This window comes from Rhodococcus sp. BL-253-APC-6A1W (assembly GCF_012843405.1).
GTDB lineage: Bacteria > Actinomycetota > Actinomycetes > Mycobacteriales > Mycobacteriaceae > Rhodococcus.
Window position 1 is genome coordinate 1 of the sequence record NZ_JABAFB010000004.1, and the last position, 57,671, is coordinate 57,671.

Below are 57,671 nucleotides of genomic sequence, written 5' to 3' on the forward strand. Positions count from 1 at the left end.
GGAAGCTAAGCCCCATTGCGCCGATGGTACTGCACTCGACAGGGTGTGGGAGAGTAGGACACCGCCGAACACCCGTTTGCTGGAGGCCCCCAACTTTTGTTGGGGGCCTTCAGTGTTTTGTGTGGAGGAGGGGACCCGCGGGTGTGGAACCCTTTTTTCGTTCGCGCGGAACCGTCAGGTTACGAGATGGTAACGACGTGGTTCTGGGTCCCGCTTTGCCACGTGATGTGGGTAACGTCCGCTGGTGCAAGATCCGCTTGGATCGTGCTGCACGGCGGTGCGCATCCTCCCGGGTCGTTCTGGGGCGACGAGAGGGATCAGACCATGAAGAACAGGTTCGGCTCGGCCGGAATTGTGAAGGCCGCTGCCACTCTTGCGGGATTCGGACTTGTCGGCGCGTCCATGACGGGATGCACAAGCGTCGACAACTCGGGCGAGGGGTCGACTCTCCAGCGACTCCAGGACTCCGGCACCGTCACGGTCGGCTTCGCCGGCGAGGCGCCCTACAGCTTCATGCAGGACGGCGAACTGACCGGCGCAACGGTCGCGCTGCACAGGGAGATCTTCTCGAACCTCGGCATCGACAACGTGGAGGGCGTGGCTACCGACTTCGGTGCCCTCATTCCGGGTCTGCAGGCTGGACGCTTCGACGTCGTCAGCGCCGGCATGTCGATCCTTCCCCAGCGGTGCGAACAGGCTTTGTTCAGTGAGCCGGAGTTCAACTACACGACCGCTCTGATGGTTCCTCAGGGCAACCCTCAGCAGCTCAGTGACATGCAGACCATCGCGGACAAGGATGTCCGGATGGCTGTGCTGACCGGTGCGATCGAGTCGGACTACGCGTCGTCGCTCGGTATCGACGCGATGCAGGTGTCCTCACCGCAGGACGGCATGGACGCGGTCATCAACGGACGTGCCGATGTCTTCGCATTGACCGGTATCTCCCTGAACTGGATGAAGCAGAACAACGAGAATGCTCCCGTCGAGGTCACCGAGTCGTTCGTCGCCGAAATCGACGGCGTTCCCCAGGTGGGAGCGGGTGGCACCGTGTTCCGCACGGAAGACACCGAACTCCGCGATGCCTACAACGCCGAACTGGCCAAGATCACGTCGGACGAGGCCACCTACCTCTCGATCGTCGGGGATTACGGCTTCACCGCGGAGGAGATGCCGGATCCGAACCTGACCACGGAGACACTGTGCGAGGGCACCGCCTGAGCGCGGGCTGCGGACAATGGCTTCGGAGTCCAACTTCGAGCAGTTTCGAGATGCAATCCCGCGCCTGTTCGACGGGATCATCGTCACGCTCGAACTGACCATCGGTAGCGCGTTCTTCGCGTTCCTTCTGGCGCTTGCGCTGGGCCTTGCCGGCGGCGCGAAGAATCTCGCGCTGCGCGGCAGTGCGCGTGTGTTCATCGAATTCTTCAGAGGCACCTCACTGCTGGTCCAGTTGTTCTGGTTCTTCTATGTGCTGCCTCTGTTCGGGTACCGCCTCGAACCGATCGTGTGCGGCATCCTGGCTTTGTCGCTGAACTACGGCGCCTACGGTGCGGAGGTCGTCCGCGGCGCCATCGCGTCGGTTCCACGACCCCAATGGGAGGCGGCGACCGCCTTGAACTTCGGGTACTGGCAACGGCTGCGCCGAGTGATCTTTCCTCAGGCCTGGGCGGAGATGATTCCTCCTCTGACCAATCTCCTCATCCAGTTGCTCAAGGGCACTGCGCTTGCGAGTTACATTCTGCTGCAGGATCTCACGTTCGAGATCGAACAGTTGCGGCAGAACACCGGCGACACGTTGTTCGCGTTCGGAATCGGCCTCGTCCTCTACTTCGTGGTCGGGTACATCCTCACGCTGGTGATGAACGCGCTCGAGGTACGCGCGAAGAGTCGCCTCGGCACCGGTCCGAGTATGCGTGAGATCTTCGGGGTCGCGCCGGCTCTGGACGAACCCGCGGGGGTGGTGAAGTCGTGACCGTCGAATGGAGTTGGCAACGCGCCGGAGAGGCGCTGCCCGTGTTGCTCGAGGGCTTCCGCATCACGCTGCTGGCGACGGTGCTGGGTTTCGCTCTCGCTGCTGTGCTGGGTCTGGCCGTGGCGATCATGCGGCGCTCGCTCCCCAAGGTGCTCGCAAAACTGCTCTCGGCGATAGTCGAGTTCATCCGGCTGACACCGCTCGTCGTGCAGTTGCTGTTCGTCTACTACCTGCTCCCGCAATTCTCGGCACTGCAAATCGGTATCGCGGTACTCGGTATCCACTACGCGACGTATATGGCCGAGGTCTACCGGGCGGGGATCGAAGCTGTCCCGGTGGGGCAGTGGGAAGCGGCACGCGCGTTGTCTTTGCCACCCGCCCGAACGTGGCGGGCGGTGATCCTGCCACAGGCGATTCGCCGGGTCGTTCCGGCTCTCGGCAACTATGCGGTCTCGATGTTCAAGGACACCCCGTACCTCTTCACCATTTCCGTGGTGGAGATGGTCACGGCCGCGCAGCAATTCGGGGCAAGAAACTTTCAATATCTCGAGCCACTGACGATGGCGGGGCTGATCTTCCTCGCCGCGAGCTATCCCACGTCGGTGCTCATCCGCAGATTGGAGCGTCGACTTGCCTACTGATCCGGCCCTCGAGGAACACTCCCTCACGGGCGACAGGTCCACTGTGCCGATGATCGAATTCGACTCGGTCGTCAAGAAATTCGGCGACAACGTCGTTCTCGATCATCTCGACTTCACGGTGGCAGCAGGGGACAGGGTGACGCTGATCGGCCCCAGCGGCTCCGGCAAAACCACCATCCTGCGTCTGCTCATGACGTTGGAGAAGGTGGACGGCGGGGTCATCCGGGTCAAAGGTGAACCGCTCAGCCACGAACGAAAAGGGGACCGTCTGGTTCCCGCGTCGGAGCGGCACCTCCGAACGATGCGCCGCAGCATCGGCATGGTGTTCCAGCAGTTCAACCTGTTCCCGAACATGAACGTGATGGAGAACCTCACGGAGGCGCCCATCCACGTGCTCGGGCGCAAGAAGTCCGAAGCGCAGGAGCGCGCGCGTGAATTGCTCGCGACGGTCGGACTGTCGGACAAGGAGAGTGCGCATCCGACGCAGCTGTCCGGTGGGCAGCAGCAGCGTGTGGCGATCGCCCGGGCGCTCGCAATGGACCCCGACATCCTGCTTCTCGACGAGGTGACCTCGGCGCTCGACCCCGAACTCGTTGCGGATGTGCTCGACGTGCTGCGCACCATCGCCGACACGACCGACATCACGATGCTCATCGTCACGCACGAGATGCACTTCGCGCGAGACGTATCCAATCGCGTGCTGATGTTCGATCAGGGTCGCATCGTCGAGGAAGGCTCGCCCGAGCGCATCTTCACCGATCCCGCACACGAGCGAACACGGAGATTTCTCGACGCGATCATCGCGGGAGAATGAGCGCCCGGGATCGTCAGTAGGACGGAACGGCCAGGTGGGTAGCTTCGGCCCGTCCTCGGAGCACCACTTCTTCGCCCAGCGTCCACCGGGAGCGTTCCGCGCCGGACGTGGCGTCGAGCGCACGGCGTGACGCGACGACGTGTCCGGGCACGGTTTTCGCGAGTTCGGAGAGGCGTGCCGCCTCGTTGACCGGGTCTCCGATCACCGTGTACTCGAACCGCTCCTCGGCACCGATGTTGCCGGCCACCGCAATCCCGGCGGTGATGCCGATGCCCGCACGGCATTCGGGTACCTCGGCCTCGAGACGCTGCGCCATCTTCCGGGCGGCAGCCAGTGCCCGCCCGGGAGCGTCGTCGACCGCAACCGGGGCACCGAAGATCGCGAGCGCGGCGTCACCCTCGAACTTGTTGACGAAGCCTCCGGCGGAATGGACCTCGTCGACGACGACGGCGAAGAATCGGTTCAGCAGTTCCACGACCTCGGAGGGGGGTCGGCTCGCCGCGATCCCGGTGGACCCGATGATGTCGATGAACAGCACCGCGACGTCCCGTTCCTCACCACCGAGGGTCTCTGCCCGGTTCAGCGCTGCCGCTGCGACGTCACGTCCGACATGTTTACCGAACACCTCCCGCATACGTTCCCGTTCGCGCAGGCCCTCGGCCATCCGATTGAAGCCGGCCTGCAACTGGCCGAGTTCGGTGCCGTCGTAGACGACGACCGCTTCGTCGAATCGTCCCTCTTCGATTCGGCGCATCCCGAAACGCACGGACTCGATGGGAGCGATCGTGGATCGTACGGTCAGGTACATCAGGAGTGAGCCCGTGAACAGCGCAACCGTTCCCAGGACGAGGATCGTGATCGCGAGGCGGGTCGTGGTGACCGGGCGGACGAAGGTGAACACCGCCACGAAGATCAGCCCGACGACGGGTACGGCGCTGCCGAGTGCCCACGCGAGCATCACCCGCCCGGTGGTGCCGGCGAACTTCCGGCGTGGTGGTGTGCCCGCTTCGAGGGCCCTCGCGGAAATAGGGCGGAGTGCGAACTCCGTGAACATGTATGCGAAACCGCACACGGTAACCCCGGCGAGCGTGATGGTCAGGGCCACCTTGGGAATCGTCTCGGCGTCGACGATGCCGAAGCACGTGGTGAAGAAGACGAACCCGACGAACCACAGTGCACCCTGCTGAAGGGTGATCCGCCACGGCATCGTGAGAGCGATGCGCTGCTCGTCGGCGGTGGGTGGCCGGTTCTCCAGCGCCCACCGCAACCGGCGGAGGGCCCCGCGGGTGAACAGGACCGACCCCAGGACGATCGCGACCCCCACGTACACAGGCGCAAGGATCGCGGTGATCACGAGGAATTCGGAGGTGAGGACCGATGGGCCGGGGATCACCACGTTGATGAGCGCGGCCACGATCGCCGCCCCCACAAGGTGCGTCCCGATCAGCGACAGGGTGAGCAACAACTGGATGCGGATGCGCTGCCGCCGGACGGGTTCGGCGGGTTCACCGAGGATCGCGGACCCGAGCGGTGCGGTGCGGTTGCTGCGTGCTGGCATGGTCGTTCGAGAGTAGTCGAGCAGATCCACTAGGGTAGGTCCGTGCGTCTAGTGATTGCCCGTTGCCGTGTGGACTACATCGGACGCCTGACGGCGCACCTGCCCACGGCGCGCCGACTCCTGCTCGTCAAGGCCGACGGGTCGGTGAGTATCCACGCCGACGACCGCGCCTACAAACCTCTCAACTGGATGAGCCCGCCGTGCCGGCTCGTCGAGGAACCGGCCGACGAGGCGCAGGCGCTCTGGGTGGTGACCAACAAAGCCGGCGAGGAACTGCGGATCACGCTCGAGGAGATCGAGCACGACTCGAGTCACGAACTCGGGGTGGACCCCGGTCTCATCAAGGACGGCGTGGAAGCGCACCTGCAGGAACTTCTCGCGGAACACGTGGAGACGCTCGGCCAGGGATTCACGCTCGTCCGGCGCGAGTATCCGACAGCGATCGGTCCCGTCGATCTGCTGTGCCGGGACGCGGACGGCGCCACGGTGGCCGTGGAGATCAAGCGCCGCGGCGAGATCGACGGCGTCGAACAGCTCACGCGCTATCTCGAACTTCTCAACCGCGACCCGCTCCTCGCCCCGGTCACCGGAGTGTTCGCTGCCCAGCAGATCAAGCCGCAGGCGAAGACCCTGGCGACGGATCGCGGGATCCGCTGCCTTGTCCTCGATTACGAGGCTTTGCGTGGCACCGAGAGCACCGAGTTCAGATTGTTCTGACGGTGCCCCGCCGCAATCGTCCCCCTACGTCGTCGCGCAGACGCGGACACGCCGAATCGGAGAGCGCCTCCTTCGGTTACGCCACCAGCCGCACCGAGAACGGTCCGGCAGGAGCTGACGACGAGAGGTACACGGTGCGGACAGTGCCGGGAAGCCGCGCCACCAAGCCGTACCGCTGCCCGGGATGTGACCACGAGATCGCGCCCGGCACACCACACGTGGTGGCCTGGCCCGTGGACACTCCGGGCGGCGCCGACGACAGACGGCACTGGCACAACGGGTGCTGGAAGGGACGCGGAACGCGGCGGCCCACGCGTCGGTGGTCCTAGCCGGCAGTGCTCAATTGGTCCTGGTCGGCAGTGCTCCAGGGGTCCCCGCCTGCAAGAGCGGGTGGTGTCCGTCTGCACGTCGTAGTCTGGCGGCGTGCGCTGGCCGATGGCGGAACGTGATCACTGGAGGCACGGATGGCCGAGACGACTGTGGCAGATGTGATGGCCGAACTGGCCGCACTCGAGGACCCGAAGGCACGGGCGGTCAACGAGAAACACGGCGACGACCACGGCGTGAATCTCAGCAGGCTACGGGCGGTTGCGAAGCGGCTGAAGACCCAGCACGAACTCGCGCGGGGGCTCTGGGACACCCGGGACACAGCGGCGAGGCTGCTCGCGCTCCTGATCTGCCGGCCCAGGTCGTTCGAGCGTGACGAACTGGACGCGATGATGCGTGACGCGCGTGCTCCCAAGGTGCGGGTCTGGCTGGTGAGCTACGTCGTGAAGAAGAGCCCGCACGCAGAGGAACTGCGCGCGCGCTGGTTCCGTGACCCGGACCCGGCGGTCGCGAGTGCCGGCTGGGATCTGACCGCCGGACTGGTGGCCACGGATCCGGCCCGGCTGGACCTGGACGGACTCCTCGACATCGTCGAGACAGAGATGAAAGATGCTCCCGACACACTGCAATGGTCGATGAACACCTGCTGCGCCCAGATCGGGATCGAGCACGCTCACCACAGGCAACGCGCGCTCGAGATCGGGGAGCGGTTGAGAGTTCTCGAGGACTACCCGACGTCACCGGGCTGCACGTCGCCGTACGCCCCGGTCTGGATCAGCGAGATGGCAGGCCGCCGCCAGGGAGCAGGGTAGTCGCGCGACGCGTCAGTTTCTGACCTTGCTGGCGACCGCGGGGGAACGTCCCTGGATATTCGGTCCGGAGCCCGTGGTGTTCCGAGGCTGCGTTCCGGAACCGCGGACGCCGTCGGCGGGTTTCGGGGTCTCGGTCTTCTCGGTGTCGGTCTTCTCGGCGGCGTCGGATTTCCCGGTGCCGGCGTTCTTGCCGCTGTCCGTGGTGCGTCCGGTCTCACCGGCTGCCGCGTCGTCCCGGTCCGCTCGCGCAGGCGGGGCGACCCGCCCCTCGGTATCCGCGGTCGCGTTCGGCTTCGCCGCGGGAGTGCCGCCCTCCGTGTTGCGATCGCGGGGAGCGCCGCCACCGGCCGTGTTCCCACCGGCCGAAGTGCTGCCACCGCCCGGACGGGGGGTATCGAGCGAGATCTCCCGGTCGAGCAACTCGCCTTCGCGGTTGATCGCGGCGAGCATGGTCGGCACGTCGTCGAGCTGTTCGCGCACCGCATCGAGCTGGCCGAGGATGCGTCCGCGCAGCATCCGCATTTCCTCCGTGAGGTCGCGGGCGTTGGCGACCTTGCGCTCGGATTGTTCGGTGGCAGTCGCGAGTCGACGGGCGGCTTCCTGCGTCGCCACATCGATACGTCGTTCGGCTTCGGCCTTGCTCGTGCGCTCGAGGTTGTCGAGTTCGCCGAGAAGCTTGCTGCGACGTTCGGCCATCGTGATCTCGAAGTCCTGCTGAACCTGCTCGCGCTTGCTTTCGGCCTCGGCGGCGTGGCGGTCGGCCTCGGCGCGCGCAGCCGCGACGATGCGGTCGGCTTCCTTGCGCGCGGCAGCCATCGTCCGCTTGTGCTCGTCCTCGAATGCGCGGCGCCGTTCTTCGAGCTCTGCGAGCTTCTGTTCGTAATCGCCGCGGAGTCTGATGCCCTCCTGCTCGGCGAGCGAAATCATTTCCGCGGAGTCGGCCTCGGCACGCGCCCGCAACTCGGATGCTTCGTCCGAGGCGAGGCGCAGCATCCGGGAGATGCGGTCACTCATACCCTCGGCGGTGGTGGGGGGCACCGACAGCCGGTCCACATCGCGGCGGAGCTCGTCGATCTCGTTGCGCGCATTCTCGAGCTGGCGCGCGAGATCGCGGGCCTGCGCGGACGCGGCGTCGCGGTCGGTCGCGGTCACGCGTAACTCGGCCTCGAACCGCGCGAAGTAGTTGGTTACCTCGTCGCGGTCGAAGCCTTTTCGCACGATCGAGAACGGCAGGTGGCTGGGGGTGCGATCACGATCGAAGACCATGGCGACAATCTACCTGCTGAGGCCGGAGGACACGCTGCGCTCCCGCCGAAAACGCGGGCGGGAACGCAGACTCGTGATCCGTCCGCGTGGCTCAGTGCGCGGCGTGAGCGGCCGGCTCGACCAATTCGACGAGAACGCCGCCCGCATCCTTCGGGTGGAGGAAGTTGATGCGGGAGTCGGCGGTGCCGCGACGCGGGGCGTCGTACAGCAGCCGGACGCCGTTGGCCCGGAGTGCGGCGGAGACCGCGTCGAGATCGGACACGCGGTATGCGAGCTGCTGCAATCCCGGACCGCTGCGGTCCAGGAACTTGGCGATCGTCGAATTCTCGTTCAGCGGAGCGAGCAGCTGGATCTGGGTCGCGCCCTCCGGACTGCCCGGCACGGACAGCATCGCTTCCCGGACACCCTGTTCCTCGTTGACCTCTTCGTGTGTGGACACGAGGCCGAGGTTCTCGGCGTACCACGTGAGAGCGGCATCGAGGTCGGGCACCGCGATACCGACGTGATCGATCGCGGTGACGAGCCCGGTCGCGAGAAGCGCAGCGGCCGGCGTGGAGGTGGGAGAGATCTCGGTCATGTTCTAGACGGTAGCGTTAACGTTGAATGCGTTCATATCGGGAGTGATGTTTCAGGCCCGGTTGGGCGCCCCACATTTCCCCGATCGTCGGAGGTCGTTTCCGTGAGCAGTTCTGTCATCGTCGCCGGAGCCCGTACGCCCATGGGGCGCCTGCAGGGTTCACTCAAGGACCTCTCCGGCTCCGACCTCGGCGGCGTCGCGATCAACGGCGCCCTCGAGAAGGCCGGCGTTGCGCCCGAACAGGTCGAGTACGTGATCATGGGGCAGGTTCTCACCGCGGGTGCCGGTCAGATCCCCGCGCGGCAGGCCGCAGTGGCCGCCGGCATTCCCATGGACGTGCCCGCGCTGACCATCAACAAGGTGTGCCTGTCGGGCATCAACGCGATCGCCATGGCCGATCAGATGATCCGTGCCGGCGAGTTCGACGTCGTCGTCGCCGGTGGGCAGGAGTCGATGAGCCAGGCGCCGCACATGCTCGAGAAGAGCCGTGCCGGATTCAAGTACGGCGATGTGACGCTGCGCGACCACATGGCGTACGACGGGCTGCACGACATCTTCACCGACCAGGCGATGGGCAACCTCACCGAGTCCGCCAACAGCGGAGAACGTTTCGTCTCGCGCGAGGAGCAGGATGCCTTCGCCGCGGCGTCGCACCAGAACGCGGCGCGCGCCTGGAAGGACGGCCTGTTCGACGAGGAGGTCGTGCCCGTCGCCATTCCGCAGCGCAAGGGCGACCCCATCATGTTCGCCGCCGATGAGGGAATTCGCGCCGACACCACCACCGAGTCCCTCGGCAGGTTGCGTCCGGCGTTCTCCAAGGACGGCACCGTGACGGCCGGTTCGGCCTCGCAGATCTCCGACGGTGCCGCTGCGGTCGTGGTGATGAGCAAGGACAAGGCCGAGGCACTCGGCCTGAGCTGGATCGCGGAGATCGGCGCCCACGGTGTGGTCGCCGGACCGGACTCGACGTTGCAGTCGCAGCCGGCCCGTGCGATCGCCAAGGCGTGCGAGCGCGAGGGTGTCGATCCTCAGGACCTCGATCTGATCGAGATCAACGAGGCTTTCGCGGCGGTGGGCATCGTCTCGGCCCGTGAACTCGGCATCGACGCCGACAAGGTCAACGTCAACGGTGGCGCCATCGCGCTCGGGCACCCCCTCGGCATGTCCGGTGCCCGCATCGCCCTGCACCTCGCGCTGGAGTTGAAGCGTCGCGGCGGTGGCATCGGCGCGGCTGCGCTGTGCGGCGGCGGCGGCCAGGGCGATGCGCTCATCGTTCGCGTGCCGAAGGCCTGACGCGCACTGAGCACGATCACGGCCCCGGCGCACTCCGCCGGGGCCGTGATGTCTCTCACCCCCACTACGGGTCGTCGTAGTCCTCCGGCACAATGGGCGCCATGACGAACATCTTCGACCTGTCCACCCCCGCGAAGCGGTTCCGCCTCGTGGCGATCTGGGAAGCTGTGACGTGGCTCGCGCTCTTGATCGCCATGTTCTTCAAGTGGGTGCTCGGGTACGAAGAAGCGATCGCCATCCCGGGCATGGTGCACGGCGTGGCCGGTTTCATTCCGTTCGTTCTCATCGCGCTTCTCACCGCGTGGGCGCTGAAGTGGGACCTGAAGACCACCTTCCTGGCGCTCGTCTCGAGTGTCCCGCCGTTCGGCACCATCGTCTTCGAGCGCTGGGCTGTGCGCACCGGCCGGCTCGCCGAACTCTCCGCGCCCGAAAGCGCCGAAAAAGTCGACACGGCTGCCTGACCGCCCGGCACACCACCGCCCGGGCATGACAAACTGGAGAGCGTGACTCGACCCGGTTCCCGTCCAGCACGTTCCGCTGCCGCAGCCGCAGCAATGTCCGGCGCGGTGGATCTCGCGCCGCTCAAGGCGAGGGCCACCGCCCCACCGCCACCTCCGCCGAGTGCCGGTGCCTCCGGCGCAATCCCGTCGATCATCGACGTCACCGAAGCGACGTTCGAGGCCGAGGTTCTCGAGCGCTCGATGCAGGTGCCCGTGATCGTCGACCTCTGGGCGACGTGGTGCGAGCCCTGCAAGCAGCTGACCCCCTCCCTCGAGAAGCTTGCCGCAGAAGCCGGCGGCGAATGGGTGCTCGCGAAGGTCGATGTGGACGCCAACCCGCGGATCGCCCAGGCGTTCGGTGTGCAGTCGGTGCCCACCGTCGTCGCGATAGCAGCCGGGCAGCCTCTTGCCGACTTCCAGGGCGTCCAGCCCGAAGCCGCGCTCCGGCAGTGGCTCGACGCGATCCGCGAGGCCGTCGCCGGCAAATTGTCGGGGCCGCCGAGCGCCGACGGTGAACCGGCCGAACAGCCCGTCGACCCGCGTTTCGAGGCTGCGGAGCAGGCTCTCGAGCAGGGCGATTTCGAGGGCGCCGAGGCCGCCTACCGGCTGATCCTCAACTCGGAGCCGAACAACACGGACGCGCAGGCCGCACTGCGGCAGGTCCGGTTCCTCGGCCGTGCGCAGCAACTCCCCGCCGACGCCGTCGAGCGCGCAGACGCGGCCCCGGCCGATCTCGACGCTCAACTGGCGGCGGCAGACGCCGAATTGTTCGCTCAGGACCCCGAAGCGGCGTTTGCGCGCCTGATCGAATTCGTCCGTCGCAGCGCGGGTGACGAACGCACCGCGGCGCGTACCCGGCTGCTCGAACTGTTCGAGTTGTTCGACCCGGCAGAGGACTTCGTGGTCTCGGCTCGGCGCAAGCTCGCCATGGCGCTCTACTAGAACTCCACGACCGACCACACGTGTGTAACGGCCGCTGCCTACCGGTAGCGGCCGTTACACGCTGCTTCACCGCCGAGCACGCCGGTGCGGAACGCGTCGACCCGTGAGAAACCACTGGGGACCGTGTTGCCGTTGACGTCGCTCGCGGCCAGGCCGTCGGTGAGCAGACCGGACACCGCCTCGTCGAGGTCACCGGGGGAGAGCCACACCATGTTCGCGTCGGGCCCCACCTCGGCCGCGATCGGGCTCAGCGCGGCGCTGATCACGCCCGACAGACATGCCGCGCGGAGCGCCGTGCGAGGCTCGGTCAGCGATTGACCGTTCGCGTGCTGGACAGCCAGCGCATACCGCGACGCGATCAGCACGTACGCGTTGTAGTCGCCGCGGACATCGGCGCTGAATTCGTTGCCGGAGGAGTCCTCCGGTGTGCTGCGCTCGGTGAGCGCGGCGAGGTCCACTCCGATCGTGTTCGTGGCAGGGCAGTACGACACCGGGGAGGTGAACGCGGCGTCCGCACACGCGAGTTCGGCTCCCGAAAGATCCAGTGCCGGCGGGTCTGCCAGCTCGAATACGCGCTCGAACGACCGGAAGATGAGGTCGACGGAGTCCGCGGTGACCGGAAGCTCGCCGTCGTCGCTGCCGTCGAAGTATTGCGGCAGGTCCGCGCGGCGGGTCTCCACCTCCGCGGCGTCGATCTCCGCGCACGCCGCGGCGCCGTCGGTGAAGCCGATCTGGACGGCGGTGACCCGCTCGAACGCCGAACCGTGGATGGAATCCGGATCGTTGGGATCGGTGTCGCGGAACAGCACCATCGACGCGAGCACCTTGTTGAGGCCGTCCGAGGTGTCGAGTTCGAAATGCGCCGCACGCCCCTCGGCGACGTGTCGCATGAACGCACCGGCGAAACAATCGGCCTGCTGTTCGAACACGATGCCGGGGTCGTCGTCGGCGATCAGGCCCGCCGTGTACTGGATCGCGTGACCGTACTCGTGCGCGAGGACCATGACGGCCGCCATCGGGCCGAAGTCCTCGATCAACTGGGGCATCAGATAGGAGCGGTCCCATCCGATGACGTCGCCGAGACTGCAATACGCCGCATTGACGAAGTCGAACGTCGGTTCCCCGCAGAACCGGGGGCCGCGCCGTTGGGAGGGATCCCACGACATGATGGTGGACACCGGCTCGAACGAACCCTTCGCGATCGTTCCGAACTCTCCACGCCAGTAGTCCTCGATATCGCCGATCGCGTTGCCCGCGAGAGTGTCGATGGGACCACCGTCGGTGTTCTCGATGACGACCCCGGCGTCGGGAACCCCGTCACGGGGCCCGCTGTACCCGCTCGTGACGGGCAGGCCGGCGACCGTGAAGGGGTTGTCGTAGACCGACACGGGCGTGCCGTCGATCTGTTGCGCACACCCTGCCAGCAGAACCATCGCGATCACCGGCACCGCCACCCGCTCGAACCGGCGTGTCCGTCTCACGTTGTGGTGCTCCTGTCGTCGAATGCGGGTTTACCCCCGCAGCGACAACCAGATGGCACCGTGCGCGGGCAACGTGACCCGAGCCGACGCGGGACGTCCGTGCCACGAATGCTCCGTGGCCTCCACCGCACCGAGGTTTCCGGTGCCGTGACCCTGATAAGCGGTCGCGTCCGTGTTGAGAATTTCTTCCCACGTGCCGGGTTCGGGTAAACCGACACGATAGTCCGCGTGAGTGCTGCCGGAGAAGTTGTGCAGGCACGCGACGACCGAGCCGTCACTGCCGAACCGCAGAAAGCTCAGCACGTTGTTGTGCGCGTCGTTCGCGTCGATCCACGAGTAACCCTCGGGTGAACTGTCGAGCGTGTACAGCGCGGGGTGCGCACGATAGGTCCGGTTGAGGTCGCCGACGAGCCGCTGGATGCCGCTGTGGAGTGGCTGGTCGAGCTGCCACCAGTCCAGTCCGCGTTCCTCCGACCACTCGGCGACCTGACCGAACTCCTGACCCATGAACAGCAATTGCTTGCCCGGGTGTGCCCACATGTAGGCGAGCAGTGACCGGAGACCCGCGGCGCGGGTGTCGTCGTCGCCCGGCATCCGGGTCCACAGTGTGCCCTTGCCGTGCACGACCTCGTCGTGGCTGATGGGCAGCACGAAGTTCTCGCTCCACGCGTACATCAGCGAGAACGTGATTTCGTGGTGGTGGAAGGTGCGGTGCACGGGGTCGCGCGACAGGTAACCGAGCGTGTCGTGCATCCAGCCCATGTTCCATTTCATGGTGAACCCGAGTCCGCCGACGTTCGTCGGGCGGGTGACACCGGGCCACGACGTGGACTCCTCGGCCACCGTCACGACCCCGGCATGCTGCTTGTGGATCGTCGCGTTCAGTTCCTGGAGGAATCCGACCGCCTCGAGGTTCTCGCGACCGCCGTAGATGTTGGGGGTCCAGCCGCCCGCGGGCCGCGAGTAGTCGAGATAGAGCATGGAGGCGACCGCATCGACACGCAGCCCGTCGATGTGGAACTCCTCGATCCAGTACAGCGCGTTCGCGACCAGGAAGTTCCGGACTTCGGCTCGTCCGTAGTCGAAGACGTAGGTACCCCAGTCCAGTTGCTCACCGCGCTGCGGATCGGCGTGCTCGTACAGCGCCGTTCCGTCGAATCGCGCGAGTGCCCATTGATCCTTGGGGAAGTGGGCCGGAACCCAGTCCATGATGACGCCGATACCTGCGGCGTGAAGCCGGTCGACGAACTCGCGGAAATCGTCGGGTGTGCCGAAACGCGAGGTCGGGGCGTAGTAGGACGTGACCTGATAGCCCCAGGACCCGCCGAACGGGTGCTCGGCGACGGGAAGCAGTTCCACGTGCGTGAAACCCGTCTCGAGGACGTACTCGGCAAGCTGGTCCGCCATTTCGAGGTAGGTCAGGCCGGGGCGCCAGGACCCGAGATGTACCTCGTACACGGCCATCGCCTCGCGCACGGGTTCGGAGGTCGCGCGGGCGGCGATCCAGTCGTCGTCGCGCCAGGTGTGGCTGCTCTCGGTGACACGGGAGGCGGTCGCCGGCGGCACCTCGGCAGCGAACGCCATCGGATCGGCCTTGTCGAGCACCGAACCGTCGTGACCGTGGACCCGGTACTTGTACAGGTCGCCCGGTCCGACTCCGGGGATGAAGACCTCCCACACTCCGCTGGAACCGAGCACCCGCATCGGTGCGGTTCGTCCGCCCCAGCCGTCGAAGTCGCCGACGACGGTCACGCCGCGTGCGTTCGGAGCCCACACGGCGAAGGACGTCCCTGCGACGGGGCCGTCCGGGGTGTCGTAGTGCTGCGGGTGCGCGCCGAGGATCTCCCACAGCCGCTCGTGCCGTCCCTCGTTGAACAGGTGACGGTCGAGTTCGCCGAGCGTCGGCAGGAACCGGTATCCGTCGGCGACGACGACGGTGTGGTCGAACGGGTACGTCACGACGAGGCGGTAGTCGGCCAAGTCGAATTGCGGGACCAGTGCGCTGAAGACGTCGTGGCCCACCGGCTCGAGCGGGTAATCGATACCGCCGATCCGCGCGGCAACCTTCTCCGCGCCCGGACGCAACGTGCGCACGACCGTGCCCTCCGGATGCGGGTGTGCGCCGAGGACGGAGTGGGGGTCGTGGTGCTCACCGGCGGCCAGTCGCGCGAGGTCTTCCGGGCGCGGACTGTGCCGCCGCCGCGGTGGTTCCTCGGAGGAAGTCGGTGGGGGCACTGTCACGTGAGTCTCCTGTAGGCGAGAGTCGATCGGGCCGGAATCCCGATCGGGGGCAGCACCATGATGTGCGCGACCGATTTCCACGGTTCGAGCCGCACATAGTTGGCTTGTCCCCAGATGTACTGTTCCCCGCTCACCTCGTCGTAAACGGGGAGCTGGTCCTGCCACTCGTGGCCGATGGACGGCATGTCCAGCCAGACGGTGCCTTCCTCGGCGCCGTACGGGTTGAGATTGACCACGACGAGCACCGCATCGCCGGTCACCGGATCGTGCTTCGAGTAGGCGATCAGAGCGTCGTTGTCGATGTGGTGGAAGGTGATGTTGCGCAACTGCTGTAAGGCGGGGTGTGCGCGCCGGATGCGGTTCAGGGTGGTCAGCCACGGCTCGAGCGATTCGCCGCGGCGTCGTGCCTCGTCGAAACGGCGTGGACGCAACTGGTACTTCTCCGAGTCGAGGTACTCCTCGCTGCCGGGACGAACGGCGAGGTGTTCGTAGAGCTCGTATCCGGAGTAGACGCCCCAGGTGGGGGACAGGGTCGCGGCGAGCGCGGCTCGCAACGCGAACATTCCGGGCCCGCCGTGCTGCAGCGTCTCGTGCAGGATGTCGGGCGTGTTGACGAACAGGTTGGGCCGGGCCTCGTCGGCCTTGGCAGCGATCTCACGTCCGAATTCGGTGAGTTCCCACTTGGCCACGCGCCAGGTGAAATACGTGTACGACTGCGTGAATCCGCGTCGTGCCAGGCCGTACATCCGCGCGGGCCGAGTGAACGCTTCCGCCAGGAACAGCACGTCCTGATCGGTTTTCTTGACCTCGGCGATGAGCCATTCCCAGAAGTCCGGCGGCTTGGTGTGCGGGTTGTCGACCCGGAAGATCTTGACCCCCAGAGAGATCCAGTGCCGGACCACCCGGAGCACTTCGGCGTAGATCCCCTCGCGATCGTTGTCGAAGTTCACCGGATAGATGTCCTGGTACTTCTTGGGCGGGTTCTCGGCGTACGCGATGGTCCCGTCCGGCAGCACGGTGAACCACTCCGGATGGTCACGGGCCCAGGGATGATCGGGGGCGCACTGCAAAGCGAGATCGAGCGCGACCTCGAGTCCGAGTTCCTCGGCCCGCAGCACGAACTTCCGGAAACTGTCCTCGTCGCCGAGTTCCGGATGGATCGCGTCGTGGCCACCTTCCTCCGCTCCGATCGCCCACGGTGAACCCACGTCGTCGGGCCCCGCGACGAGGGTGTTGTTGGGGCCCTTCCGATTGACCCTGCCGATCGGGTGGATCGGTGGCAGGTAGACGACATCGAACTCCATCGCCGCGATGCGCGGCAGATCCTCGGCCGCGGTCTCGAAGGTGCCGTGCCGGGGCGTGCCGTCCTCGTTCCAGCCTCCCGTCGACCGGGGGAAGAACTCGTACCATGATCCGAACAGGGCCCGCTTCCGGTCGACCACGATGGTGAAAGCTTTTCCCCGCGTGATGAGTTCGCGGAGGGGCTGAGCGCGGACGATCTCGGTGACGTCGGCGGAGAAGGCCGGTGCGACCCGCTCCGCCAGCGGCCGCTCGGAGCGCAGAGCCGCGGCGACGGCGAGCAGGGCGGGCCGGTTTCCGCGCAGTACGCCGCGCGCAGCCTTCTCGAAAATCCGTGCGCCGCTCTCGAGATCGTTGGCGAGGTCCTCCGGGCCCTGTCCCGCGGTTATCTTCGCGTCGACAGCGTGACGCCATGTGGACACCGGGTCGCTCCAGGCCTCGATGCGGTAGGTCCAGATGCCGGGGGTTGTGGGCGCGAACACCGCGTGGAAGGTGTCGGGTTCGGAGCCGGGCACCATCGGAATGCGGGTGAGCTTGGCCGGTGTCCCGGGTGCCGTGGCGGGCCCGCGCACGGCGAGCGTCGCGGCGATGGCGTCGTGGCCTTCGCGCCAGACGACCGCAGCGACCGGTACCACCTCGCCGACGACTGCCTTGGTGGGATACCGACCACCGTCGATCGATGGCTGGACGTCGTCGATGCCGAGGCGACCTGTCACGCTTGCTCCGTTCCGTACGGGACCGGGACGTACCCGGGCCGGGGCGTACTGCGGCCGTAGTTCGTGTCAACCGTAATGGAGGCGGCGGCACGGGGCCGATCATGTGGTGGTGACCTCGGGGATACCCGGTAACCGATGTGACGAACCGTATCGGTTACCACGGTTCACCGCGCGTGACTCCTGGGCAACACGCTCTTCCCTAACGTCTCCTGGGTGAAGTTCGGCCGGTCTGCGGAGCCACACCGAAAGGGCGTACACGATGGGCACAGGCGGCGGGAACGGCCGGAATTGTCGGGCCTGTTCGGTTGTGGACGGGAATGTGCTCTGCGGCTTGTCGGTTCCGGCACCGGAGGCACCGCACACCGGCGGACATGAGTAGGCTTCCCAGAGTGAAAGCCTTGCGTCGGTTCACCGTACGAGCCCACCTTCCCGAGCGCCTCGCCGCGCTGGGGACTCTGACCTCCAACCTGCGGTGGTCGTGGCACCCGGAGACCCAGGATCTCTTCGCCGCCGTCGATCCCGAGCTGTGGGAGCGATGCGGAAGCGACCCCGTCCGACTGCTCGGCGAGGTCCCGCCGGAGCGCCTCGACGCGCTCGCCGAGAACCAGGAGTTCCTCTCCCGGCTCGACGCCGCCGCGGCAGACCTCGACCACTATCTGGCCCGGCCCCGGTGGTATCAGCAACAGCAGGAGCGCGGGACCGCCGTGCCCGAGGGCATCGCCTACTTCTCGATGGAGTTCGGTGTCTCCGAAGTTCTGCCGAACTACTCCGGCGGACTCGGCATCCTCGCCGGTGACCACCTCAAAGCGGCCTCCGACCTCGGTTTGCCGCTGATCGGCGTCGGATTGCTCTACCGCTCCGGCTATTTCCGGCAGTCGCTCAGCGCCGACGGCTGGCAGGTCGAGCATTACCCTGCCTACGACCCGCAGGGACTGCCGATCAAGCTGCTCACCGAAGCCGACGGCACCACGGCGCTCGTCCAGGTGGAGATCCCGGGCGGCCGCACGCTCGACGCGCGGGTGTGGATCGCCCAGATCGGCCGGGTGCCGCTGCTGCTGCTCGACTCGGACATCGCGAGCAACGACGAACAACTCCGCGGCGTCACCGACCGGCTCTACGGAGGCGACCAGGACCACCGCATCAAACAGGAAATCCTGGCCGGGATCGGTGGGGTCCGCGCCGTCCGCGCGTACACCCGCATCCACGGCCTGCCCGACCCCGACGTGTTCCACATGAACGAGGGGCACGCGGGATTCCTCGGTGCCGAGCGCATCCGGGAACTCGTCACCGGCAGCGGCCTCGATTTCGACGAAGCGCTTGCCGCGGTCCGCGCCGGAACGGTCTTCACCACCCACACCCCCGTGCCCGCCGGCATCGACAGATTCCCGATCGAGCTTGTGCGCCATTACTTCTCGGGGCGTAACGGCGAAAACGAGTCGGCACTCCTTCCGGGCCTGACCGTCGACCGCATTCTCGCTCTCGGCCGCGAGTCGAACCCCGACGTCTTCAACATGGCTCACCTCGGGCTGCGGCTCGGCCAGCGCTGCAACGGCGTATCGAAACTGCACGGCGAAGTCAGCCGGCACATGTTCGAAGAGTTGTGGCCCGGTTTCGACGCCACCGAGGTCCCGATCGGGTCGGTCACCAACGGCGTCCACGCGCCCACCTGGGCGGCACGCGAATGGCTGGCACTGGCCGACCGGCTGGCAGGGCCGGATCTCGTCGAGGAATCGCGCGGCTGGGAACTGCTCCAGACGGTCGACGCCAAGGAACTGTGGGACATGCGCAACGACTTGCGCGGGATGCTCGTCCGCGAAGTGCGGCGTCGTCTGCGGAACTCGTGGATCGAACGCGGCGCGACCGACGCCGAACTGGGCTGGGTCGATTCGGTCTTCGACCCCGACGTGCTCACCATCGGTTTCGCGCGACGCGTGCCCACCTACAAGCGCCTGACCTTGATGCTGCGCGACCCGGAACGGTTGCGCGCGCTGCTGCTCGACCCCGAGCGGCCACTGCAACTGGTCGTCGCCGGCAAGAGTCACCCCGCCGACGACGGCGGCAAGGCGCTCATTCAGCAGGTCGTGCGATTCGCCGACGAGTACGGTGTCCGTCACCGCGTGGTGTTCCTGCCCGATTACGACATATCGATGGCGCGCTACCTCTACTGGGGCTGCGACGTCTGGCTCAACAACCCGCTGCGACCGCTCGAGGCCTGTGGCACCTCGGGGATGAAGTCGGCACTCAACGGCGGCCTCAACCTGTCCATCCGCGACGGATGGTGGGACGAGATGTACGACGGTGAGAACGGCTGGGCGATTCCGACCGCGGACGGGGTCGACGATGAGCGCCGCGACGACCTCGAGGCGGGTGCGCTGTACGAACTGCTCGAGCGTTCGGTCCTGCCGCGCTTCTACGATCGCGACATCGACGGGGTGCCCGGCCGGTGGATCGAGATGGTGCGGCACACCCTCGAAAACCTGGGACCCAAGGTGCTCGCGTCCCGCATGGTGCGCGACTACGCCGTCGACTACTACATTCCGGCAGCGGAGTCGGCGCGGATCGTCGCGGCCGACAACTTCGCCGGTGCGAAGGCTGTCGCCGAGTACCGGGAGCGCCTCGAAGCAGCGTGGCCCGGAGTGCGGGTCGCACACGTCGACACGGAGGGACTGCCCGAGGTTCCCGAGATCGGTTCACGGCTCGCGGTGACCGCTCACGTCGATCTCGGTGAACTCACGTCCGGGGACGTCGAAGTTCAGGCCGTGATCGGCCGGGTCGGGTCGGACGACACACTCAGCGATATCGTGTCCGTCCCGATGTCCCACACCGGCAGCGGATCGCTCGGCGACGTGTTCGAGGCCGACGTCAGGCTGCCGTTGGCCGGGCCCGTCGGTTACACCGTGCGAGTGTTGCCGCACCACGATCTGCTCGCCTCGCCGGCCGAGTTCGGGATGGTCGTGCTGCCCTGAGACCGGACCGGGTGGATCCGCACTCCGTCGTGGAGGTGGGTCCACCCGGGCTGTCAGCTGCGCAGCCGGGTCAATGCCTTGCGCACGACCTCAGGATCCGTCGTCTCCCAGAACGGCGGAAGTGACGCGCGCAGGAAACCGCCGTAGCGCGCGGTGGCGAGCCGCGAATCGAGTACGGCGATGACGCCGCGGTCGTCGGTACTGCGCAGCAGGCGGCCCACCCCCTGCGCGAGGAGCAACGCCGCGTGGGTGGCGGCGACCGCCATGAAGCCGTTACCGCCGCGGGCTTCGACCGCCCGCTGCCGCGCGACGAGCAACGGATCGTCCGGACGGGGAAACGGAATGCGGTCGATGATCACGAGCGACAGCGACGGCCCGGGAACGTCGACGCCCTGCCACAGGGACAGGGTGCCGAACAGGCTGGTCGGCTCGTCGGCGGCGAACTTCTCGACGAGCGCGCCGGTCGCGTCGTCGCCCTGGCACAGGATCGGGGTGTCGACGCGTTCACGCAGTGCCTCGGCGGCCGCCTTCGCCGCCCGCATCGACGAAAACAGGCCGAGGGTGCGCCCGCCGGCCGCGGTGACGAGTTCGGTGATCTCGTCGAGGTGGCTCGGAGGCATGCCCTCGCGGCCCGGCGGCGGTAGTTTCTTCGCGACGTAGAGGATGCCGGACTTTTCGTGGTCGAACGGGGAGCCGACGTCGATCCCGTTCCACTTCAGGGTGCCGGTGTCGGACGGCGGTTCCGCCCCGGACGCCGACGTGGTGTCGCTGCGGACGGCAGCCTGCGACGGAAGACCCCAATCGATGGCGAGGCCGTCGAACGACCCACCGACGGTCAGTGTCGCGGACGTGAGGACGACGGTGGACTCTCCGAAGAGCTTCGAGCGCAGCAAGCCGCCCACCGATAGCGGCGCCATCCGGACCGTGCGGCGGGCGATACCGCGGAACTCGTCGGCCGCGAGCCACACGACGTCCTTGCGCTGCGATGGATCGGGCTCGTCGAATGCTGTGAGGATGCGCACGGCGCAATCGTGGACGTCGTCGATCTCGGCGAGTGCCTGGTTGCGGGCTGCGGCGGCTTCGGGATCCATGCCGGGTTTGGGTGAGCCGATCGAGGTGTGCACCGCCCATGCGGCGTCGCGGACTGCCGCAAGCGCGGCACCGGCGCCCTCGGGCACGGCGTCCCACCGGCCGGGAGGGAGCTCGTCGAGCAACGCATCCCAGTTCTCTGCGGCGCCCTCGAGGCGGTCGACCTCCTCGTCGCCGGCCAGTTTGAGGCAGCGCCGCGCAGCGGCGGACACCGTGCTGCCCGACAGTTCGGCGGTGGCGACCCCGGTGACCCGGTCCACGAGTTCGTGGGCCTCGTCGACAACCACCACGTCGTGTTCGGGGAGGATCTGGATTCCGGTGATCGCGTCGATCGCGAGGAGCGCGTGGTTGGTGACGACGACGTCGACCTGCGCCGCTTCGGCTCGGGCGATCTCCGCGAAGCAATCGTCGCCCACCGGGCACCGCGACTTGCCGAGGCACTCGCGCGCCGTGACGCTGACCTGACGCCAGGCCTGATCGGACACGCCGGGGGTCAGGTCGTCGCGGTCGCCGGTCTCCGTATCCGAGGACCACTCGGTGACCCGGCGCACCTCGCGTCCGATCCGCGACAGCGTGAAGGCGTCGAACAGACCGGTGTCCGGGGGTTCTTCCGCCAGACCGGTATTGATCTTGTTGAGGCACAGATAGTTGCCGCGGCCCTTGAGGATCGCGAAGCGAGGACGGCGGCCGAGCGACTCGGTGAGGGCCTTCGCCAGTCGCGGCAGGTCACGTTCGACGAGCTGCCGCTGCAATGCGATGGTGGCGGTGGAGACGACGACCGTGCGGCCCGTGCGGACCGCGTATCGGATGCTCGGAACGAGATATGCGAGGGACTTGCCGGTGCCGGTGCCGGCCTGCACGGCGAGGTGCTCACCGGTGTCGATGCTGTGCGCCACCGCCGACGCCATGGTCAGCTGATTCCGTCGTTCCTTGCCGCCCAGCGCGTGTACCGCGGTTCGTAACAGCTCGGGCACTTCGGGAAGATCGGGCACCCGTCAAGGGTAGCGGGAGGCACCGTCACGTTCCGGTGCCTACCCGCGCGGCTTCGCGGCCGCGTCACCCCGCCCGGACGAAGCGGGTCGGGATCGCCGGATCTCCCGCCGACAGCGTCATGCCCTCCCACGGCAGGCTCACCATGCCCTGGGCGAGGAACCGGCGGCTCTCCTCGAGTGTCGGCAGATCACCGACCGGCCGGCCGCCGCGCACCAGCGGAATCGTCAGGTCCTGGACCACGGATCCGTCGCCGTCGGGTACCCGGTCCAGGTGCGCCGGGTAGACGACCTCCTCGACGAGGGTCCCGCTGCGCCGCGCGTACCGGACCGCCTTCTTCGCGCCGCCGCGCGACTCCTTCGCCGCGCTGCGCTTCTCGACGGGGATCCCCGCCACCTCCACGAGCTTGTAGACCATCCCGGCCGTCGGCGCTCCCGAGCCGGTCACCACGGAGGTTCCGACCCCGTACGCATCCACGGGCTCGGCGCGCAGGCCCGCGATCCCGTACTCGTCCAGATCTCCCGACATCACGATCTGGGTACCGGTCGCGCCCAGGCCGTCGAGCTGAGCGCGGACCTGGCGGGCCAGCACGCCGAGGTCACCGGAGTCGATACGCACCGCACCGAGGCCGGTCCCCGCGACCTCGATGGCAGTGTTCACACCGGCCGTGATGTCGTATGTGTCCACCAGCAGCGTGGTGTCCACGCCGAGGGTCTCGACCTGGCTGCGGAAAGCCGACGCCTCGTCGCGGCCGGCGGAGGTGGTGTGCAGCAAGGTGAACGCGTGCGCCGCGGTGCCCGCGGCGGGGATCCCGAACCGGCGGGCGGCCTCGAGGTTGGACGTCGAATCGAAGCCGGCCAGGTAGGCGGCGCGCGTCGCGGCTACCGCGGCCTCCTCGTGGGTGCGTCGAGACCCCATCTCGATCAGGGTGCGCCCGTCGGCCACGCTGACCATCCGGGCTGCTGCGGACGCCACGGCGCTGTCGTGATTGAAGATCGACAACGCGAGTGTTTCGAGCAGCACACACTCGGCGAACGTCCCGCTCACCGACAGGATCGGGGAGCCGGGGAAGTAGAAATCGCCTTCGCGGTATCCGTCGATGTCGCCGGAGAAGCGGAAATTGCGCAGCCACTCGACGGTGCCGGGCGCAAGAAACTCCGACACGGACGCCAGTTCGTCGTCCCCGAACGAGAACGTGGCGAGCGCGTCGAGCAGACGGCCCGTGCCGGCGACGACGCCGTATCGGCGACCGTTGGGCAAGCGCCGGGCGAACACCTCGAACACGCACGGACGATCGCCGGACCCGTCGGCCAGCGAGGCCTCGAGCATCGTCAATTCGTACTTGTCGGTGAACAGTGCGGTGCTGCCGTGAATCGCAGCGGCGGTGGCTTCGGACACCCGAACACTGTAGATCGAGGACTCGGCGGCGGGTTTTTCGGCGCGCGCGAACGCCGTACCCTGGACCGCATGGTGCCGGGTTCCACGACAGTTCGTTTCGACGTCCGCGCAATGGCGGGGCAGGCCGTCCCGGCCGAGGCCGAGCAGGTCCAGGAGACCGAATCCGTCGACCGGCCGTGGGTCACCGTCGTCTGGGACGATCCGGTCAACCTCATGCATTACGTGACGTTCATATTCCAGAAGCTGTTCGGGTACAGCAAGGCCAAGGCCACGGAATTGATGCTCGAGGTACACAACGAGGGTAAGGCGGTCGTCTCGAGTGGCTCGCGTGACAAGATGGAGCACGACGTGCAGCGTCTCCATGCCGCCGGCTTGTGGGCGACCATGCAACGGGACGAATGACCCCAGCCTCAGGAGGACCCGACCGACGTGCGGCCGTGGATCAGGAAGAACTCGCTCAGCGGACCGAAGCTTCGCTCGGAGATGGATGCCCACGAGGCATCGGTCCTCAGATCGCTCGTCGCCTCGGTCCTCGGGATGCTCGAGGATCGGGCCGGCCAGGCGCCGCAGGACGACCTCGCTCAGCTGACCGGCTTGCGCACCGGTAACGCCACGCCACCGGACAACCCGGCAGTGCGACGGCTGCTTCCCGACTTCCATCGGCTCGAGCAGGACTCGGCACAGCACGCCGACGACGAGTCTGCCGACCTCAACGGAGCGATGCGCAGCCTCCACGAACCGGACATCATCGACGCGAAACTCGCAGCGGGAGCAATGATCCTGCGCACGGTTCCGGAGACCGGCGGTCGCGTGGTCCTGACTCCCGAACAGGCCGAATCCTGGCTGTACGCACTCAACGACGTGCGCCTGGCGCTCGGCGCAACACTCGACATCGACGACGACACCCCCGAGGTGCTCGACGACGACGACCCGCGTGCGCCGCACCTCGACGTCTACCACTGGCTCACCTGGGTGCAGGATTCGCTCGTGCAGGCCCTTCAGCCATGACCGTCGCCGGGCCCACCGACTCGATTCTCGACGTGAGCGGTCTGCGCGTGGGGCACTGGCAGGCTCTCGACACCGACGTCCGCCTCGCGGACGGGGACACCCCGGGCAGCGGATCCGCCACCGGATGCACGGTCGTGCTCGCCGAGTCGTCTGCGGTTGCGTCCGTGGACGTGCGTGGCGGGGGACCGGGTACCCGGGAAACGGACCTGCTCGATCCCAGCCATTCGGTTCAGCGGGTCGATGCGGTACTGCTCACCGGAGGCAGCGCGTACGGACTTGCCGCCGCGGACGGCGTCATGCGTTTCCTGGAAGAGCACGGCCGCGGCATCCCCATGGGTTCGCCCGGTGCGGTAGTTCCCATCGTCCCGGCCGCCGTGATCTTCGATCTCCCGGTCGGAGAGTGGGACGTCCGCCCGGATGCCGCCGGCGGCTATGCGGCCGCTGCCGCTGCGGGGGAGTCGTCGCTGCTGCGGGGAAGTGTCGGTGCGGGAACCGGCGCCCGGGCGGGTGTGCTCAAAGGCGGGGTCGGTTCAGCGAGCGTATACATCACCGACGGACCGGCCGCCGGAGTGACGGTGGCCGCACTCATGGTCGCGAACCCCGTCGGTTCCGTGTTCGATCCCGACACCGGCCTGCTCTGGGGGGTGGGACCCACCCGGGCCGCAGAACTGGGAATGACCGCGCCTACGGAGTCCGAGATCGCGGCGGCGCGTGCCCTGGGAGAGAAGCGCACCGTCCTGAACACCACGATCGGGGTGGTGGCGACCGACGCACCGCTGTCCAAGGCAGCGTGCCAGCGGGTCGCGGTCGCCGGGCACGACGGACTCGGCCGCGCGATACGCCCCGCCCACTCACCACTGGACGGCGACACGATCTTCGCTCTCGCCACCGGTACGGCGCATCTGCCGGACAACCCCGGCGTCGCGGACGCGTTCGCCTCCGAACTCCCCGTGCTCACCGCCGTGGGCGCTGCCGCTGCCGAGGTGGTCGAACGGGCCATCGTCGATGCCGTGCTCGCGGCGACGGGAGTCGCCGGAATCCCGTCGTACCGCGACGTCTTCCCCTCCGTGTTCCGCTCGTCGATGTCCTGATCCGGCCGAGAGGGCCACAATGGAGTCATGACCACCCCGACCGGTACCGGCACCGACTCCACGCACAGGCCGATCTGGCAGCGCGCCGCGCTGTGGACCGGCGGTTTCGTTGTCCTCCTCTACGGGATCGAATTCGCCGACGTCGTCCTGCCCGCCGACCTCGATGCGGCCGGAGTGGAACCCCGCACCGGTGACGGACTGTGGGGGATCCTGTTCGCACCGATCCTGCACGCCGACTGGGCGCACCTGACCGCGAACACCGTGCCCGCGCTCGTGCTCGGGTTTCTCGTGATGCTCTCCGGAATCGGCCGGGGGATCGCGGCGACGGCGATCATCTGGCTCGTCGGCGGAATCGGCACGTGGCTGTTCGCCGGGTCCGGCGAGAACCACATCGGGGCCTCGACACTGATCTTCGGGTGGCTCACGTACCTGATCGTGCGCGGAATCTTCACGCGCAAAGCAGGACAGATCCTCCTCGGCGTCGTCGTGCTGTTCCTCTACGGCGGGATGCTGTGGGGCGTACTCCCGAGCGAGCCGTGGATCTCGTGGCAAGGGCATCTGTTCGGGGCGCTCGGCGGTATCCTCGCCGCCTGGATTCTGTCCTCCGCGGCCCGGACGACACGCCGGACCACGACCGTGCCTCCGCTGCGCTGACCCGGGCCGCCCCTCGCAGGGGTGTTCACTCGGAGGCCTGCGCGTCACAGCTTTGTCGCAACTGTGAGTCTGCGCCTGAAATGACGCATTGGCTTCATCACAGGGCGTCCGGCATGGCAGCATGACGGGTATGCGCATGACCGTTCTGGGGTGCTCCGGCAGTGTGGCCGGGCCGGATTCCGCCGCATCCGGATACCTGCTGACCGCACCGGACACCCCTCCTCTGGTCATCGATTTCGGTCCCGGCGTCCTCGGCGCACTACAGCGTCACGCGGATCCCGGTGAAGTCTCGGTTCTGTTGTCGCACCTGCATGCCGACCACTGCCTGGATCTGCCGGGCCTGCTGGTGTGGCGTCGCTACTCCCCGAATCCTCCGAACGGCCGGACTCTCGTGTACGGCCCCAGCGGTACGGCGTGCCGGATCGGTGTCGCCTCGGCCGAGGTCGCCGGCGACACGGACGACGTGAGCGACACCCTCGACGTGCGAACCGTCGTCGAGGGAGAACCGATCCGTTTCGGAGCGCTCGAGATCACGCCCGCCCGGATGCAGCACCCGCCGGAGGCCTACGGATTCCGGATCACCAGCGATTCCGGGCGCACGATGGTCTATACGGGAGACACCGGCATGTGTGATGCCGTGGTCGATCTCGCACGCGGTGCCGATGTTCTGCTCTCCGAAGCATCGTGGACCCATGAGCCGGGGGAGCGCCCGCCGGGAATCCATCTGTCCGGCACCGAAGCCGGACAGATCGCCACCCGAGCGGGTGTCGGAGAACTGCTCCTGACCCATATTCCGCCCTGGACATCGCGCGAAGACGTCATCGCCGAGGCGAAGGCCGAATACTCGGGCCCGGTCCACGCGGTGTCCGCAGGCGACGTCTACCGCATCTGAACCGCCTCCCGTCATCGCCTAGGCTCGGGTGCGTGACGACACGAGAAGACGGCAGGGCGGACGATCAACTCCGCGACATCCGCATCACCCGAGGGTTCACCAACCATCCGGCCGGATCGGTACTCGTCGAATTCGGGCAGACCCGGGTGATGTGCACGGCGAGCGTCGAGGAGGGCGTGCCGCGCTGGCGTAAGGGCTCGGGACTCGGGTGGGTCACCGCCGAGTACGCGATGCTTCCGGCCTCCACGCACACGCGTAACGGCCGCGAATCCGTCAAGGGCAAACTCGGCGGCCGCACCCAGGAGATCAGCCGGCTGGTGGGCCGCTCGCTCCGCGCCTGCATCGACCTCGCCGCGATCGGCGAGAACACCATCGCGATCGACTGCGACGTGCTGCAGGCCGACGGGGGAACCCGCACCGCTGCCGTCACGGGCGCATATGTCGCGCTGAGCGACGCGGTGACGTGGCTGCGCGCCGCCGGCCGTCTCGCCGACCCGCAGCCGATCTCGTGCCAGGTCGCCGCGGTGAGCGTGGGCGTCGTCGACGGCCGGGTTCGTCTCGACCTGCCGTACGAAGAGGATGTCCGCGCGGAGGTCGACATGAACGTCGTCGCCACCGACACGGGCACGCTCGTCGAGGTCCAAGGCACCGGTGAAGGCGCGACCTTCCCGCGCTCGACGCTCGACAAGCTGCTCGATTCGGCCCTCTCCGGCATCGAAGAACTTTGCCGGATCCAGCGAGAGGTGCTCGCACAGCCGTATCCGGGTGTCCTCCCCGAGCCCGCGGTCGCCGACCACGGGAAGAAGAAGTTCGGGGTCTGACATGACCGTGCGAGTTCTCGTCGCCAGCCGCAACGCCAAGAAGCTCCGTGAACTGCAGCGGGTGCTCGACAGTGCGGGCATCGCCGGGATCGAACTGGTGGGACTCGACCAGGTCCCGCCGTTCCCGGAGGCACCGGAAACCGGTGCGACCTTCGAGCAGAACGCGGTCGCGAAGGCACGCGACGGCGCGGCCGCCACCGGTACGCCGTGTGTCGCGGACGACTCCGGCCTCGAAGTCGACGCGTTGCGCGGGATGCCCGGGGTCCTGTCGGCGCGATGGAGCGGACGGCACGGCGACGACGACGCCAACACGGCACTGCTTCTCGGCCAGCTTCAGGACACCCCCGACGAGCGTCGCGGGGCAGCCTTCGTTTCCGCCTGTGCGCTGGCCTTCCCCCCGGAAGACGGGGACATCGACGTAGCGGTCGTGCGAGGTGAATGGCGCGGCCGCATCGTGCGGGAACCGCGCGGGCAGAACGGGTTCGGCTACGACCCGATTTTCGTGCCGGAGGGTGAGGAACGCACTGCGGCGGAACTCACCGCGGAGGAGAAGGACGCGTCGTCGCACCGGGGGCGTGCGCTCGCCCAACTCGTCCCGGCCCTGGCCGCGCTCGCCGCATCTCGATAGCGAGGTGGTCCGGCACCGCGGCGGCCGCACGTGCGGGACGGCATCGTGCCCGCGTGCGCCCCGGGAATCCCGGACGTGACCGACCGTCGACGAAGAACGACACCTCGGATGTCAGTGAACGTCCGAGGTGTCGTTCTCGTTCAGTGACCAGCGCATGTCGACGACGGTGCCCCCGGGCGAGCGGTCGACCGTCATCTCGGAGGTCAGGTTCCGAATCAGTGTCAGGCCATGGCCGCGGGAACGTCGAGACTCGTCGTCCGACGCGTCGTGCCAGATCCCGTGGTCGGTGACGAGCACGTGGAGTTGCCCGTCTGCTGGACGGTAGATCGCTTCGAAATCGAGTGTCGCTGCCGGGTCGCCCGGGGCGTAGGCATGCTCGACAGCATTGGCCAGTGCTTCGTAGCTGGCCAGAAGAATGTCCTGGCGACAATCGTCGTTCAGGGGCAGTTGCGCCAGCCAGCGACGCATGCTGCCACGGAGGAGTGCGATCTCGGATGGATCGGCCCGCACACCCCGATGGCTGATGCCATCGGGGGTGAACGATGCGGGCTCGTCATAGGCGGACGACATGGGTTCCTCGGTTCGTCGATGCTGTTACGCCTGCGGTGAGGAGTCCTCCGCCCCACCGCCCAGCGCGCCGAGTGCGTCGCCGAGGCGAGGATGAACCGAGAGCACCTCGCCGAGACCGAGCAGTTCCAGGGGCCGGGCGGTCGCACTGCCGTGTGCCACCACCGCGAAGCCGCGGTCGTCACCGGCGCGCTTGGACAGTTCGACCAGCAGGGCGATTCCCATGGACGCGAGGAAGTCGACTGCGGTGAGGTCCACGACGAGTCCGGTGGCATCGGTATCGAGGAGGGCGAGCGCCTGCTCTTCCAGCATGGGGGCGCTGGTCATATCGACCTCTCCGCTGATGGAGAGAACGGCGACGGATCCCTCCCTGGAGGTCGAGTACGTCATATGAGGATGTGCGGTAAGTGGATCGTTCACCGCCCTATCATGCAAGATCGCGCCGACAGAAGCGAGAAACAGGTTGAAGATTGCGCCGTCCCAGGCGTCGGGACCGACCCAAACGGATGTCTGTATTGTTCGAATGCAGCAGGGAAGGACGACCAACGTGGACGTGTACCGACCGGATGACTCGACGTACCATCCGTCGCTACTCCTCATCGAGGACGACCCCGGCGACGCCTTGCTCGTCGAGGAGTTGGTTGCGGACAGCGCTCCCGAGATGAAGGTCGTGTGGGTCCAGTCATTGGCTGCGGCCCGGGAGGAGTTCGCCGTCCGGATGCCGGACTGCGTGCTCCTCGACCTCCACCTCCCCGATGCCAGCGGTCTCGAGGCTGTCGCCAAGGTCAAGCAGATCGCCGAATCGGTGCCGATTGTCGTGCTCACCGGTCTGGCGGAGGAGCAGACCGGCCTTGCGGCGGTGTCGGTCGGCGCCCAGGACTACCTGGTCAAAGGCCGCGTCGAGCCGGATCTGTTCGGTCGTGCCGTCCGGTATGCGATCCAGCGAAAGCAAGCAGAACAGGCCGCGGCCGCTCTGCAGGCCGGTCAGCTGCGCGCGCAGGAGAACGCACGCCTGGAGCGGGGTTTGCTGCCGTCGCCGCTGTTGCAGGCGACCGGAGACTTCGACGTGGTTGCGCGATACCGGCCCGGCCGCACCTCGGCATTGCTCGGCGGTGACTTCTACGATGTCGTGCAGACCGAGGACGGCACCGTGCACGTCCTCATCGGCGACGTCTCCGGCCACGGACCGGACGAAGCGGCTCTCGGTGTCGGATTGCGTATCGCGTGGCGCACTCTTGTGCTCACCGGAGTCACAGGACCGCGCCGACTGCACAAGCTCGAGGAGATTCTGGTCGCCGAACGGTCGGAGAATCGGATCTTCGCCTCTGTGACCAACCTCTCGATGTCCCCGGATCGGCGGACCGTCGAAGTCATGCGCGCGGGCCACCCGGGACTGCTGCTCCGGAACGGTAGTAGCGTGGATTGGCTGGAGGCTCCGGGCGGACCGGCACTGGGTCTGCTGCCGAGTCTGTCGACCTGGCCGGTACACGAGATCACCTTGCCCTCCGGGGCGGCGATCGTGCTGTTCACCGACGGCTTGTTCGAAGGTCATCGCGGCGAAGGCCGCGAACGACTCGGGGAGGAGGGTCTGCTTGCTCTGGCACGGGCCTGCGCCGACCTGGGCCCCAACGATTTCACCGACTCCCTCATCGCACGTGCGGAGGAACTCGCCGAGAGCAATGGCGGACTGTCCGACGACGTGGCAGTGGTGTACGTGCAATGGAAGAAGGAAGTGGACGCACCCGCATGACGACAACCGACACCCCGGAGCCCGACGGCACGGCAGGGAACAGGGCAGGATCCTCCACGGTGACCAGCCGTGGAGGGGGCCCCACCGTGCAGGGCTGGTTCCTGATCGTGCTGAGCATCATGGGGGTGCTGGTCGTGCTGGGCGCCATCGTGGGCAGTCACTATCTGCGCGAGACGACCGCCATGTCCGACTACGTGAGGGATCGCATCCAGCCCGCCCGAGTCGAGGCGTACCGGCTGCAAGCGGCACTGGTGAACCAGGAAACGGGAGCGCGCGGCTATATCCTCGCCGCCGATCCTGCCTTCCTCCAGCCCTACGAGGACGGTCGCCTGGACGAGCAACAGGCAGTCGAGACGTTGCGGGGGCTGGTGCGCGGTGAGGAAGATCTCATCGCCGATCTCGATGCCGTCGAAGCGGCCGCTGAGGACTGGCGCCGCGTCTACGCCGTACCGCTCGTGTCGACCGTTGTCCCGGGTGATCCCCGCCCGGTCGATCCGGTTGCGGTGGAAGCAGGCCGTGTCGCCTTCGACCGGCTGAGAGTCCTGTTCGACGTCCAGAACGAAGGCCTGATGGAGGCCCGTGAAGAGGGCATCCGAGTACTCGAAGCCGTCCGGACCAACCGCGACACCATCTTCGCGTCGATGGTCGCGGTCTTCCTGGTCACCGGAGTGGGGATGGCGTTCCTCGTACAGATGATCGTGGTACGGCCCCTGGCGCGGCTTCGCGAAGCGACCCGCAAGGTCGTCGCGCGCGAGGAATTCGGTCACCACATCACGCCCGAGGGGCCGGCGGACATCCGTGCGCTCGGCCAAGACGTCGAGAACATGCGCGAACGGATCGTCCGAGAGCTGGAAGTGTCGCGCGAACGTCATTCCCAGCTGGAAAGCCAGGCGATCGACCTCCAGCGGTCCAACGCGGAACTCGAACAGTTCGCCTACGTCGCGTCCCACGACCTGCAGGAGCCGCTGCGGAAGGTCGCGTCGTTCTGCCAGCTGCTCGAGAAGCGCTACGGCGACAAGTTGGACGAGCGCGGAACCCAGTACATCGCGTTCGCGGTCGACGGCGCCAAGCGCATGCAGATCCTGATCAACGACCTGCTCACGTTCTCTCGGGTCGGGCGGGTGAGCGACGATCACGTCCGCGTGGCGCTCGATCCCACGCTGGACGCGGCGCTGGGCAACCTGGCCCAAGCCGTCGAAGAGTCGGAAGTGATCATCGAGCGGCCCGAGAAGCTCCCGGAGATCGTCGGCGACCCCACGCTGCTGGTGATGCTGTGGCAGAACCTGCTCGGCAACGCCATCAAGTTCCGCCATCCGGACCGTCCGATCACGATCCGCATCGGATGCGAGCGACTCGGCGAGGGCGAGCAGGCGATGTGGCAGTTCTCGGTCGAGGACACCGGCATCGGCATCGCCCCAGAATTCTCGGACAAGGTCTTCGTCATCTTCCAGCGACTGCACGGACGTGACGTCTACACCGGTACGGGTATCGGTCTTGCCATCTGCCGCAAGATCGTCGAATACCACGGTGGGGGGATCTGGCTCGACCCCGAGTACAAGGGTGGTGCCAGGTTCTGCTTTACCATTCCCGCTGTGGGTGACAAGGAGCCTGCACAAAACGAGGCTCTGGAAGGAGCATCTGCATGACGATTCCCGGCGAGCCGATAGACGTTCTGCTGGTCGAAGACGACCCCGGCGACGAGCTGATGACACGCGAGGCGTTCGAGGACAACAAGATCGGCAACACGTTGCACGTCGTACGCGACGGAGAGGAAGCGCTCGACTTCCTGTACCGGCGTGGAGCCCATGAGGGTGCGCCTCGGCCGGACCTGGTTCTGCTCGACCTGAACCTGCCCAAGTACGACGGGCGCCAGGTGCTCGAGAAGATCAAGTCCGACCCGGACCTCACCGATATCCCGGTCGTGGTCCTCACCACGTCGGCTGCCGAGGAGGACATCCTCCGAAGCTACAAACTGCATGCGAACGCCTACGTGACAAAACCGGTCGATCTCGACCAGTTCATCCGGGCGGTCCGGCAGATCGACGAGTTCTTCGTCCAGGTGGTACGCCTGCCGAGGCGCTGACCCGCGCGTACAACACTCGCGTGAGACGAATCGGGTGGATGTGGTCGGATCTCTCCGGCCGCATCCACCCGATCGTCACGCTGGGGAGTCGTCAGACCCCGAAGTCGGCCTTCACCTGCTGGGTGCGCTTGTGCTCGACGTAGAACGACAGGAACGGGATCGTGCCGGCGAGTAGCGTGCCGACGGTCCGGCCGAGCGGCCAGCGCACCTTGATCGACAGATCGAACGTGAGCACGAGGTAGACGGCGTAGACCCACCCGTGCACGATCGCGATCCACGCGGGCACATTCTCGATGCCGATGATGTACTTGGCGACCATCTCACCCGTGAGGATGAGGAGCCAGATGCCGGTGGCGTACGCGAGGACGCGGTAACGCAGCAGGGCGGAACCGATCTTCTTGCGGTCCGCGTCGCTGACGACGCGCGTCGTGCCGGCGGACGCCTGCTCGGGGGTGGTGCTCACTGAGCGCTCCTATCGGACCTGCGCGCCAGCTGCGCGAGGTACTCGTTGTACTCCTGGGTTTGGCGTGCCTCAGGATCGTCGGCCTCTTCGGCCAGCGCTTCCGCCACCGTGCGGGGGCGGGAGGGGAGCAGATCGGCGGGAATCTCGGTGGGTTCCTTCGGCTCCGACGGACGCGGGGCGCCGGTGGCCTCGGCTTCGGCCTCTTCCGCCTCGAGTTTGACGAAGCGGCGGTACGCATAGACGCAGAAGAATGCGAAGGCCGGCCACTGGAACGCGTAGCCGAGATTCTGGTAGGTGCCGCCGACTTCCTCGAAGCGCATCCACTGCCAGTAACCGAGCCCGAGGCATCCGCCTGCAGCTACCAGGACCAGGACAACCAGGGCGAACCGGCGGGGCGGTCGATACTCGGACACGCTCTCGACGGTACCCGAGCGGTGCACCGACCTGCCAAGACGGTCGATGCACCGTGGGTCATCTCACGTGGTGCGCGAGGGGGGACTCGAACCCCCACGTCCGAAGACACGGATACCTAAAACCCGGGCGTCTGCCAATTCCGCCACTCGCGCTTCACGGACACAATACGTTACGGCTCCTGGCATGCCGACTCGAAGCCGAACCTGTGCCTGCCGGCCCAGGTCGGCGTCTGACTGTGGCAGTTCGGGCAGAGAAATCGCACGTTCTCGGGGCGGGAGTCGTTGGGGTTGCCGTCCACGTGATCGACGTGGAAGACAAGCCTTTCTCCGTTCCAGACAGGCCCGGTGGTGCAGACGGCGCAGCGGTGCTCCCGGCCCGTCTCGAGAAGCGCGCGGCGAAGGAGATGTGGTTTCACGCGGGGAGCGCCACGGGGGCGCTCGGTGAGGATCTCCGTCCAGTGTTGTCGTCCTGCACCGCCGCTGGGAAGGCGTGGTCGTCCGGTGAAGTGGGAGGTGTCGATGCCGAGGGCCTTGATTCTGCGGCCGAGATGCGTGTGATGTCCCCCATTCGGTGTGAGTCCGAAGTACCTCATGACCTCCGCGACGTTCGTCGAATGTCGCACTGCTTCTTCCAGCACTTCCTTCGTGTACTTGAGCGGTCGTGCCATCCCTACCCCTTCGCCCGGTCGTAGAAGCGAACATGTGTTCGAACATGGGCAGATTAGCGGGCTCGTCCGACACGGTTTGCCTGCCTGACGCACGGCCGAGGTCCGCCGTCAAGGTAGTAACGATTCTATAACGATAAAACGTGAGGCTTCCTCGGGTTATCGGATATCCACGCACCCATGCAGCCAGGCGTGATTCTGGTTACTCGCCGGTTCGTTCCCCTGGTGAATGTGAGGTAACTCACTGGTCCACGGACTATGGCGGCCTGGGTGCTCCGCAAAACATGAGGAACCCCTCATGATTCTGTGCGAATCTGGGCGTGCCCGTCAGAGCACACCGAGTCCGTGCGACACACCTCGCCGGCAGTGCAGCACCACAGGAATGCCTCGACCAGGGGTGTCCAGGAGAGGAAATACACGCGTGACGATCGACGAGACCACACCAGGCGACAACGGACGGAACTCGAAGGCATCACGACGCACCGGTGAACGGGGAGCCGTCGGCGCATCCCGGGGTGCTCTGGTGGACAAGTTCCTTGCCGGCGAGCCCTATGCCCTCGCGTTCGGTGGCCAGGGTGCGCCGTGGCTGGACTCGCTCGGAGAACTCACCCGTGACAACGGCCTCGAGCCCGCACTGACGGACCTCGTCAACGCAGCAGCGGCATACCTCGCGCCGGTCGCCGCAGATCTCGTCGTGGTGCGCCCTGCGGGCTTCGACCCCGTCGCATGGATCCTCGAGCACGAACTCGCGGACGAGGACGCCCCTCTCGCCGGGCCCACCGCTGCAACTCTGACGTCCGCCGCCGTGTCTCTTCCCGGCGTGCTCCTCACCCAGCTCGCCGCGCTGCGTGCGCTGGCGAACCAGGGGCTCGACGTCAACGAGGTTCCGCCGTCCGCCGTGATCGGCCACTCCGCCGGTGTCCTCGCGGTCGAAGCCGTCTCCGCCGGCGGCCGCAGGGACATGGAGATCCTGGCGATCTCTCAGCTCATCGGAGCGGCTGCAGCGCTCGTCGGACGCCGCCGCGGTCTTCTCGCGGGCGCGGGCAGGTTTCCGATGCTTGCCGTCGCCGGCGTCGATCCCGAGCGCCTCCGCTCGATCGTCGCCGAAACCTTCCGAGACCAGGATCCTTCTCGGAGTGCGGTGGTCGCGATCCGTAATGCCCGCCGCCGCGTCGTGCTGTCCGGTCCGCCGGCCGCGCTCGAGCGCGTGCAACAGCGATGCGAGCAGATCACCGCTGCCGAGACCCGCGAACGTGAGTCCAAGCAGCGTGGCGGCGCGGTGTTCTCACCGACCTTCGAACCCGTCTCGGCCGAGGTGGCATTCCACCACCCCGCATTGGCGGACGCCGTCGACCAGGTCGCCGATTGGGCAGCCCGCTGCGGTCTCGATGCCCACCTGGCCCGCTCGCTCGCCGAATCGATCCTCGTGGCCCCGATCGACTGGGTGGAGCAGGTGGACACGGCACTCGAGTCGGGTGCGTCGTGGATTCTCGACCTGGGCCCAGGCGAGCTGCTCACGCGCATGACCAGTTCCGGACTGCGCGGCCGTGGAGTCGGAATCCTCGCCGCGTCCACCCGTGGTGGCCAGCGCAATCTGCTCACGCCCGGCGCGGAGCCCGAGATCCCGCGCGCATGGACCGAGTTCGCACCGACCCCGATCACGCTGCCGGACGGTCGCGTCGGTGTGGAGACGGCGTTCACCCGTCTCACGGGCCGGTCACCGATCCTGCTCGCCGGTATGACGCCGACGACCGTCGACCCTCGGATCGTCGCGGCCGCTGCGAACGCCGGCCACTGGGCCGAACTCGCGGGCGGCGGGCAGGTCACCGAGCAGATCTTCGCCGACAACGTCGCGGGCCTGCAGAACCTGCTCGAGCCCGGCCGCGCGGCGCAGTTCAACTCGATGTTCCTCGACCCGTACCTGTGGAAACTGCATGTGGGCGGTAAGCGCCTGGTGCCGAAGGCCCGCGCGGCAGGCGCACCGTTCGACGGTGTCGTCGTGACGGCGGGTATCCCGGACCTCGAGGACGCGGTGCAGATCATCTCCGATCTGCGCGACGCCGGCATCGAGCACATCGCGTTCAAGCCGGGCACCGTCGCACAGATCCGTTCGGTGATCCGGATCGCGAACGAAGTTCCGAACTTCCCGGTGATCGTCCACATCGAGGGCGGTCGCGCCGGCGGTCACCATTCGTGGGAAGACCTCGACGACCTGCTCCTCGACACCTACGCCGAACTGCGCACCCGCCCCAACCTCGTGCTGTGCGTCGGCGGCGGTATCGGTACCCCCGAGAAAGCGGCCGACTACCTGACCGGTCGCTGGGCGACGCGTCACGGTTTCCCGGCGATGCCGCTCGACGGCATCCTCGTCGGCACCGCGGCGATGGCGACGCTCGAGGCCACGACCGCGCCGGCCGTCAAGCAATTGCTCGTCGACACTCCCGGCACGCCCGACTGGGTCGGTGCGGGTACCGCATCCGGCGGTATGGCGTCGGGCCGCAGTCAGCTCGGTGCCGACATCCACGAGATCGACAACGCGGCCTCACGCACGGGCCGTCTCCTGGACGAGGTCGCCGGTGACGCCGACGCCGTGGCGGCGCGCCGCGACGAGATCGTCGCCGCCCTCGACATCACAGCCAAGCCGTACTTCGGCGACGTCGGCTCCATGACGTACCTGCAGTGGCTGCGCCGCTACCTCGAGCTCGCCGTCGGAGCGGATCATGCACCCGAATTCGATTGCGGCGCAGACCTGTCCGACGCCGTCGCCGAAACGCATGTCAGCCTCTGGACCGATGTGTCGTGGCGCGAGCGCTTCCGATCGATGCTGCAGCGCGCCGAGGCACGCCTGCACCCCGTCGATCGCGGCCCGATTCCGACGCTGTTCGCCGACGACGCCACGCTGGAACGGCCGTACGCGGCGCTCCACGCGCTCACCGCTCAGTACCGCGACGCGGACGAGATCGTCCTCCACCCCGCCGACGTGCCGTTCTTCGTATCGCTGTGCAAGACCCCCGGCAAGCCCGTGAACTTCGTGCCCGTGATCGACCGGGACGTTCGCCGCTGGTGGCGTTCCGACTCGCTGTGGCAGGCACACGACCCTCGTTACGGCGCCGATCAGGTCTGTGTCATCCCCGGCACCGTCGCCGTCGCGGGAATCACGCGAGTGGACGAGCCCGTCGGTGAACTGCTCGATCGGTTCGAGAAGGCCACCGTCGACGAGTTGCTGGCTGCCGGTATCGAGCCGACGCCGATCGTCGCGCGGCGACATCTCGATCTCGCGCCCGGCGTGCTCGACGCGGTGCTCTCCTCCCCGGACGTGTACTGGGCCGGTCGCCTGACCCGCAATCCGGTGCACCGTCTCGGCGACCTGAACGACTGGAACGCGGAATCCGATTCCGCGGCGTCGCATGCGCCGACCGGCGCGACCCTGACCGTCCTCGACGACCGGCACGTCGGGTTGCGCGTCCCGCTCGCCCGGGACAAGGCCGTCGACATCCGCATCACCGTGCCCTCGTCCGTGGGCACCGGCGGAGCACCTGTCGTGAGCGACACCGACGCGGACGCGGCGATGTCTGCGCTGCTCGGCGTCGCAGCGGGCCAGGAACTGCCGGCCGTCAAGAAGGGCGCCGCCCGGGTCACCCTGGGCTGGCTGCCGGAAAAGATCGCGGACCACGCCGGAGTGACCGGTTCGGGCCTGCCCGAGAACCTGACTCCCGCTGGCAACGGCGTGCCCGACGTGCTCGTCGGTGCGTGCTGGCCCGCGGTGTTCGCCGCACTCGGGGCCGCACGCACCACCGCCGACCGGTCCGTCATCGAGGGCATGCTCGATCTCGTTCACCTCGATCACGCCATCGACGTCAAGAACGGTCTGCCCACCGAGCCCGCCTTCCTGGGTGTCAAGGCAGAGGTCGCCGGAGTCTCCGACGCCGATCTCGGTCGTGTCGTGCAGGTGAACGTTGTGATCACCGCCGACAACGGTGACGGTTCCGGCCACAACGTCGTCGCAACCCTCGTCGAGCGCTTCGCGATTCGCGGTCGTACCGGCAGCGCCGAACTGGCCGATCCGGTCCGCGCAGGTGGCGCCCTGAGCGAGGATGTCACCGACACGCCTCGTCGGCGCCGCCGCGATGCGGTGATCGTCGCCCCCACCGATATGACCGCGTTCGCGAGGGTCTCGGGGGATCACAACCCGATCCACACATCCGGCAACGCCGCGCTCCTGGCGGGGCTGGGCAGCCCGATCGTCCACGGTATGTGGCTGTCGGCGGCCGCTCAGCAGGTCGTCACGGCCGCCGAGACGGACGCGAAGCTCCCGGTGAGGAAACTGACCGCGTGGACGACGCGCTTTCTGGGCATGGTCCGGCCGGGCGCGAAGATCGACGTGCGCGTCGATCGGATCGCCACGGATCGCGGCGCCGAGGTCGTCGAGGTGAGTTGCCGGGTCGACGGGGATCTGGTCATGGTGGCCACCGGGCGCATCGCCGCCCCGAAGACCGTCTACGCGTTCCCGGGACAGGGCATCCAGCGTCCGGGCATGGGTCTCGACGCCCGCGCCCGCAGCAAGGCCGCCCGGGAGATCTGGGATCGCGCCGACAAGCACACCCGCACGGCTCTGGGGTTCTCGATCCTCGCCGTGGTGCGCGACAACCCGACAGTCCTCACAGCGCGGGGCGTGACCCACAAGCATCCCGACGGCGTCCTGCATCTGACGCAGTTCACGCAGGTCGCGATGGCGACGCTCGGCGTCGCGCAGATCGCGGAGTTGCGTGAGGCCGGCGCGTTCCTCGAGGATGCGCTCCTCGCCGGGCACTCGGTCGGCGAATACAACGCCCTCGCGGCGGTCGCCGGTGTGCTGCCGCTCGAGGCCGTGCTCGAGGTGGTCTTCCAGCGTGGCTCGGCGATGCACGCTCTCGTGCCGCGCGATGCGCAGGGCCGCTCGGACTACCGCATGGCGGCGATCCGGCCGTCGCAGTTCGGCGTGGCCGACGAGGACCTCGAGGCGTTCGTCGCCGCGGTCGCGGACCGGTCCGGAGAGTTCCTCGAGATCGTCAATCTGAACCTGAGAGGATCGCAGTACGCGATCGCGGGCACGGTGGCGGGTCTCGACGCACTCGAGAAGGTGATCGAACGCAAGGTCGCCGAGTTCGGCGGCAAGCGCGCCTTCATTCTCGTGCCGGGCATCGACGTGCCGTTCCACTCGACCGTGCTGCGCGGCGGTGTGGACGACTTCCGGGAGCGCCTGCTGCACCTGCTTCCCGAGCAGATCGATCCGGACATCCTCGTGGGACGCTATATCCCCAACCTGGTGCCCAAGCCGTTCGACCTGAGCCGTGAATTCGTCCAGGAAATCGCGGATCTGGTGCCGTCCGAGCCGCTCGCCGAGGTCCTCTCCGACTTCGACGCGTGGTCGGCGGACCGGTCCGGGCTGTGCCGCGTCGTGCTGGCCGAGTTGCTCGCATGGCAGTTCGCATCGCCGGTGCGCTGGATCGAAACGCAGGACCTGCTGTTCGCGCCGGAATCCGAAGGTGGTCTCGGCGTCGAGCGGTTCGTCGAAATCGGCCTCGGTGCCGTCCCGACGGTGGCGAACCTGGCGTCGCAGACGTTGAAGCTTCCGGGCCGATTCGGTCAGCCCGTCGAGGTCCTCAACATCGAGCGTGAAGCATCGGTCGTGTACTCGACGGACGTGGATCCCGCACCGTTGGAAGACGACGAGCCCGAAGCACCGTCCGCCGAGGCCGCGCCCGCTGCGACCGCGGTCCCTGCTGCTGCCCCGGCCGCGCCGGCCGGTGGCCCGACCCCCGACGACATCACGTTCAAGGCCGCCGACGCCACGAAGGTGCTCATCGCCCTGTGGACGAAACTGCGCCCCGATCAGATCGGCCCCGCGGACACGATCGAGGCATTGTGCGACGGCGTGTCCTCACGTCGTAACCAGTTGCTCGTCGACCTCGGTTCCGAGTTGTCGCTCGGTGCCATCGACGGTGCTGCGGATGCGGACATGGGCGCGCTGGCCGGCACGGTCGATCGTCTGGCCCGTACCTACACCCCGTTCGGGCCGGTGCTGACCGATTCGATCAACGACCACCTGCGCAAGGTGTTCGGCCCGTCGGGCAAGCGTCCCGGCTACATCACCGACCGGGTCGCGAAGGTGTGGGGACTCGGCGAGGGCTGGGCCCGGCACGTCACCGCGGAGGTTGTGCTCGGTAGCCGCGAGGGCACGTCCGTTCGCGGCGGTGACCTCGGCGGGTTGTCGCAGGGTGCGCTCGCGGACACCGCGTCTGTGGACGCGCTGATCGACGCCGCTGTGCAGTCCGTCGGGTCGCGCCGCGGGATCTCCGTGTCGATGCCGTCCGCCGGTGGCGGGACCGGCGCGACCGTCGACGCCGCGGCACTCGGGGAGTTCACCGAGCAGATCACCGGCCGGGACGGCGTCCTGGCGAGTGCTGCACGCCTGGTGCTCGAGCAACTCGGCCTCGACCAGCAGGTTTCCGGCCTGGCCGACAAGGCCGACGACGAACTCGCCGAGTTGGTCTCGGCCGAGCTCGGCGCGGACTGGTCCCGGCAGGTTGCGCCCGCCTTCGACGCTCGCAAGGCCGTGTTGATCGACGACCGCTGGGCGACCGCACGCGAGGATCTCGCCCGGATCTGGCTCGGGGACCCGATCGGCGTGGAGCGCTTCGACGGTGCGGGCGCGACGGTCGCTGCGCACGCCGCGTTCTGGCGGGCCAAGGCCATCGACGCGGGCCGCGTGGTGTCGGCCGAGACCTACGGTCGTATCGCGGCCGCCGCCCAGGCCACGGGCGACGCCGCGTACACCGGAGAGGTCGCAGTCGTCACCGGAGCCAGCAAGGGCGGCATCGGCGCCGCGGTCGCAGCCGAGCTACTCGGGGGCGGCGCAACGGTGGTGGTCACCACGTCGCGTCTCGACTCGACGCGCCTCGGTTTCTACAAGGATCTCTATGCGCGGAACGCTCGCGCCGGTGCTGCCCTCTGGGTGGTGCCCGCGAACATGGCGTCGTACGCCGACGTCGACGCGCTGATCGAGTGGATCGGCACCGACACCGTCGAGAACGCGGGCGGCACCAAGAAGCTGATCAAGAATGCGCTCACACCCACCCTGCTGTTCCCGTTCGCCGCACCCCGTGTCGCCGGATCGCTGGCCGACGCCGGTGCTCGCGCCGAGATGGAGATGCGGGTTCTGCTGTGGTCGGTGGAACGGCTGATCGCCGGTCTGTCCGGCATCGGCGCGGACACCGACGTCGACACGCATCTGCACGTCGTGCTGCCGGGCTCCCCGAACCGTGGGATGTTCGGTGGTGACGGCGCGTACGGCGAGTCCAAGGCGGCACTCGACGCGATCGTCACCCGCTGGAGCGCCGAGCGCACCTGGGCCGAGCGCGTCACCTTGGCGCACGCGCTCATCGGCTGGGTCCGGGGGACGGGACTGATGGGCGGCAACGATCCGCTCGTCGAGGCCGTCGAGGCGGCCGGCGTGCGCACGTGGTCCACGTCCGAGATGGCCACCGAACTGCTGAAGCTCGTCGGACCGGAGGCCAAGCGACTCGCGAAGCAGGCGCCGCTGGTCGCGGACCTCACCGGGGGACTCGCCGAGGCAGCCCTCGATCTGCCGGCGCTCGCGAAGCAGGCCCGGGACGCGGCCGAGGTCGCGGACGCACCCGATCGGGACACCGACCCGGATGCGACGATCGCGGCTCTGCCCGCGGCCCCGCGTGTGGACGAGCTGCCGACCCCGGAGTGGTCCGCACTCGATATCGATCCCGCCGACATGGTGGTCATCGTCGGCGCCGGTGAGCTCGGCCCGTACGGCTCGGCCCGCACCCGTTTCGAGATGGAGGTCGACGAGGAACTGTCGGCAGCCGGTGTGCTCGAGTTGGCGTGGGTCACCGGCCTGATCGAGTGGGAGAACGAGCCCGAGCCGGGTTTCTACGACGCGGAAACCGGCGCGCTGGTGCCGGAAGCGGAGATCGCCGATCGCTACCACGACGCGGTGGTCGAGCGCTGCGGGATCCGCCGCTACGCCGACGACGGCGCGATGACCGACAACACGGCACCGCTGTTGACCTCGGTCTTCCTCGACAAGGACCTGTCGTTCGTGGTGGGTTCCGAGATCGAGGCCCGCGCCTTCGTCGACTCCGATCCGGAGAACACGGTCGCTTCGTTCGATGCCGAGTCCGGCGACTGGACGGTCACCCGCAAGGCCGGCACCGAGATCCGCGTGCCGCGCAAGGCGAAGCTGACCCGCACCGTCGGCGGCCAGATCCCCACCGGCTTCGACGTCACCAGGTGGGGCATCCCCGCCGACATGGCGGACTCGGTGGACCGGGTGGGGCTGTGGAACATCGTCACGACGGTCGACGCGTTCCTCACCGGAGGGTTCACCCCGTCGGAACTGCTGCGCTGGGTGCACCCGTCGCTGGTCGCCAACACGCAGGGCACCGGCATGGGCGGCATGACCTCCATGCGATCGCTCTACATCGACACGCTGCTCGGTGAGTCCCGTGCGAACGACATCCTGCAGGAAGCCTTGCCGAACGTCATCGCGGCGCACGTCGTGCAGTCGTATGTCGGTGGCTACGGCGCGATGGTGCATCCGGTGGCGGCCTGCGCCACGGCTGCGGTGTCCGTGGAAGAAGGCGTCGACAAGATCAAACTCGGCAAGGCGAAACTGGTCGTCGCGGGCGGCTTCGACGATCTCGGTATCGAAGGCATCATCGGCTTCGGCGACATGTCGGCGACCGCGAAGTCGGACGACATGCGGGCCAAGGGCATCGACGACCGTCGTTTCTCGCGGGCCAACGATCGCCGGCGCGGCGGGTTCGTCGAGTCGGCGGGCGGCGGCACGGTCCTGCTCGCCGCGGGTGATGTCGCACTCGAGATGGGCCTGCCCGTTCTCGGTGTGGTCGCCTGGGCCGGATCCTTCGCCGACGGTGTGCACACCTCGATCCCGGCGCCCGGCATCGGTGCGCTCGGGGCAGGTCGCGGTGGGCTCGAATCGGGGCTGGCCAAGGAACTGCGCAAGCTCGGCGTGACCGCAGACGACATCGCGGTGATCTCCAAGCACGACACGTCGACGGCGGCGAACGACCCGAACGAGGCGGAGTTGCACGAACGGCTCGCGGGAGCCCTCGGCCGCAGCGACGGCAACCCGATGTTCGTGGTGTCGCAGAAGTCGCTGACCGGGCACGCGAAGGGCGGTGCGGCAGCGTTCCAGCTCGTCGGACTGTGCCAGGTGCTGACCCAGGGCGTCGTCCCGCCGAACCGCAGTCTCGACTGTGTCGACGAGAAGATGGCCGAGTTCGAGCACCTCGTGTGGCCGCGCACCCCGTTGCGGTTCGGTGAGCAGTACGCGCTCAAGGCAGGCCTGCTGACGAGCCTCGGGTTCGGGCACGTATCCGGGCTGATCGCGGTGGTGCACCCGCAGGCGTTCGTCGAGGCGGTCCCGGCAGATCGTCGTGAGGAGTACCGCGCGGCAGCAGCGGCACGCACGGTCGTCGGCAAGCGGCGCCTGGCATCGGCGATGGCCGGGGGTGCGGCGCTGTACCAGCGGCCCGCGGACCGTCGTTTCGGTGGAGACGCGGTGCCCGCCGCCGCCGCCCGTCATCTCGAAGCGGCTGTGCTGCTCGACGCGGATGCACGACTCGGCGACGACGACGTGTACCGCCCGGGCCTGCCCGGCTGCAAGTAACGACGGGACAGGGACAGCAGGATGGGAGTTGCGGGTATCGGGTTCGACCTCGTGTCGGTTCCGGAGTTCGCCGAGCAGTTGAGCCGTTCGGGCACGACGATGCTGGGGAACTTCACGCCGGGGGAGCGCCGTGACGCGAATACCCGCAGCTCCGATCCGGCGCGGCATTTCGCGGCCCGGTGGGCCGCGAAGGAAGCGGTGATCAAGGCGTGGTCGGCCGCACTGTTCGGCCGCCCGCCGGTGCTGCCGGAGACCATCCACCAGCAGATCGAGGTGGTCTCCGATGCGTGGGGACGCCCGAGCATCCGGCTGCACGGCAAGGTTGCGGAGCAGTTGACGGGGATGTGCATCCACGTGTCGTTGACTCACGACGGCGACATGGCCGGTGCGTTCGTGGTGCTCGATGCCGCTGACGGCCACGGGTAGGAGCGGCCGGTCAGCTCAGGGAGGAGGGCGTGGGCTCCGCGCGGTGCGCACCCGCAGGTTCGGTCTCCTTGGACCGTTCGGACTCCTCGCGCCGTTTGCGCTTCTTCGCCTGGGTTCGCGAATCACGCTCGGCCACTTGGAGATACGCGACCATGATGCGCTTGAGTTCGGCCACCGCCTCGGCGTGGGTCTGGTCGTCCTGCACGGAGAAGTTCAGCATCGAGTAGACGACGTGGACGAGCACCTCGGCCATGAGCTTGCGACGAGGGCGAGGCGTGTCGGGAGTCAGGGGCGCGAGCATCCGCGCGACCTGCTCGGCGAATTCCCTCTCGTGGATCGCGCCGGTGGCCCGGGTCGACGGAGTGGACTGCATCGCGAGCCAGACCTCGCGCCGGGAGGGATCGGTCGCCCACAATCCGGCCATGTGATCGACGAAGCTGTTGAGAAACCGCAACCAGTCGACCGAGGGGATCTCGCCGTTGAACTTGGCGAGTTCTTCCTGGACGCCGACGAGATCCTGGCGGTTGAGTTCACACACGATCACGTACTTGTTGGCGAAGAACTGGTACAGCGTGCCGATCGGTACGTCGGCGCGTGCTGCGACTTCTTCGCAGGTGAACGACTCGAACCCCACCTCGGTGAGCAGCTCCCGGGACGCGGCGAGCAACGCGTCGAACTTACGCCGGCTCCGTTCCTGAGTGGGCCGCCGACGGGGCACAAGCTCTTGTGGCTCCGTCTGGACCTCGAGCGCCGGGTCGATCCGGCGCGGGGCGCGGCGGCTGTTCGATGCTGACTCCACCCGCCCAGGCTAGCCGTACCCTTCACGAATACCGAGCACTTGCTGTGTACGCGAGTGGCAATAACCCGGCTTGTGCTGAGTTCCGGGCGCGGAACACGGAAGGGCGACATCGTCGCGGCGTGCGCACGTGGCGGTACCGGACCCGGTCCTAAGATGTGAGGAGACCACCTCGGGTCGACGCGGAGGTTGTCGTCCCGGCCGCAGGAGGAGATTCGATGACCGACGCAGAGACCGTGCAGCGGATACGTGACCGGGTGCGGGATTCCATGGGCACCGCGCGAAGCGAACTCGAAACGCTGGTCGCGTTCCGATCCGTGGCCGACCCGCGCCAATACCCGGTCGAAGAATGCGTCGCGGCGGCCCGGTGGGTGTGCGACGCGTTCGCAGCGGCCGGCATCGAACAGGTCGATCTCGTCGAGACGGTGGACGGATCACATGCCGTGATCGGTCACACCCCGGCTCCGCCCGGAGCACCGACCGTCCTGCTCTACAGCCATTACGACATCCAGCCTCCCGGCGACGAATCCAAATGGGAAAGCCCGCCTTTCGTGCTCACCGAACGCGACGGCCGCTGGTACGGCCGGGGCGCGGCGGACTGCAAGGGCAACATCGTGATGCACCTGCTCGCCCTGCGTGCGTTGCTCGCGGACGGCGCGCTGCCCGTCGGCGTGCGAGTGGTCGTCGAAGGTTCGGAGGAGATGGGCGGAGAGGGCCTCGAGCACCTCGTGGCCGCGCGACCCGACCTGTTCACCGCGGATCTCATCGTCGTCGGGGACTGCGGCAATGCCGAAGTAGGGCAGCCCACTCTGACCACCACCCTGCGCGGCACGGCGAACGTCGTCGTTCACCTCGAAACCCTCGCCGGCCCCGTCCACTCCGGTATGTACGGCGGAGGCGCCCCGGACGCGCTCGCCGCGCTGGTCCGACTGCTCGGGACACTGCGTGACGACGACGGAAACACCGTCGTGGACGGCCTCGACGCCACCGCGACCTGGGACGGTGTGCCGTACCCCGAAGAGCGGTTCCGGTCGGATGCCGGAGTGCTCGCGGGAGTGTCGCTCCCGACCTCCGCCACCGTGGCCGACGCGGTGTGGGCGCGACCCGCGCTCACCGTTCTCGGAATCGACGCCCCGCCGGTCGTGGGGTCCGCGGCGGCGATCGTGCCGCGCGCGTCTGCGCGCCTGAATCTCCGCGTGCCGCCGGGGGTCGATGCGCTGACAGCGCAGGACGCGCTCGTCGCACACCTCGAAGCACATGTTCCGTGGGGCGCACACCTGCGCATCGAGCGGGAAGTCGTCGGTGAACCGTTCCGCGCGGCTGCCGACGGCCCCGGCTATGCGGCGTTGCGTGCCGCCCTCGAGACCGCGTACGGCCGCGACGTCGGCTCGGCCGGGCAGGGCGGATCGATCCCGCTGTGCACCGCGCTGCAGCGTGCGGTACCGGGCGCCGAGATCGCCCTGCTCGGTGTGGAGGAGCCGCGCTGCGTGATCCACGCTCCCAACGAGAGTGTCGATCCGTCGGAAATCGAGAATCTTGCCGTCGCCGAAGCTCTGGTGATGCGCTCGCTCGGGTCCGGTTAGACCGACAGGTCGCGTCGCAGCTTCGCGACGTGCCCGGTCGCGCGCACGTTGTACTGGGCAACCTCGATCTTGCCGTCCGCATCGACCACGAACGTCGACCGGATCACCCCGGTGACGGTCTTGCCGTACATCTTCTTCTCACCGAACGCTCCCCACGCGGTGAGCGTCGACTTGTCCGGATCGGACAGCAACGGGAACGTGAGGCCCTCGTTGTCGCGGAACTTGGCGAGCTTGGCCGGCTTGTCGGGGGAGATGCCGATCACGTCGAGTCCCGCGTCACCGAGTTCGGCGAGGCTGTCCCGGAAGTCACACGCCTGCTTCGTGCAGCCCGGCGTGCTCGCGGCCGGGTAGAAGTAGACGATCACCTTGCGTCCGCGATAGTCGGACAACGAGACTTCGTTGCCGTCGGCGTCCGGGAGTGTGAAGTCGGGAGCGGGGTCGCCGGGCGAGAGTCTGTTGTTTTCGGTCATGTCCGCGACAGTAGTAGACCGATCGTCCACTACCGTGGTCGCAGCACACTGCAGCGACCTTCTGGAGGATCACGTGGGTAGGGACACCGAGGACATCGAGCGGGAGATCGAAAAGGCCCGGAACCAGCTCGCGGGCACGCTGGACGAACTGAGCGTTCGCGCCAACCCGAAGAATCTGGTGGCGAGCACGAAGCAAACGCTCGTCGCGAAGCTCAACCAGCCGGCGGTGAAGAAGTACGCGTTGGTGGCGGCGGGCACCGTGGTGGGTCTGCTGGTGCTGCGCAAGATCCTGCGCTGACACACCCGACCCGAACACTGTGCCCGCGCCGATGGCGCGGGCACAGTGCGTTTGGGGAACATCACAGTTCCGGTCGCGCAAACGAAAGATCCCCTCCCGGCGTTGCCGGAAGGGGATCTTTGTGGTGCGCCATCAGGGACTCGAACCCCGAACCCGCTGATTAAGAGTCAGCTGCTCTGCCAATTGAGCTAATGGCGCTTGGCTGGTGTCTCCGGGCTGTTGTCCCGGCGACGAAAAGAAGATTACACACCTTCGACTACCGCACCAAATCGGCTGGTCACAGCGATTTCCGCGGCGAAGGCATGTAACGAACGCGCAGCGGAGACCGATTGTCATCGGAACGTTATCGACAGGGGGGGAGTCGGTCGTCGAGACGGACGACCGACTGGCATCATCTGAACAGGACGTATGACGTGCAATTTCGGTGCCTTGTGGGGAGGGGCGGAATCGGAGAATGGCAGTGAAGGCTGGAAGTGTGACGCATCCTCGGCGGCGCAGTGCCGGGGCGGTGCTCGGGATGTTGCTCGTCGGGCTCATGGCGTTCGTCACCGCATGCTCGGGCGGATCGGGTTCCGGCGCGGACGAGGTGCCGATCGATTCCAATCCTCTTGCGGCACTGATCAAGCCCACTGTCTCGTCCAGCGTCACCGACGGGGACATCGGGTTCTCCCCGATCGACCCCGTGACGGTGTCGCTGATCAACGGAAAACTCGACTTCGTGACGCTGCTCACTCCCGCGGGGGAACCCGTCGCGGGTGAACTCGCCCCGGACGGCCTGTCGTGGGTCAACACCGAACCGCTCGGGTACAACCGGGAGTACACCCTCGAAACCGTCGCCTACGGTCTGGGCGGGTCGGCAACGACCGTCGCGTCCTTCACCACGTCGGCGCCGGGCAATCTGACCCAGCCGTATGTGATGCCCGGCGACGGGGCGGTCGTCGGTATCGGGCAGCCCGTGGCCGTCCAGTTCGACGAGAACATTCCGGACCGGCGCGCGGCCGAGGAAGCGATCACCGTGGTGACCGACCCGCCGGTCGAGGGCGCCTTCTACTGGCTCAGCAACCGGGAGGTGCGCTGGCGTCCCGAGCAGTACTGGACACCCGGCACGACCGTCACGGTGGACGTGGACGTCTACGGCAAGGATCTCGGCGACGGCTTGTTCGGCCAGGACGACGTCCACTCCTCGTTCACGATCGGTGACGCGGTGGTCATCACCGCCGACGACAACACCAAGCAGGTCACCGTCAACCGCAACGGTGCCGACGTGATGACGATGGCCACGTCTTTCGGCAAGGACGACGCCCCCACCCCGAACGGGGTGTACGTCATCGGCGACCGCTTCGAGCACCTGATCATGGATTCCTCGACCTACGGGGTTCCGACGGATGCGCCCGAGGGGTACCGCACGCCCGTGGACTGGGCGACCCGCATGTCCTACAGCGGCATCTTCTTCCACTCGGCGCCGTGGTCGCTCGGTGACCAGGGCGTGCGCAACGTGAGCCACGGCTGTCTCAATCTGAGTCCCGCGAATGCCAAGTGGATCTTCGACAACACCAAGCGCGGCGACATCGTCATCGTGCGGAACACCGTCGGCGGAACCCTGGAGGGCACCGAGGGCCTCGGCGACTGGAACATCCCGTGGTCGACGTGGAAGGCCGGCAACGCCGATACCTGATCCGTCGTCCCGATCTCGAGGAGGCGTCCATGATGCAAGTCCGGGATCGGGAATCGTGGTGGATCACTTCGGTGATCGCGACGGTGCTGGTGGCGTCCGTGGTGGCGCCGCCGGCGGGTGCCGAGCCGGCGGGTTCTCCGCCGCCGGGAGAGATCGTGTCGGTGCAGCCACTCCCGCCCGAGCTGTCCCTCCCGGGTGCGCCGATCGCGGAAAAGCTCGAATACCGCACCGAGTGGCGCTCCGGTGAGGCCACGATCGCCACCGGCGCGCTGTTCCTGCCCGAAAGAACAGCGCCGGAGGGCGGATTCCCTGTGGTCGCCTGGGCGCACGGCACCGTCGGTATAGCCGACGACTGCGCATTCACCACCGATACGCCTCGGCCGGCACGCGAGAAGTCGTACCTCCGGCACTGGCTCGACCAGGGATACGCCGTGGTGGCCGCCGACTATCCGGGGCTGGGCTCGGAAGGCCTGCACCGCTACCTCGACGGCCCGAGTGCCGCGAACAGCATCGTGGACAGCGTCCGCGCCGCACGGGCCACCGGCGCCCCGCTCTCCGAGCGGTGGGTAGTGGTCGGTCATTCGCAGGGTGGCCACGCCGCAGTCCACACCGCGCACATCGCGACGCGGCGCGCCCCCGAACTGGACTTCCGGGGCACGGTCGCGACCGGAGTGCCCGCCAACCTCGAGAACCTGTTCATCCTGGGCGTGCCGGGCTTCCCGGATCCCGGCCTCTCGGGACTGACGGCATTCAGCGGCTATCTGTTCGCCGGCCTCCGCGACGCCTATCCGCAGGTCGACGTGGACGGCTACCTCACCCCGGCCGGGCGCGAGGTGCTGGACCGAGCGGAGGTTCTCTGCATCAGCGAGCTCAACGCGTCCGTGCGGGATACCGGAATTGGCGACTTGCCCGCACGTCCGCTGTCGCAGGGCGACCTCCCCGCCGCTCTGGCCGAGTACCTCGCCGTCCCCACCACCGGCTACGACCGTCCCCTGTTCTTCGGTCACGGTGTGGACGACAGGGTGGTGCCGTTGCCGTTGTCTGCAAAGCTCGCCGCCGACATGTCCGCCGGGGGTGCCGACGTCGACTACCGCGTATACGACGCCGATCACCTCACGGTCATCGAGCTCTCGGCACTCGACTCCACGCCGTTCGTCGCGCGCGTACTCGCAGATCGATAACGACCGGAAAACGAAGAATTGCGTCCCGCGGCCGGGGCATCACGGCAACGGAAAAGGCCCCCGACCGGGATCGCCGGTCGGGGGCTTCTATCGGGTGAGTGACGGGACTCGAACCCGCGACAGCCAGGATCACAACCTGGTGCTCTACCAACTGAACTACACTCACCATCGCATTCGCATGTGGCCGGGGCCGCTTGCGCCTGCGGTAGAGATACTAGCGTGACTTTGCCGGAAATAACGAATCGGCAGGTCAGGCCGGTCCGAGGTCCTCCACGACCGCGGCGATGTCCTCGGGGGACGGTCCGGGTGCGGGAACGAAGGCGGTACGCCGGTAGTAGCGGAGTTCGCGGATCGACTCCTTGATGTCGGCCAGTGCCCGGTGCGACAACCCCTTCTCCGGCTGCCCGAAGTAGATACGCGGGTACCAGCGGCGGCACAGCTCCTTGATCGAACTCACGTCGACCATCCGGTAATGGAGGTAGCTGTCGAGTTCGGGCATGTCGCGGGTGATGAACCCCCGGTCGGTGCCGATCGAGTTACCTGCGAGCGGCGCCGTGCCCGCTTCCCCGACGTGTTCGCGGATGTAGTCGAGCACCAGCTTCTCGGCTTCCGCGAGCCCGACCGTCGAGCGGCGCACTTCCTCGGTGAGCCCCGAGCGGGCGTGCATCTGCTGCACGACCTCCGGCATCGCCGCGAGTGCTTCGTCGTCGGCATGGATGACGATGTCCACACCTTCGCCGAGCACGTTGAGTTCGCTATCGGTCACCAGTGCCGCGATCTCGATCAGCTTGTCGCTGTCGAGCCGCAGTCCGGTCATCTCACAATCGATCCATACGAGTTTGTCCTGCACGAGATACAGCGTAGTCAGGCGTCGGACAAGTTAAGGTCGGCAGTGGCATTGCAGTGGTCACACGCGCGCCGTAAGGAGCATCCCTATGCCGGACGACACCGAGCTCCCCGACCACCACGACGACGAGTCCACGCCGGCGGGCGCGGCCGCACGGATCGCCGCCGGGTACGCGGCGACAGGTCCCGCGCTCGAACTCGGCGCCGTCGTACTCGACGGCGTGGCCGACCCGACGGCGAAGGTGCGCATCCCTCTGGCCACGATGAACCGGCACGGGCTCGTGGCGGGCGCCACCGGAACGGGCAAGACCGCAACGCTGCAGTTGATCGCCGAGCAGCTGTCGTCCGCCGGGGTGCCCGTGGTGATGGCCGATGTCAAAGGCGATCTGTCCGGTCTCACCGGAGAAGGCGTGATCGAGGAGAAGGTCGTCGCGCGCGCGATCGACACCGGCGACGAGTCGTGGGAGCCGCGTGGATATCCGGTGCAGTTCTATTCGCTCGGCACCGAGGGGGCGGGCATCCCGGTCCGTGCGACCGTCACGTCGTTCGGACCGATCCTGCTGAGCAAGGTGCTCGAACTCAACGCGACCCAGGAGTCCACACTCGGCCTGATCTTCCACTGGGCCGACCAGCGGGGGCTGGCGTTGCTGGACCTGAAGGACTTGAGCGAGGTCATCAGGCACTTGACGAGCGACGAGGGAAAGGCCGATCTCAAGAGCATCGGCGGGGTGTCCGGAGCCACAGCCGGGGTGATCCTGCGCGCGCTCGTCAATCTCGAGCACGCCGGGGGCGACACCTTCTTCGGTGAGCCGGAATTCGAGACCGAGGATCTGCTCCGGTTCGTCGACGGCCAGGGCGTCATCAGCCTGTTCGAACTCGGCGATCGAGCGACACAGCCGGCGTTGTTCTCCACATTTCTGATGTGGCTGCTCGCGGACCTGTTCCAGGCTCTGCCGGAGGTCGGGGACCTCGAGAAGCCGAAGTTGGTGTTCGTGTTCGACGAGGCGCATCTGCTGTTCACCGACGCGTCCAAGGCGTTCCTGCGTCAGGTCGAGCAGACCGTCAAGCTGATCCGCTCGAAGGGCGTGGGGATCATCTTCTGCACCCAGTTGCCCTCGGATGTGCCCCGGCCGGTGTTGTCTCAGCTCGGGGCTCGTATTCAGCACGCAGTGCGTGCGTTCACCCCGGAGGATCGCGATGCGCTGGACAAGATCGTTCGCACCTATCCGGCGACGGACGCGTACGACCTCGGCGAGGCACTGACCGCGCTCGGAACCGGGGAAGCGGTTGTGACGGTGCTGTCGGAGACCGGCGCGCCCACACCTGTGGCATGGACGCTGATCCGGCCGCCTCGCTCCCGGATGGGGTCGGTGGGGGAGAACGCGATCCTTGCGGCCGCCCAGTCCAGCCCGCTCTACGGGAAGTACGGCCGCACCGTCGACCGTGAATCGGCGTACGAGAAGCTGTCCGCGTCGGTGGCCGGCGCCCCGGATGTCGATCCGGAGTTCGAGGCCTCGCCGCTGCCCGCGGGTGCCGACGAGGTCCTGCCGGAGTCTGCACGCGACGACGAGCCGTCGACTATCGAACAGGCGCTCGGGAGTCCGGCGGTCAAGAGCTTCCTGCGGTCGGCGGCGTCCGCGGCGGGCCGGGAGATCGGCCGCAGCATTTTCGGAACCGGACGCCGCCGCAGGCGTTAGTCCGACCCGAGTTTGCGGTAGAAGGCACCGGCGATCGGTGCGGAGACCGACCGGGGGGCGAACTGTCCCGCCGCCGACATCGCCTTGCTGATCACACCGGGCACGATGCGCATCCGGTTGGCAGCGAGGGCGTCGAGCGACACCTTGGCGGTGTGGGCGCTCGAGATCCACAGGAAGTCGGGCACGAGTTTGTCGACGATCGACGCCTCGGCAGGGTCGGGTTCCTCGGTGCGCACCGGTCCGGGAGCGAGAAGCGTGATGTGGACGCCGGTGCCTTTGAGCTCGCCGCGCAGCGACTCGGAGAACGTGTTGACGAAGGCCTTGGTCGCGGCGTAGGTCGCGTTGTGGGGGATGGGCATGTTGCCGGCGGCAGACCCGACCATGAGGATCGCACCGGACTTGCGCTCGACCATCTGCGGCAGCACCGCGAGGGTGAGATCGTGCACCGCGACGGCGTTGAGTTCGACCTGGGCGCGTTCGTATGCCGGGTCGAGTTCGGCGACCGCACCGAAGGTGGCGATTCCCGCGTTGTTGCAGAGGATGCTGATGCGGCGTCCGGCGAGTTCGTCGACGAGGACTGCGCGCGCGTCGCGGTCGGACAGGTCGCAGGCACGTACCTCCACGGCGACGCCGTGTTCGGTGCGCAGCGTGGCGGCGAGGGATTCCATGACCTCGCCTCGTCGTGCGACGAGAATCAGGGAGTGCCCACGTGCGGCGAGTTCGGTGGCGAGGGCTTCGCCGATACCGGAAGAAGCTCCGGTGACGACGGCGCGGGCATCGGGATGGGGATTCGGCAGAGTCACGGTGGGTCAGCCTAGCGGGATCGGGCCGGGACGGGTCCGCGGTGTCGGCCGGGTGCGACTCGCGACGCCGGTGCGGGGACGATCGGTCCCGAGCGGCTTAGGCTGCGCACCATGAGCGCACACACGCACGCTCCGGCCGGGGCCGGGGGTGCCGCGACGGGCAGACAGGTCTTCGCGTGGGGTCTGTGGGACTGGGGATCGTCCGCGTTCCACGCGGTGATCCTCACCTTCGTCTTCTCGGTCTATCTCACCGATGCGGTGGGCGACGACCTGCCCGGCACCGTCTCGGCGACCTCGTGGCTCGGGTGGGCACTGGGTATCTCGGGTGCGATCATCGCGGTCACCGCACCGATCTTCGGACAGAGGTTCGACGCGGCGGGACGCCGGAAACGTTCGCTCGCGATATTGACTGCGCTCACGGTCGCGGCGATGGCGGGCATGTACTTCGTGCGCGACGACTACCGCTATCTCTGGCTCGGTCTTGTCCTGCTCGGTGCCGCATCCGTGGCCGCCGAGCTTGCGCAGGTTCCGTACAACGCGATGCTTCGGCAGGTCTCCACCGAGGACAATCTCGGACGGGTCTCCGGATTCGGTTGGACCATGGGCTATTTCGGCGGGATCGTGCTGTTGCTGGTGTGCTATGCCGGTTTCATCTCGGGCGACGGAGACGTACGCGGTCTGTTCGGGGTCTCCACCGACGGCGGTGCCAACATCCGCCTCGTGGCGCTGCTGGCAGCGGTGTGGTTCGCAGTCTTCGCGCTGCCTGTGCTGTGGTCGATACCGGAAAAACCGGTCGAGCGCGGCGACGAGACACGTCGGGTCGGCATCGTCGAGTCCTATCGCGTGCTCTGGCGCGATCTGCGTGAGCTGTGGCAGGTCGACCGCCGCACCATCTGGTATCTCGGCGCGTCCGCGCTGTTCCGGGACGGTTTGGCGGGTGTGTTCACCTTCGGTGCGGTGCTGGCCGTCAACGTGTACGGGATCAGCGCGGCGGACGTGTTGCTCTTCGGCGTCGCGGCCAATGTCGTCTCGGCCCTCGGTGCCCTCGCCGCCGGGCGCGTCGACGACCGGTTGGGCCCCAAAACCGTCATCGTCGGTTCGCTGATCGCGATGATCGCCGCGGGAACGGTGCTGCTGGTGGTCTCCGGTCCGACGATGTTCTGGATCTTCGGACTGGTGCTGTGCCTGTTCGTCGGCCCCGCCCAGTCGTCGGCCCGCACCTTCCTCGTCAGGCTCACGCCGCACGGGCGGGAGGGGCAGATGTTCGGCCTCTACGCGACGACCGGTCGTGCGGTGTCGTTCCTCGCGCCGACGCTCTTCGGATTCTTCGCATGGTGGTTCGCCACCGACCGCGCAGGCATCGTCGGTCTGCTGCTCGTGCTCGCGATCGGTCTCGCGGCGCTTCTCGCGGTCCGCGCGCCCGACGCGCACGCCCGTCCGTGAGCTCGTGTCCGTCGTTCGGCGGATCTACACCGTAGGGCCGGACGAGTCGGCCGGATCCAGCATCGGCACGAGAAATCGGCGAGCGATTCGCGCCAGTTGGGCATCGTCGTCGAGATCGACCAGGCGGCTGGGATAGGTGAGGAAGGATGCGGAGATCCGCACCATCATCTCGGCGACCAGATCCGTATCCAGCGCGTGCGAAATGTTGCCGGCCTGTTGTTCACGGCGAAGCTGGCCCGCGACGAAAGCCCGTACGGTTGCCAGCATTTCTTCCCCGTTGCCCACCACGGAACCGGCGAGCAACGTGGGTTCCGCCTCGAGGAGACCGCCGATGAGCGGGTTGGTGCGGACGGCGTGGAGTGAACTGACGAAGCCGGCGACGACGCGATCGGCTGCGGTGTCGGCACGTGCGATGTCGTCGAGGAACCGCGTGAAATAGCGGCGGATTTCGCGAAGGACCACTTGATCGACCAGGGCGTCCTTCGACTCGAACTTCCGGTACACCGTGATCCGCGACAATTGCGCGCGCCGCGCGATGTCTTCCATCGAGGAGCGCTGGATACCGAGGCGGCAGAACTGCTCGTATGCGGCGTCGAGGAGTCGCGTGCGGGTGCGGTCCTCGTCGCCGGGCTGTTCGACGGCGTCGTGATATGCGCGATCGAGCAGCGACTCCACGTTCGTGCTGCGGACGAGCGGGGCTTGTTCCACGGTGTCCTCCTGGGATCCCGAGTCTACTGCGGTGCCTGTCGGAAAACCCCCGCCCGGGAAGGGCGATTGTGGTCTGATGTTACAGGGACACAAAATATGTCTCATTGCATCATCTGCTGGCCGGGGAAGGTACCGATGGAGAATCTGAGTAGACGCAGAATGCTCGAACTGAGCGGCGCACTCGGCGCACTGGGAGCGTTCTCGCTTGCCGCTCCCGCCCACGCGCAGCCGTGGAGATGGTCTCCCGCCGGGTCGATTCCCGGCGCGGGGAGCGGTGCCGATCCGAGGACGGTATGGGACACGGAGGCCGATCCGCTGGTGGCCTCGCTGCTGGACCGCGGGGATGTGCCGAGAGTCAACGAACTCCTCCGGACCTGGACCAAGAACGGTCAGCCGCTCCCCGACGGCCTGCCGGGGGACCTGAGAGAGTTCATGGAGCAGGCGCGGCAGTTGCCTGCCTGGGCGGATCCGGGCAAGCTCGAGACAGCCGTGCGTTTCAACGAGAAGCGCGGGTTGTATCTCGGCGTCCTCTACGGCTTCGCCAGCGGCATGATGAGCACGGTCATACCCAAGGAAGCGCTCGCTGTCTACTACTCCCAGGGCGGCGCGAACATGAAGCGCCGCATCTCGAAAACGGCAAAGCTGGGCTACGACATCGGAACTCGCAACGCCTACCTGCCCGACGGCGAAATGGCAGTGACCGCCGTGAAGACCAGGCTGGTTCATGCTGCGGTTCGTCATCTCCTGCCGCAGTCTCCGCACTGGGAGCACGCCGCTCCGGAGAACATCCCGATCAGCCAGCACGACATGATGGTGACCTGGCACAGCCTGCCCACCACGGTCATGCGCACCTTGAAGGCATGGAAGGTGCCCGTTGCGGCTGCCGAAGCCGACGGTTTCCTGCACTCGTGGCAGATCAGTGCCCACATGCTCGGCATCGAGGACCAGTACATACCCGCCACGTGGGACCAGGCCGAATCCCAGGCCGTGGAGGTGCTGGATCCGATCCTCGCTCCCACGCCGGAGGGCATCAAGCTCGCCGACATCCTGCTCGATCTCGGTGCGGGACTCGACTTCACGCTGCTGACCCGGCCGATCCTGGGTGCCCTGACTCGTTTCATGCTCGGAAACGAGATCGCCGACTGGTTGAACATTCCCCGCGAGCCGGTGTGGGGCACCCTCCTCGACGTCGCGTGGGGACCGTTCGTCGCCGTCCGCGAGGGACTGCTCCCGCTTCCGCTCGCTCCCGAGGCGTACTGGACGTTCGACGAGTTGCTCCGTCAGTTCGTGCTGCTCTACATGTCCGAGTTGCGGCCCATCAGCATCGAGATACCGGAGTTCAACAATCCGAACTACCGCTGACAGAATCTCGCCGGTGAGCGGTCAGCCGCCTGCCGCGGTTCCG

At 67.5% G+C, this 57,671-nt stretch carries 49 protein-coding genes and 3 tRNA genes (1 of these 52 running past the window's edge); 30 read left to right on the top strand and 22 right to left on the bottom strand.

The genetic code is table 11. The annotated features are described in order from the left end of the window. Window positions 1-402: 402 nt before the first annotated feature. Genes ehuB through ehuA form a run of 4 tightly spaced genes read left to right on the top strand, consistent with a single transcriptional unit; the run spans window position 403 to window position 3,427 of the window. The gene (gene ehuB, locus HF877_RS06645) at window positions 403-1,218 is read left to right on the top strand and encodes an ectoine/hydroxyectoine ABC transporter substrate-binding protein EhuB (RefSeq protein ID WP_240952126.1); all 816 of its coding nucleotides are present in this window, start codon (window positions 403-405) and stop codon (window positions 1,216-1,218) included. A 16-nt stretch (window positions 1,219-1,234) separates the two neighbouring features. Next, on the top strand, window positions 1,235-1,972 hold the full coding sequence (gene ehuC, locus HF877_RS06650) for an ectoine/hydroxyectoine ABC transporter permease subunit EhuC (RefSeq protein ID WP_169620404.1): 738 nt from the start codon (window positions 1,235-1,237) through the stop codon (window positions 1,970-1,972). Continuing rightward, a complete protein-coding gene (gene ehuD, locus HF877_RS06655; protein WP_169620405.1) occupies window positions 1,969-2,613 on the top strand; it encodes an ectoine/hydroxyectoine ABC transporter permease subunit EhuD in 645 nt (214 codons plus the stop codon). Before ehuC ends, ehuD begins: the two co-directional genes overlap by 4 nt. A gap of 49 nt (window positions 2,614-2,662) precedes the next feature. Beyond that, window positions 2,663-3,427, top strand: a complete 765-nt coding sequence (gene ehuA, locus HF877_RS06660) for an ectoine/hydroxyectoine ABC transporter ATP-binding protein EhuA (RefSeq protein ID WP_169620406.1) — start codon at window positions 2,663-2,665, stop codon at window positions 3,425-3,427. A gap of 13 nt (window positions 3,428-3,440) precedes the next feature. On the opposite strand, the gene HF877_RS06665 is transcribed toward ehuA, so the two are convergent. Continuing rightward, the gene (locus tag HF877_RS06665) at window positions 3,441-4,985 is read right to left on the bottom strand and encodes an adenylate/guanylate cyclase domain-containing protein (protein ID WP_169620407.1); all 1,545 of its coding nucleotides are present in this window, start codon (window positions 4,983-4,985) and stop codon (window positions 3,441-3,443) included. Window positions 4,986-5,027: 42 nt separating this feature from the next. Here HF877_RS06665 and nucS point away from each other — a divergent pair, with 42 nt between their 5' ends. From nucS to HF877_RS06680, 3 genes are all read left to right on the top strand, one after another. Then, window positions 5,028-5,702, top strand: coding sequence for an endonuclease NucS (gene nucS, locus HF877_RS06670; RefSeq protein WP_169620408.1), 675 nt, complete (start codon window positions 5,028-5,030; stop codon window positions 5,700-5,702). A 2-nt stretch (window positions 5,703-5,704) separates the two neighbouring features. Then, complete coding sequence (locus HF877_RS21270) at window positions 5,705-6,031, top strand: ATP/GTP-binding protein (RefSeq protein ID WP_169620409.1); 327 nt, start codon at window positions 5,705-5,707, stop codon at window positions 6,029-6,031. Window positions 6,032-6,166: 135 nt separating this feature from the next. After that, window positions 6,167-6,841, top strand: coding sequence for a DNA alkylation repair protein (locus HF877_RS06680; RefSeq protein ID WP_169620410.1), 675 nt, complete (start codon window positions 6,167-6,169; stop codon window positions 6,839-6,841). Window positions 6,842-6,853: 12 nt separating this feature from the next. Here the strand turns inward: HF877_RS06680 and HF877_RS06685 are convergent, their stop codons facing one another. Both HF877_RS06685 and mce read right to left on the bottom strand, forming a co-directional pair. Next, a complete protein-coding gene (locus HF877_RS06685) occupies window positions 6,854-8,107 on the bottom strand; it encodes a hypothetical protein (protein ID WP_240952116.1) in 1,254 nt (417 codons plus the stop codon). 91 nt (window positions 8,108-8,198) lie between these two features. Next, entirely contained in the window at window positions 8,199-8,684 is a 486-nt protein-coding gene (mce, locus tag HF877_RS06690) for a methylmalonyl-CoA epimerase (RefSeq protein WP_169620411.1), read from the bottom strand. Window positions 8,685-8,786: 102 nt separating this feature from the next. Between mce and HF877_RS06695 the strand changes: the two genes are divergently transcribed. The 3 genes from HF877_RS06695 (at window position 8,787) to HF877_RS06705 (ending at window position 11,419) form a co-directional block, all read left to right on the top strand. Beyond that, entirely contained in the window at window positions 8,787-9,977 is a 1,191-nt protein-coding gene (locus HF877_RS06695; RefSeq protein WP_169620412.1) for an acetyl-CoA C-acetyltransferase, read from the top strand. A 101-nt stretch (window positions 9,978-10,078) separates the two neighbouring features. Further along, a complete protein-coding gene (locus HF877_RS06700) occupies window positions 10,079-10,438 on the top strand; it encodes a DUF3817 domain-containing protein (protein WP_169620413.1) in 360 nt (119 codons plus the stop codon). A gap of 93 nt (window positions 10,439-10,531) precedes the next feature. Then, window positions 10,532-11,419, top strand: a complete 888-nt coding sequence (locus HF877_RS06705) for a tetratricopeptide repeat protein (protein ID WP_169620705.1) — start codon at window positions 10,532-10,534, stop codon at window positions 11,417-11,419. 38 nt (window positions 11,420-11,457) lie between these two features. Here the strand turns inward: HF877_RS06705 and HF877_RS06710 are convergent, their stop codons facing one another. The 3 genes from HF877_RS06710 to HF877_RS06720 are packed head-to-tail and all read right to left on the bottom strand — an operon-like array spanning window position 11,458 to window position 17,156. After that, window positions 11,458-12,900: a metallopeptidase gene (locus HF877_RS06710; protein ID WP_169620414.1), complete on the bottom strand. Its 1,443-nt coding sequence runs from the start codon at window positions 12,898-12,900 to the stop codon at window positions 11,458-11,460. A gap of 30 nt (window positions 12,901-12,930) precedes the next feature. Then, complete coding sequence (glgB, locus tag HF877_RS06715) at window positions 12,931-15,135, bottom strand: 1,4-alpha-glucan branching protein GlgB (protein ID WP_296549323.1); 2,205 nt, start codon at window positions 15,133-15,135, stop codon at window positions 12,931-12,933. A 2-nt stretch (window positions 15,136-15,137) separates the two neighbouring features. Further along, entirely contained in the window at window positions 15,138-17,156 is a 2,019-nt protein-coding gene (locus tag HF877_RS06720) for a maltotransferase domain-containing protein (RefSeq protein WP_169620416.1), read from the bottom strand. A gap of 389 nt (window positions 17,157-17,545) precedes the next feature. On the opposite strand from HF877_RS06720, the gene glgP reads away from it, so the two are divergent. Continuing rightward, window positions 17,546-20,122: an alpha-glucan family phosphorylase gene (gene glgP / locus HF877_RS06725; RefSeq protein ID WP_169620417.1), complete on the top strand. Its 2,577-nt coding sequence runs from the start codon at window positions 17,546-17,548 to the stop codon at window positions 20,120-20,122. A 53-nt stretch (window positions 20,123-20,175) separates the two neighbouring features. Here glgP and HF877_RS06730 read toward each other — a convergent pair whose 3' ends face one another. Together HF877_RS06730 and HF877_RS06735 are read right to left on the bottom strand one after the other, a co-directional pair. Next, window positions 20,176-22,203, bottom strand: a complete 2,028-nt coding sequence (locus HF877_RS06730) for an ATP-dependent DNA helicase (protein ID WP_169620418.1) — start codon at window positions 22,201-22,203, stop codon at window positions 20,176-20,178. 64 nt (window positions 22,204-22,267) lie between these two features. Then, entirely contained in the window at window positions 22,268-23,599 is a 1,332-nt protein-coding gene (locus tag HF877_RS06735) for a nicotinate phosphoribosyltransferase (protein WP_169620419.1), read from the bottom strand. Between the two features lie 111 nt (window positions 23,600-23,710). On the opposite strand from HF877_RS06735, the gene clpS reads away from it, so the two are divergent. The 7 genes from clpS (at window position 23,711) to rdgB (ending at window position 28,693) form a co-directional block, all read left to right on the top strand. Continuing rightward, on the top strand, window positions 23,711-24,001 hold the full coding sequence (clpS, locus tag HF877_RS06740) for an ATP-dependent Clp protease adapter ClpS (protein WP_240952139.1): 291 nt from the start codon (window positions 23,711-23,713) through the stop codon (window positions 23,999-24,001). A gap of 27 nt (window positions 24,002-24,028) precedes the next feature. Further along, window positions 24,029-24,607 carry a DUF2017 domain-containing protein gene (locus HF877_RS06745; RefSeq protein WP_169620421.1) on the top strand — a complete coding sequence of 193 codons (579 nt, stop codon included), beginning with the start codon at window positions 24,029-24,031 and terminating at the stop codon, window positions 24,605-24,607. Beyond that, the gene (locus HF877_RS06750) at window positions 24,604-25,698 is read left to right on the top strand and encodes a P1 family peptidase (protein ID WP_169620422.1); all 1,095 of its coding nucleotides are present in this window, start codon (window positions 24,604-24,606) and stop codon (window positions 25,696-25,698) included. The genes HF877_RS06745 and HF877_RS06750 overlap by 4 nt, the downstream gene beginning before the upstream one ends. 27 nt (window positions 25,699-25,725) lie before the next feature. Beyond that, window positions 25,726-26,352, top strand: a complete 627-nt coding sequence (locus tag HF877_RS06755) for a rhomboid family intramembrane serine protease (protein ID WP_169620423.1) — start codon at window positions 25,726-25,728, stop codon at window positions 26,350-26,352. Window positions 26,353-26,482: 130 nt separating this feature from the next. After that, window positions 26,483-27,244 (top strand): cyclic nucleotide-degrading phosphodiesterase, encoded by a 762-nt coding sequence (locus HF877_RS06760; RefSeq protein ID WP_169620424.1) that lies wholly within the window; start codon window positions 26,483-26,485, stop codon window positions 27,242-27,244. Window positions 27,245-27,276: 32 nt separating this feature from the next. Next, window positions 27,277-28,065, top strand: coding sequence for a ribonuclease PH (rph, locus tag HF877_RS06765; RefSeq protein WP_169620425.1), 789 nt, complete (start codon window positions 27,277-27,279; stop codon window positions 28,063-28,065). A gap of 1 nt (window position 28,066) precedes the next feature. Beyond that, window positions 28,067-28,693: an RdgB/HAM1 family non-canonical purine NTP pyrophosphatase gene (gene rdgB, locus HF877_RS06770; protein WP_169620426.1), complete on the top strand. Its 627-nt coding sequence runs from the start codon at window positions 28,067-28,069 to the stop codon at window positions 28,691-28,693. A gap of 111 nt (window positions 28,694-28,804) precedes the next feature. Here the strand turns inward: rdgB and HF877_RS06775 are convergent, their stop codons facing one another. Next, window positions 28,805-29,263, bottom strand: a complete 459-nt coding sequence (locus HF877_RS06775) for an ATP-binding protein (RefSeq protein ID WP_169620427.1) — start codon at window positions 29,261-29,263, stop codon at window positions 28,805-28,807. A 24-nt stretch (window positions 29,264-29,287) separates the two neighbouring features. Then, window positions 29,288-29,680, bottom strand: a complete 393-nt coding sequence (locus HF877_RS06780) for an STAS domain-containing protein (protein WP_346765083.1) — start codon at window positions 29,678-29,680, stop codon at window positions 29,288-29,290. A gap of 127 nt (window positions 29,681-29,807) precedes the next feature. Between HF877_RS06780 and HF877_RS06785 the strand changes: the two genes are divergently transcribed. The 3 genes from HF877_RS06785 (at window position 29,808) to HF877_RS06795 (ending at window position 33,093) form a co-directional block, all read left to right on the top strand. Next, complete coding sequence (locus tag HF877_RS06785; RefSeq protein ID WP_169620428.1) at window positions 29,808-31,010, top strand: fused response regulator/phosphatase; 1,203 nt, start codon at window positions 29,808-29,810, stop codon at window positions 31,008-31,010. Between the two features lie 119 nt (window positions 31,011-31,129). Further along, on the top strand, window positions 31,130-32,656 hold the full coding sequence (locus HF877_RS06790; RefSeq protein WP_240952140.1) for a sensor histidine kinase: 1,527 nt from the start codon (window positions 31,130-31,132) through the stop codon (window positions 32,654-32,656). Beyond that, window positions 32,653-33,093, top strand: coding sequence for a response regulator (locus HF877_RS06795; RefSeq protein WP_169620430.1), 441 nt, complete (start codon window positions 32,653-32,655; stop codon window positions 33,091-33,093). The genes HF877_RS06790 and HF877_RS06795 overlap by 4 nt, the downstream gene beginning before the upstream one ends. Before the next feature lie 91 nt (window positions 33,094-33,184). Here the strand turns inward: HF877_RS06795 and HF877_RS06800 are convergent, their stop codons facing one another. From HF877_RS06800 to HF877_RS06815, 4 genes are all read right to left on the bottom strand, one after another. Then, window positions 33,185-33,556 carry a DUF3817 domain-containing protein gene (locus tag HF877_RS06800; protein WP_169620431.1) on the bottom strand — a complete coding sequence of 124 codons (372 nt, stop codon included), beginning with the start codon at window positions 33,554-33,556 and terminating at the stop codon, window positions 33,185-33,187. Continuing rightward, window positions 33,553-33,969, bottom strand: a complete 417-nt coding sequence (locus HF877_RS06805; RefSeq protein WP_169620432.1) for a transcriptional regulator — start codon at window positions 33,967-33,969, stop codon at window positions 33,553-33,555. Before HF877_RS06805 ends, HF877_RS06800 begins: the two co-directional genes overlap by 4 nt. Before the next feature lie 68 nt (window positions 33,970-34,037). Next, a tRNA-Leu gene (locus HF877_RS06810) sits at window positions 34,038-34,122 on the bottom strand. A 17-nt stretch (window positions 34,123-34,139) separates the two neighbouring features. Then, entirely contained in the window at window positions 34,140-34,637 is a 498-nt protein-coding gene (locus tag HF877_RS06815; protein ID WP_169620433.1) for an HNH endonuclease, read from the bottom strand. Window positions 34,638-35,055: 418 nt separating this feature from the next. On the opposite strand from HF877_RS06815, the gene HF877_RS06820 reads away from it, so the two are divergent. Next, window positions 35,056-44,340, top strand: a complete 9,285-nt coding sequence (locus HF877_RS06820; protein WP_169620434.1) for a type I polyketide synthase — start codon at window positions 35,056-35,058, stop codon at window positions 44,338-44,340. A 21-nt stretch (window positions 44,341-44,361) separates the two neighbouring features. Next, window positions 44,362-44,766 (top strand): holo-ACP synthase, encoded by a 405-nt coding sequence (locus HF877_RS06825; RefSeq protein ID WP_169620435.1) that lies wholly within the window; start codon window positions 44,362-44,364, stop codon window positions 44,764-44,766. 10 nt (window positions 44,767-44,776) lie between these two features. Here the strand turns inward: HF877_RS06825 and HF877_RS06830 are convergent, their stop codons facing one another. Beyond that, window positions 44,777-45,565, bottom strand: a complete 789-nt coding sequence (locus HF877_RS06830) for a TetR family transcriptional regulator (RefSeq protein WP_169620436.1) — start codon at window positions 45,563-45,565, stop codon at window positions 44,777-44,779. Window positions 45,566-45,780: 215 nt separating this feature from the next. Between HF877_RS06830 and HF877_RS06835 the strand changes: the two genes are divergently transcribed. Continuing rightward, window positions 45,781-47,145 (top strand): dipeptidase, encoded by a 1,365-nt coding sequence (locus tag HF877_RS06835; protein WP_169620437.1) that lies wholly within the window; start codon window positions 45,781-45,783, stop codon window positions 47,143-47,145. Here HF877_RS06835 and bcp read toward each other — a convergent pair. Beyond that, the gene (gene bcp, locus HF877_RS06840; protein ID WP_169620438.1) at window positions 47,142-47,615 is read right to left on the bottom strand and encodes a thioredoxin-dependent thiol peroxidase; all 474 of its coding nucleotides are present in this window, start codon (window positions 47,613-47,615) and stop codon (window positions 47,142-47,144) included. The two genes, HF877_RS06835 and bcp, sit on opposite strands and share 4 nt — an antisense overlap. 73 nt (window positions 47,616-47,688) lie before the next feature. On the opposite strand from bcp, the gene HF877_RS06845 reads away from it, so the two are divergent. Beyond that, window positions 47,689-47,913: a DUF3618 domain-containing protein gene (locus HF877_RS06845; RefSeq protein ID WP_169620439.1), complete on the top strand. Its 225-nt coding sequence runs from the start codon at window positions 47,689-47,691 to the stop codon at window positions 47,911-47,913. Window positions 47,914-48,035: 122 nt separating this feature from the next. Here the strand turns inward: HF877_RS06845 and HF877_RS06850 are convergent. Next, a tRNA-Lys gene (locus HF877_RS06850) sits at window positions 48,036-48,111 on the bottom strand. Window positions 48,112-48,448: 337 nt separating this feature from the next. On the opposite strand from HF877_RS06850, the gene HF877_RS06855 reads away from it, so the two are divergent. After that, entirely contained in the window at window positions 48,449-49,588 is a 1,140-nt protein-coding gene (locus tag HF877_RS06855; RefSeq protein ID WP_240952143.1) for an Ig-like domain-containing protein, read from the top strand. Further along, window positions 49,552-50,769, top strand: a complete 1,218-nt coding sequence (locus HF877_RS06860; protein ID WP_346765084.1) for a lipase family protein — start codon at window positions 49,552-49,554, stop codon at window positions 50,767-50,769. The genes HF877_RS06855 and HF877_RS06860 overlap by 37 nt, the downstream gene beginning before the upstream one ends. A gap of 93 nt (window positions 50,770-50,862) precedes the next feature. On the opposite strand, the gene HF877_RS06865 is transcribed toward HF877_RS06860, so the two are convergent. Both HF877_RS06865 and orn read right to left on the bottom strand, forming a co-directional pair. Continuing rightward, window positions 50,863-50,935: transfer RNA gene (locus HF877_RS06865), tRNA-His, on the bottom strand. Window positions 50,936-51,019: 84 nt separating this feature from the next. Then, complete coding sequence (gene orn, locus HF877_RS06870; protein WP_169620440.1) at window positions 51,020-51,619, bottom strand: oligoribonuclease; 600 nt, start codon at window positions 51,617-51,619, stop codon at window positions 51,020-51,022. A gap of 85 nt (window positions 51,620-51,704) precedes the next feature. Between orn and HF877_RS06875 the strand changes: the two genes are divergently transcribed. Further along, on the top strand, window positions 51,705-53,312 hold the full coding sequence (locus HF877_RS06875; RefSeq protein WP_169620441.1) for a helicase HerA-like domain-containing protein: 1,608 nt from the start codon (window positions 51,705-51,707) through the stop codon (window positions 53,310-53,312). Here HF877_RS06875 and cmrA read toward each other — a convergent pair. Continuing rightward, a complete protein-coding gene (gene cmrA, locus HF877_RS06880) occupies window positions 53,309-54,115 on the bottom strand; it encodes a mycolate reductase (protein ID WP_169620442.1) in 807 nt (268 codons plus the stop codon). The two genes, HF877_RS06875 and cmrA, sit on opposite strands and share 4 nt — an antisense overlap. 111 nt (window positions 54,116-54,226) lie before the next feature. Between cmrA and HF877_RS06885 the strand changes: the two genes are divergently transcribed. After that, window positions 54,227-55,558 (top strand): MFS transporter, encoded by a 1,332-nt coding sequence (locus HF877_RS06885; RefSeq protein ID WP_169620443.1) that lies wholly within the window; start codon window positions 54,227-54,229, stop codon window positions 55,556-55,558. 24 nt (window positions 55,559-55,582) lie between these two features. On the opposite strand, the gene HF877_RS06890 is transcribed toward HF877_RS06885, so the two are convergent. After that, window positions 55,583-56,266, bottom strand: coding sequence for a TetR/AcrR family transcriptional regulator (locus tag HF877_RS06890; protein ID WP_296551111.1), 684 nt, complete (start codon window positions 56,264-56,266; stop codon window positions 55,583-55,585). A gap of 135 nt (window positions 56,267-56,401) precedes the next feature. Between HF877_RS06890 and HF877_RS06895 the strand changes: the two genes are divergently transcribed. Next, a complete protein-coding gene (locus tag HF877_RS06895; RefSeq protein ID WP_169620445.1) occupies window positions 56,402-57,628 on the top strand; it encodes an oxygenase MpaB family protein in 1,227 nt (408 codons plus the stop codon). A gap of 21 nt (window positions 57,629-57,649) precedes the next feature. On the opposite strand, the gene HF877_RS06900 is transcribed toward HF877_RS06895, so the two are convergent. Beyond that, on the bottom strand, window positions 57,650-57,671 hold the end of the coding sequence (locus HF877_RS06900; RefSeq protein WP_169620446.1) for an alpha/beta hydrolase. The gene runs 824 nt beyond the window's last position; 22 of the gene's 846 nt are visible here — the last part of the coding sequence; its start codon lies off the right edge, out of view; the stop codon is at window positions 57,650-57,652.

Coding starts and splice junctions, on each gene's coding strand:
- ehuB (WP_240952126.1), top strand. CDS start 403: ATGACGGGATGCACAAGCGTCGACAACTCGGGCGAGGGGTCGACTCTC.
- ehuC (WP_169620404.1), top strand. CDS start 1,235: ATGGCTTCGGAGTCCAACTTCGAGCAGTTTCGAGATGCAATCCCGCGC.
- ehuA (WP_169620406.1), top strand. CDS start 2,663: ATGATCGAATTCGACTCGGTCGTCAAGAAATTCGGCGACAACGTCGTT.
- HF877_RS06665 (WP_169620407.1), bottom strand. CDS start 4,985: ATGCCAGCACGCAGCAACCGCACCGCACCGCTCGGGTCCGCGATCCTC.
- HF877_RS06680 (WP_169620410.1), top strand. CDS start 6,167: ATGGCCGAGACGACTGTGGCAGATGTGATGGCCGAACTGGCCGCACTC.
- HF877_RS06685 (WP_240952116.1), bottom strand. CDS start 8,107: ATGGTCTTCGATCGTGATCGCACCCCCAGCCACCTGCCGTTCTCGATC.
- mce (WP_169620411.1), bottom strand. CDS start 8,684: ATGACCGAGATCTCTCCCACCTCCACGCCGGCCGCTGCGCTTCTCGCG.
- HF877_RS06700 (WP_169620413.1), top strand. CDS start 10,079: ATGACGAACATCTTCGACCTGTCCACCCCCGCGAAGCGGTTCCGCCTC.
- HF877_RS06705 (WP_169620705.1), top strand. CDS start 10,532: ATGTCCGGCGCGGTGGATCTCGCGCCGCTCAAGGCGAGGGCCACCGCC.
- clpS (WP_240952139.1), top strand. CDS start 23,711: ATGGCGGGGCAGGCCGTCCCGGCCGAGGCCGAGCAGGTCCAGGAGACC.
- HF877_RS06750 (WP_169620422.1), top strand. CDS start 24,604: ATGACCGTCGCCGGGCCCACCGACTCGATTCTCGACGTGAGCGGTCTG.
- HF877_RS06755 (WP_169620423.1), top strand. CDS start 25,726: ATGACCACCCCGACCGGTACCGGCACCGACTCCACGCACAGGCCGATC.
- HF877_RS06760 (WP_169620424.1), top strand. CDS start 26,483: ATGCGCATGACCGTTCTGGGGTGCTCCGGCAGTGTGGCCGGGCCGGAT.
- rdgB (WP_169620426.1), top strand. CDS start 28,067: ATGACCGTGCGAGTTCTCGTCGCCAGCCGCAACGCCAAGAAGCTCCGT.
- HF877_RS06775 (WP_169620427.1), bottom strand. CDS start 29,263: ATGTCGTCCGCCTATGACGAGCCCGCATCGTTCACCCCCGATGGCATC.
- HF877_RS06790 (WP_240952140.1), top strand. CDS start 31,130: ATGGGGGTGCTGGTCGTGCTGGGCGCCATCGTGGGCAGTCACTATCTG.
- HF877_RS06795 (WP_169620430.1), top strand. CDS start 32,653: ATGACGATTCCCGGCGAGCCGATAGACGTTCTGCTGGTCGAAGACGAC.
- HF877_RS06815 (WP_169620433.1), bottom strand. CDS start 34,637: ATGGCACGACCGCTCAAGTACACGAAGGAAGTGCTGGAAGAAGCAGTG.
- HF877_RS06825 (WP_169620435.1), top strand. CDS start 44,362: ATGGGAGTTGCGGGTATCGGGTTCGACCTCGTGTCGGTTCCGGAGTTC.
- HF877_RS06835 (WP_169620437.1), top strand. CDS start 45,781: ATGACCGACGCAGAGACCGTGCAGCGGATACGTGACCGGGTGCGGGAT.
- bcp (WP_169620438.1), bottom strand. CDS start 47,615: ATGACCGAAAACAACAGACTCTCGCCCGGCGACCCCGCTCCCGACTTC.
- HF877_RS06855 (WP_240952143.1), top strand. CDS start 48,449: ATGGCGTTCGTCACCGCATGCTCGGGCGGATCGGGTTCCGGCGCGGAC.
- HF877_RS06875 (WP_169620441.1), top strand. CDS start 51,705: ATGCCGGACGACACCGAGCTCCCCGACCACCACGACGACGAGTCCACG.
- HF877_RS06885 (WP_169620443.1), top strand. CDS start 54,227: ATGAGCGCACACACGCACGCTCCGGCCGGGGCCGGGGGTGCCGCGACG.
- HF877_RS06895 (WP_169620445.1), top strand. CDS start 56,402: ATGGAGAATCTGAGTAGACGCAGAATGCTCGAACTGAGCGGCGCACTC.